At 40.8% G+C, this 57,671-nt stretch carries 59 protein-coding genes, 1 tRNA gene and 1 pseudogene (2 of these 61 only partly in view); 43 read left to right on the top strand and 18 right to left on the bottom strand.

The genetic code is table 11. From position 1 onward, the window contains the following. The 12 genes from FXV78_RS06245 to dnaA all read right to left on the bottom strand — a co-directional run. On the bottom strand, positions 1 to 141 hold the 5' portion of the coding sequence (locus tag FXV78_RS06245) for a methionine ABC transporter ATP-binding protein (RefSeq protein WP_004841252.1). The gene continues 900 nt to the left of window position 1, outside the view; the window shows 141 of its 1,041 coding nt (coding positions 1-141); the start codon lies at positions 139 to 141; the stop codon falls past the left edge of the window. A 139-nt stretch (positions 142 to 280) separates the two neighbouring features. Next, positions 281 to 1,198, bottom strand: a complete 918-nt coding sequence (locus FXV78_RS06240) for a LysR family transcriptional regulator (RefSeq protein ID WP_004841253.1) — start codon at positions 1,196 to 1,198, stop codon at positions 281 to 283. After that, entirely contained in the window at positions 1,195 to 1,926 is a 732-nt protein-coding gene (locus tag FXV78_RS06235; RefSeq protein WP_004841255.1) for a lysophospholipid acyltransferase family protein, read from the bottom strand. Before FXV78_RS06235 ends, FXV78_RS06240 begins: the two co-directional genes overlap by 4 nt. Before the next feature lie 17 nt (positions 1,927 to 1,943). Continuing rightward, positions 1,944 to 2,504, bottom strand: a complete 561-nt coding sequence (locus FXV78_RS06230; RefSeq protein WP_004841256.1) for a Fe-S-containing hydro-lyase — start codon at positions 2,502 to 2,504, stop codon at positions 1,944 to 1,946. A gap of 24 nt (positions 2,505 to 2,528) precedes the next feature. Continuing rightward, on the bottom strand, positions 2,529 to 3,374 hold the full coding sequence (locus FXV78_RS06225) for a fumarate hydratase (RefSeq protein ID WP_004841258.1): 846 nt from the start codon (positions 3,372 to 3,374) through the stop codon (positions 2,529 to 2,531). Between the two features lie 153 nt (positions 3,375 to 3,527). Next, positions 3,528 to 4,535, bottom strand: a complete 1,008-nt coding sequence (locus FXV78_RS06220; RefSeq protein ID WP_004841260.1) for a hypothetical protein — start codon at positions 4,533 to 4,535, stop codon at positions 3,528 to 3,530. A 213-nt stretch (positions 4,536 to 4,748) separates the two neighbouring features. Continuing rightward, the gene (gyrA, locus tag FXV78_RS06215; protein WP_004841261.1) at positions 4,749 to 7,262 is read right to left on the bottom strand and encodes a DNA gyrase subunit A; all 2,514 of its coding nucleotides are present in this window, start codon (positions 7,260 to 7,262) and stop codon (positions 4,749 to 4,751) included. 35 nt (positions 7,263 to 7,297) lie between these two features. After that, positions 7,298 to 9,235: a DNA topoisomerase (ATP-hydrolyzing) subunit B gene (gene gyrB, locus FXV78_RS06210; protein ID WP_004841262.1), complete on the bottom strand. Its 1,938-nt coding sequence runs from the start codon at positions 9,233 to 9,235 to the stop codon at positions 7,298 to 7,300. Positions 9,236 to 9,246: 11 nt separating this feature from the next. Beyond that, a complete protein-coding gene (recF, locus tag FXV78_RS06205) occupies positions 9,247 to 10,332 on the bottom strand; it encodes a DNA replication/repair protein RecF (RefSeq protein ID WP_004841263.1) in 1,086 nt (361 codons plus the stop codon). Positions 10,333 to 10,373: 41 nt separating this feature from the next. Further along, complete coding sequence (locus FXV78_RS06200; protein WP_004841265.1) at positions 10,374 to 10,589, bottom strand: RNA-binding S4 domain-containing protein; 216 nt, start codon at positions 10,587 to 10,589, stop codon at positions 10,374 to 10,376. Positions 10,590 to 10,603: 14 nt separating this feature from the next. Then, positions 10,604 to 11,713, bottom strand: a complete 1,110-nt coding sequence (gene dnaN / locus FXV78_RS06195; protein ID WP_004841267.1) for a DNA polymerase III subunit beta — start codon at positions 11,711 to 11,713, stop codon at positions 10,604 to 10,606. Between the two features lie 373 nt (positions 11,714 to 12,086). Further along, positions 12,087 to 13,457, bottom strand: a complete 1,371-nt coding sequence (gene dnaA / locus FXV78_RS06190) for a chromosomal replication initiator protein DnaA (RefSeq protein ID WP_004841269.1) — start codon at positions 13,455 to 13,457, stop codon at positions 12,087 to 12,089. 756 nt (positions 13,458 to 14,213) lie between these two features. Here dnaA and rpmH point away from each other — a divergent pair. The 8 genes from rpmH (at position 14,214) to rsmG (ending at position 21,202) form a co-directional block, all read left to right on the top strand. Beyond that, a complete protein-coding gene (gene rpmH, locus FXV78_RS06185; RefSeq protein ID WP_004841272.1) occupies positions 14,214 to 14,348 on the top strand; it encodes a 50S ribosomal protein L34 in 135 nt (44 codons plus the stop codon). Between the two features lie 78 nt (positions 14,349 to 14,426). Beyond that, a complete protein-coding gene (gene rnpA, locus FXV78_RS06180; RefSeq protein WP_004841274.1) occupies positions 14,427 to 14,762 on the top strand; it encodes a ribonuclease P protein component in 336 nt (111 codons plus the stop codon). Positions 14,763 to 14,782: 20 nt separating this feature from the next. Continuing rightward, entirely contained in the window at positions 14,783 to 14,995 is a 213-nt protein-coding gene (yidD, locus tag FXV78_RS06175) for a membrane protein insertion efficiency factor YidD (protein ID WP_024853645.1), read from the top strand. A 12-nt stretch (positions 14,996 to 15,007) separates the two neighbouring features. Beyond that, the gene (locus tag FXV78_RS06170; protein WP_004841278.1) at positions 15,008 to 16,306 is read left to right on the top strand and encodes a YidC/Oxa1 family membrane protein insertase; all 1,299 of its coding nucleotides are present in this window, start codon (positions 15,008 to 15,010) and stop codon (positions 16,304 to 16,306) included. Between the two features lie 26 nt (positions 16,307 to 16,332). Beyond that, complete coding sequence (gene jag, locus FXV78_RS06165) at positions 16,333 to 17,118, top strand: RNA-binding cell elongation regulator Jag/EloR (protein WP_004841279.1); 786 nt, start codon at positions 16,333 to 16,335, stop codon at positions 17,116 to 17,118. A 104-nt stretch (positions 17,119 to 17,222) separates the two neighbouring features. Beyond that, the gene (mnmE, locus tag FXV78_RS06160; protein WP_004841281.1) at positions 17,223 to 18,599 is read left to right on the top strand and encodes a tRNA uridine-5-carboxymethylaminomethyl(34) synthesis GTPase MnmE; all 1,377 of its coding nucleotides are present in this window, start codon (positions 17,223 to 17,225) and stop codon (positions 18,597 to 18,599) included. Next, on the top strand, positions 18,565 to 20,472 hold the full coding sequence (gene mnmG, locus FXV78_RS06155) for a tRNA uridine-5-carboxymethylaminomethyl(34) synthesis enzyme MnmG (RefSeq protein WP_004841282.1): 1,908 nt from the start codon (positions 18,565 to 18,567) through the stop codon (positions 20,470 to 20,472). Before mnmE ends, mnmG begins: the two co-directional genes overlap by 35 nt. A 16-nt stretch (positions 20,473 to 20,488) precedes the next feature. Beyond that, complete coding sequence (gene rsmG, locus FXV78_RS06150; RefSeq protein ID WP_004841284.1) at positions 20,489 to 21,202, top strand: 16S rRNA (guanine(527)-N(7))-methyltransferase RsmG; 714 nt, start codon at positions 20,489 to 20,491, stop codon at positions 21,200 to 21,202. A 150-nt stretch (positions 21,203 to 21,352) separates the two neighbouring features. Here the strand turns inward: rsmG and FXV78_RS06145 are convergent, their stop codons facing one another. Further along, positions 21,353 to 22,336 (bottom strand): alpha/beta fold hydrolase, encoded by a 984-nt coding sequence (locus tag FXV78_RS06145; protein ID WP_039959416.1) that lies wholly within the window; start codon positions 22,334 to 22,336, stop codon positions 21,353 to 21,355. A gap of 514 nt (positions 22,337 to 22,850) precedes the next feature. Between FXV78_RS06145 and FXV78_RS06140 the strand changes: the two genes are divergently transcribed. From FXV78_RS06140 to FXV78_RS06120, 5 genes are read left to right on the top strand one after another with little or no spacing between them, the layout of a single operon-like run. Continuing rightward, a complete protein-coding gene (locus tag FXV78_RS06140) occupies positions 22,851 to 23,618 on the top strand; it encodes a ParA family protein (RefSeq protein ID WP_004841290.1) in 768 nt (255 codons plus the stop codon). Position 23,619: 1 nt separating this feature from the next. Then, entirely contained in the window at positions 23,620 to 24,528 is a 909-nt protein-coding gene (locus FXV78_RS06135; RefSeq protein ID WP_004841292.1) for a ParB/RepB/Spo0J family partition protein, read from the top strand. Between the two features lie 35 nt (positions 24,529 to 24,563). Further along, positions 24,564 to 25,043, top strand: a complete 480-nt coding sequence (locus FXV78_RS06130; protein WP_004841294.1) for a DUF4446 family protein — start codon at positions 24,564 to 24,566, stop codon at positions 25,041 to 25,043. 25 nt (positions 25,044 to 25,068) lie between these two features. Further along, positions 25,069 to 26,355: a serine--tRNA ligase gene (serS, locus tag FXV78_RS06125; protein WP_039959417.1), complete on the top strand. Its 1,287-nt coding sequence runs from the start codon at positions 25,069 to 25,071 to the stop codon at positions 26,353 to 26,355. Positions 26,356 to 26,363: 8 nt separating this feature from the next. Beyond that, complete coding sequence (locus tag FXV78_RS06120) at positions 26,364 to 27,239, top strand: DUF3881 family protein (protein WP_004841299.1); 876 nt, start codon at positions 26,364 to 26,366, stop codon at positions 27,237 to 27,239. A 142-nt stretch (positions 27,240 to 27,381) separates the two neighbouring features. On the opposite strand, the gene FXV78_RS06115 is transcribed toward FXV78_RS06120, so the two are convergent. After that, a tRNA-Arg gene (locus FXV78_RS06115) sits at positions 27,382 to 27,453 on the bottom strand. A gap of 202 nt (positions 27,454 to 27,655) precedes the next feature. Here FXV78_RS06115 and FXV78_RS06110 point away from each other — a divergent pair. The 8 genes from FXV78_RS06110 (at position 27,656) to feoB (ending at position 35,266) form a co-directional block, all read left to right on the top strand. Continuing rightward, the gene (locus tag FXV78_RS06110; protein WP_233447407.1) at positions 27,656 to 28,717 is read left to right on the top strand and encodes a TRAP transporter large permease; all 1,062 of its coding nucleotides are present in this window, start codon (positions 27,656 to 27,658) and stop codon (positions 28,715 to 28,717) included. A 13-nt stretch (positions 28,718 to 28,730) separates the two neighbouring features. Further along, positions 28,731 to 29,381 (top strand): ribulose-phosphate 3-epimerase, encoded by a 651-nt coding sequence (locus FXV78_RS06105; protein ID WP_039959419.1) that lies wholly within the window; start codon positions 28,731 to 28,733, stop codon positions 29,379 to 29,381. A gap of 132 nt (positions 29,382 to 29,513) precedes the next feature. After that, on the top strand, positions 29,514 to 29,708 hold the full coding sequence (locus tag FXV78_RS06100) for a hypothetical protein (RefSeq protein ID WP_004841307.1): 195 nt from the start codon (positions 29,514 to 29,516) through the stop codon (positions 29,706 to 29,708). Between the two features lie 129 nt (positions 29,709 to 29,837). Beyond that, positions 29,838 to 30,110, top strand: a complete 273-nt coding sequence (locus FXV78_RS06090; RefSeq protein WP_004841308.1) for a class-II aminoacyl-tRNA synthetase family protein — start codon at positions 29,838 to 29,840, stop codon at positions 30,108 to 30,110. 12 nt (positions 30,111 to 30,122) lie between these two features. Continuing rightward, on the top strand, positions 30,123 to 30,368 hold the full coding sequence (locus tag FXV78_RS06085) for a hypothetical protein (protein ID WP_004841310.1): 246 nt from the start codon (positions 30,123 to 30,125) through the stop codon (positions 30,366 to 30,368). 17 nt (positions 30,369 to 30,385) lie between these two features. Continuing rightward, positions 30,386 to 30,838, top strand: coding sequence for a DUF1653 domain-containing protein (locus tag FXV78_RS06080; RefSeq protein WP_004841311.1), 453 nt, complete (start codon positions 30,386 to 30,388; stop codon positions 30,836 to 30,838). Positions 30,839 to 31,059: 221 nt separating this feature from the next. Then, positions 31,060 to 32,817, top strand: coding sequence for a 1-deoxy-D-xylulose-5-phosphate synthase (locus FXV78_RS06075; protein WP_004841312.1), 1,758 nt, complete (start codon positions 31,060 to 31,062; stop codon positions 32,815 to 32,817). Between the two features lie 118 nt (positions 32,818 to 32,935). After that, on the top strand, positions 32,936 to 35,266 hold the full coding sequence (gene feoB, locus FXV78_RS06070) for a ferrous iron transport protein B (RefSeq protein WP_004841313.1): 2,331 nt from the start codon (positions 32,936 to 32,938) through the stop codon (positions 35,264 to 35,266). Positions 35,267 to 35,353: 87 nt separating this feature from the next. Here feoB and FXV78_RS06065 read toward each other — a convergent pair whose 3' ends face one another. Continuing rightward, on the bottom strand, positions 35,354 to 35,920 hold the full coding sequence (locus tag FXV78_RS06065; RefSeq protein ID WP_004841314.1) for a manganese efflux pump MntP: 567 nt from the start codon (positions 35,918 to 35,920) through the stop codon (positions 35,354 to 35,356). Between the two features lie 389 nt (positions 35,921 to 36,309). On the opposite strand from FXV78_RS06065, the gene FXV78_RS06060 reads away from it, so the two are divergent. The 5 genes from FXV78_RS06060 to FXV78_RS06045 all read left to right on the top strand — a co-directional run bounded on the left by FXV78_RS06060 (position 36,310) and on the right by FXV78_RS06045 (position 40,114). Further along, positions 36,310 to 36,657 carry a TnpV protein gene (locus FXV78_RS06060; protein WP_039959422.1) on the top strand — a complete coding sequence of 116 codons (348 nt, stop codon included), beginning with the start codon at positions 36,310 to 36,312 and terminating at the stop codon, positions 36,655 to 36,657. A 124-nt stretch (positions 36,658 to 36,781) separates the two neighbouring features. Continuing rightward, positions 36,782 to 38,581 (top strand): DNA primase family protein, encoded by a 1,800-nt coding sequence (locus FXV78_RS06055; protein WP_233447362.1) that lies wholly within the window; start codon positions 36,782 to 36,784, stop codon positions 38,579 to 38,581. Between the two features lie 66 nt (positions 38,582 to 38,647). Continuing rightward, on the top strand, positions 38,648 to 38,779 hold the full coding sequence (locus FXV78_RS18440) for a hypothetical protein (RefSeq protein WP_004841320.1): 132 nt from the start codon (positions 38,648 to 38,650) through the stop codon (positions 38,777 to 38,779). After that, complete coding sequence (locus FXV78_RS06050) at positions 38,727 to 39,671, top strand: ParM/StbA family protein (protein ID WP_172624243.1); 945 nt, start codon at positions 38,727 to 38,729, stop codon at positions 39,669 to 39,671. Before FXV78_RS18440 ends, FXV78_RS06050 begins: the two co-directional genes overlap by 53 nt. Beyond that, entirely contained in the window at positions 39,668 to 40,114 is a 447-nt protein-coding gene (locus tag FXV78_RS06045) for a hypothetical protein (RefSeq protein ID WP_004841324.1), read from the top strand. The genes FXV78_RS06050 and FXV78_RS06045 overlap by 4 nt, the downstream gene beginning before the upstream one ends. Positions 40,115 to 40,165: 51 nt before the next feature. Here the strand turns inward: FXV78_RS06045 and FXV78_RS06040 are convergent, their stop codons facing one another. Then, the gene (locus FXV78_RS06040) at positions 40,166 to 40,399 is read right to left on the bottom strand and encodes a helix-turn-helix domain-containing protein (protein ID WP_004841326.1); all 234 of its coding nucleotides are present in this window, start codon (positions 40,397 to 40,399) and stop codon (positions 40,166 to 40,168) included. Positions 40,400 to 40,502: 103 nt separating this feature from the next. On the opposite strand from FXV78_RS06040, the gene FXV78_RS06035 reads away from it, so the two are divergent. The 10 genes from FXV78_RS06035 to FXV78_RS05985 all read left to right on the top strand — a co-directional run bounded on the left by FXV78_RS06035 (position 40,503) and on the right by FXV78_RS05985 (position 50,317). Beyond that, positions 40,503 to 40,760, top strand: coding sequence for a hypothetical protein (locus FXV78_RS06035; RefSeq protein WP_004841328.1), 258 nt, complete (start codon positions 40,503 to 40,505; stop codon positions 40,758 to 40,760). A gap of 725 nt (positions 40,761 to 41,485) precedes the next feature. Continuing rightward, the gene (locus FXV78_RS06025) at positions 41,486 to 41,866 is read left to right on the top strand and encodes a plasmid mobilization protein (RefSeq protein ID WP_009245733.1); all 381 of its coding nucleotides are present in this window, start codon (positions 41,486 to 41,488) and stop codon (positions 41,864 to 41,866) included. Beyond that, entirely contained in the window at positions 41,815 to 43,056 is a 1,242-nt protein-coding gene (locus FXV78_RS06020; protein ID WP_009245732.1) for a relaxase/mobilization nuclease domain-containing protein, read from the top strand. Before FXV78_RS06025 ends, FXV78_RS06020 begins: the two co-directional genes overlap by 52 nt. Continuing rightward, a complete protein-coding gene (locus FXV78_RS06015) occupies positions 42,992 to 43,687 on the top strand; it encodes a DUF6040 family protein (RefSeq protein ID WP_233447361.1) in 696 nt (231 codons plus the stop codon). Before FXV78_RS06020 ends, FXV78_RS06015 begins: the two co-directional genes overlap by 65 nt. Before the next feature lie 534 nt (positions 43,688 to 44,221). Continuing rightward, positions 44,222 to 44,578 (top strand): ArsR/SmtB family transcription factor, encoded by a 357-nt coding sequence (locus FXV78_RS06010; protein ID WP_004841340.1) that lies wholly within the window; start codon positions 44,222 to 44,224, stop codon positions 44,576 to 44,578. Positions 44,579 to 44,636: 58 nt separating this feature from the next. After that, entirely contained in the window at positions 44,637 to 46,988 is a 2,352-nt protein-coding gene (locus tag FXV78_RS06005; RefSeq protein WP_039959425.1) for a heavy metal translocating P-type ATPase, read from the top strand. 14 nt (positions 46,989 to 47,002) lie between these two features. Next, positions 47,003 to 47,512 (top strand): DUF6921 family protein, encoded by a 510-nt coding sequence (locus FXV78_RS06000; protein ID WP_004841343.1) that lies wholly within the window; start codon positions 47,003 to 47,005, stop codon positions 47,510 to 47,512. Positions 47,513 to 47,520: 8 nt separating this feature from the next. Beyond that, positions 47,521 to 48,060: a hypothetical protein gene (locus FXV78_RS05995; RefSeq protein WP_004841344.1), complete on the top strand. Its 540-nt coding sequence runs from the start codon at positions 47,521 to 47,523 to the stop codon at positions 48,058 to 48,060. After that, complete coding sequence (locus tag FXV78_RS05990; protein ID WP_009246016.1) at positions 48,057 to 49,613, top strand: FAD-binding protein; 1,557 nt, start codon at positions 48,057 to 48,059, stop codon at positions 49,611 to 49,613. Before FXV78_RS05995 ends, FXV78_RS05990 begins: the two co-directional genes overlap by 4 nt. A 2-nt stretch (positions 49,614 to 49,615) precedes the next feature. Beyond that, entirely contained in the window at positions 49,616 to 50,317 is a 702-nt protein-coding gene (locus FXV78_RS05985; protein WP_004841347.1) for a succinate dehydrogenase/fumarate reductase iron-sulfur subunit, read from the top strand. Positions 50,318 to 50,461: 144 nt separating this feature from the next. On the opposite strand, the gene FXV78_RS05980 is transcribed toward FXV78_RS05985, so the two are convergent. Further along, a complete protein-coding gene (locus tag FXV78_RS05980) occupies positions 50,462 to 51,016 on the bottom strand; it encodes a helix-turn-helix domain-containing protein (RefSeq protein WP_004841349.1) in 555 nt (184 codons plus the stop codon). A gap of 357 nt (positions 51,017 to 51,373) precedes the next feature. Between FXV78_RS05980 and FXV78_RS17820 the strand changes: the two genes are divergently transcribed. The 5 genes and pseudogenes from FXV78_RS17820 (at position 51,374) to FXV78_RS05960 (ending at position 55,081) form a co-directional block, all read left to right on the top strand. Then, positions 51,374 to 51,523, top strand: coding sequence for a hypothetical protein (locus FXV78_RS17820; RefSeq protein ID WP_004841350.1), 150 nt, complete (start codon positions 51,374 to 51,376; stop codon positions 51,521 to 51,523). A 100-nt stretch (positions 51,524 to 51,623) separates the two neighbouring features. Then, positions 51,624 to 51,818 (top strand): hypothetical protein, encoded by a 195-nt coding sequence (locus FXV78_RS05975; protein ID WP_004841353.1) that lies wholly within the window; start codon positions 51,624 to 51,626, stop codon positions 51,816 to 51,818. A gap of 200 nt (positions 51,819 to 52,018) precedes the next feature. Further along, positions 52,019 to 53,241, top strand: a pseudogene (locus FXV78_RS18790) (tyrosine-type recombinase/integrase). A gap of 315 nt (positions 53,242 to 53,556) precedes the next feature. Then, positions 53,557 to 53,997, top strand: coding sequence for an Hsp20/alpha crystallin family protein (locus FXV78_RS05965; protein ID WP_004841356.1), 441 nt, complete (start codon positions 53,557 to 53,559; stop codon positions 53,995 to 53,997). A 61-nt stretch (positions 53,998 to 54,058) separates the two neighbouring features. Next, entirely contained in the window at positions 54,059 to 55,081 is a 1,023-nt protein-coding gene (locus FXV78_RS05960; RefSeq protein ID WP_004841358.1) for a DnaJ C-terminal domain-containing protein, read from the top strand. 56 nt (positions 55,082 to 55,137) lie between these two features. Here FXV78_RS05960 and FXV78_RS05955 read toward each other — a convergent pair whose 3' ends face one another. Further along, the gene (locus tag FXV78_RS05955; RefSeq protein WP_039959427.1) at positions 55,138 to 56,133 is read right to left on the bottom strand and encodes a LacI family DNA-binding transcriptional regulator; all 996 of its coding nucleotides are present in this window, start codon (positions 56,131 to 56,133) and stop codon (positions 55,138 to 55,140) included. A gap of 322 nt (positions 56,134 to 56,455) precedes the next feature. Between FXV78_RS05955 and FXV78_RS05950 the strand changes: the two genes are divergently transcribed. Together FXV78_RS05950 and FXV78_RS05945 are read left to right on the top strand one after the other, a co-directional pair. Further along, on the top strand, positions 56,456 to 57,271 hold the full coding sequence (locus FXV78_RS05950) for a dihydrodipicolinate synthase family protein (RefSeq protein ID WP_233447360.1): 816 nt from the start codon (positions 56,456 to 56,458) through the stop codon (positions 57,269 to 57,271). A 29-nt stretch (positions 57,272 to 57,300) separates the two neighbouring features. After that, a protein-coding gene (locus tag FXV78_RS05945; protein ID WP_233447359.1) for an Nramp family divalent metal transporter crosses the window boundary here: on the top strand, positions 57,301 to 57,671 show its start. It continues 829 nt past the right edge of the window; the window shows 371 of its 1,200 coding nt (coding positions 1-371); it begins with the start codon at positions 57,301 to 57,303; its stop codon lies off the right edge, out of view.

Below are 57,671 nucleotides of genomic sequence, written 5' to 3'. Positions count from 1 at the left end.
ACTTTTTCCTGCTCCTGACATTCCGATAATTCCGTAAATTTCTCCTGATCTTATTGTCAGGCTTACATTTTTTAACGCCTGAACAGTTCCTTCTTTGGAAGAATATGTTTTGGACACATTTTCAATTTTAATTTCCGCCATTGCTTTTTCCTTCCATTTTTTATTCGTTTTCCCTTATTCTGTTTGGGATGTATTTAACTATATCATTTTAGTTGGAAATGTGTTAATTCTAAAAAAATACAGCCAGTAATAGTTTTTTCCTATTACTGGCTGTGATATTTTAATTGATATCCAACGTTTTGTCTTTATATTTTGATATTTCTTCCAGATATTTTTTCCCGAGTGGACTGATTGCAACTCCGCTTCTGACCAAGTATCCAATGGTCATCACTTCATCTGATTTCAGCTTTACTGCACAATACTCTTCCCCGTTAAGTTCCTCGCAGATGATACCGGAACATAAGGTATATCCATTCAATCCTACCATAAAATTCAGAATCGTCGCCCGATCATCTACCTTGATCAGCTGCTTATATTCAAATGTACTCAGCACTTCTTCTGCAAAATAAAAGGAATTGTACGTCCCTTGTTCAAAAGACAGACAAGGGTATTCATTTAGCTCTTCCAGTTCAATTTCTTTCCGATTTGCCCAGGGATGTCCTTTCCACATATACACATAAATACTGCACTTAAGAAGTTCATGAAATTCAAGATTACACTCATGGAATAATTTTGTCAGTACTTTCCGGTTAAACTCATTGACATACAGAATCCCGATCTCACTTTTGAAATTCTTAACGTCCTGAATCACGTCATATGTTTTTGTTTCATGAACAGCAAACTCGTATTCTTCCATGCCGAACTGTCTCACCATCTCTACAAAGGCATTTACTGCAAATGTATAGTGCTGCATTGATACGCTGAATTTCTTTTTTTGATTTTCTTTTTCCACGTATTTGGATTCGATCAGCTGGTACTGCTCCACAACCTGCCTGGCATACCCGATAAATTCCTCGCCCTCCGGCGTAACAGACACGCCTCTGTTGGTTCTTCGAAACAGATCAATCCCGATTTCTGTCTCCAGTTCTTTGATTGCTGAGGATAAGCTCGGCTGGGAAATAAACAGTCTTCTCGCCGCTTCATTCATAGATCTGGCATGTGCAACAGTGATCGCATATTTTAACTGTGTTAATGTCATTGTATTTCAGCCCTTTCCGGACAATTTTCATCAATTATTTTCTGGATACGGTCATGTACGATCTCTGCAATCTCCGTAGTTTTCATATTTTTGTATTCTTCATAATACAGCGGTTCTAAAAAGTGTACCTGTACCGTAACCTGACTGATTGTTTTCGTATCGAATGGTTTAAAAGAATCAATCAATGCAACCGGAACAATCGGACATTTTGCTTTGGTTGCAGCTTTAAAGCTTCCGCCTTTGAAGGAGCCGATCTGATTTCCATTTTTAGAACGGGTTCCCTCGGCAAAAATCAGATAGTTCTTTCCATTTTGAACTTCCTTTGATACATCAATGATCACCTGCATAGACTGCCTGATATCTTCCCGGTCTATCATATATGCATGCATACAGGAAAAGACCTGCTTTAAAAACGGAACATCCTTTACTTCTTTTTTGGCTACTACAGAAAACGGATATGGACATGCGTCTAATATAGCCAGCACATCATACATTCCCTGATGGTTCGGAAAAAACATAAATCCGTTCTCTTTTGGAAGATTTTCTGCACCATGTTCTTCTATTTTTACATTTCCGCCTTTGTTGGCACGAAAAACAATCCACTTTAAAAACTTAACATGTTCTTCCAGTGTATAGTTTTCCGGGTGTGCCGCTCTGTGACACAATTTGATCCACATGTACGGAACCAGTAAGATATTCCGAAACACCATTAATAAAATACGTTTCATTTTTTCTGCTCCTGAAATTACTCATTTTTATAGGTGCAATACTCTTTGATTGCACTTTCATATAAATTATTGCCCTCACTGTCTATGACAACGATTACCGGAAAGTTTTCTACCTGAAGCTTTCGAATTGCTTCTGTCCCCAGATCATCATATGCAACAACTTCTGATTTTGTGATACATTTTGACAGCAACGCTCCTGCGCCTCCTACTGCCGCAAAATAGACTGCACCATTTCTGATTACAGCATCAATCACATCCTGTGTTCTTTTTCCTTTTCCGATCATCGCACCCATCCCAAGATCCAGAAGCTGTGGTGTATATTTATCCATGCGGCTGGCCGTTGTCGGACCTGCAGAACCGATAGGACGTCCTTCCCTTGCCGGAGACGGTCCCATATAATAGATAATCTGATCCTGGATATCAATCGGAAGATTTTCCTGATTCTGCAGTGTTTCATACATTCTTTTATGCGCAGCATCCCGCGCTGTATAAATAGTTCCTGTAATATATACATAATCTCCTGATTTCAGAGTTTTTAATTCTTCTTTTGAAATCGGAGCCTGCAAATGTCTTTCCATAATGCTTTCCTTTCTGTTTTTCTTTTAAAGTTCACGAACGACATGTCTGTTTACATGACAGCAGATATTGATTCCTACCGGAAGCCCTGCAATATGTGTCGGATATGTATTGATATTAACTGCAAGCGCAGTAGTTGTTCCTCCAAGCCCGCCGGGTCCGATTCCAAGGCTATTGATTTTCACAAGCATCTCCTCTTCCATGTCTTTTACATATGGAATGTCAGAATGTACCCCCACTTCTCTTGTCAGAGCTTCTTTTGCCATCAGCGCACATTTTTCAAAGGTTCCCCCGATTCCTACTCCAACTACCATCGGAGGACAGGCATTCGGACCGGCGTCCCTGACTGCCGTCAGAATCGCATGTTTTACTCCCTCAATACCTTCTGCCGGCTTCAACATAAATACACGGCTCATATTTTCGCTTCCAAATCCTTTTGGTGCTACTTTTATCTTCACCTTATCTCCTGCAACGATTTTGGTATGGAGCACTGCCGGTGTATTATCTTTTGTATTTTCACGGATTAATGGATCTTTTACCACAGATTTTCTTAAAAAACCTTCTGTGTACCCCTGTCTGACCCCTTCATTGACTGCCTCTTCCAGAAGGCCACCCTCCAGATGCACATCCTGCCCGATTTCCAGAAATATAACTGCCATTCCGGTATCCTGACAGATTGGAATCATATCATCAGCCGCAATTTTTAAATTTTCCTGCAGCTGTCCCAATATCTGTTTTCCAAGCGGTGATTTTTCGTCCTGCTCCGCCTGTTTCATTGCTGTGTCCATATCTTTTGACAGATAGTGGTTTGCTTCAATACACATTTCTTTGATATTTTTTGAGATTTCTCTCACATCAATTGTACGAATCATAATGCCTCCTAGAATTTTTTACAATCATCAGGTTTCTGTTTTCACTATCCAGTATTATAGTATAGTTCCTTCAAAATTGAAACAAAAAAAGAGAGCCGGATGCTCTCTTTTGAGGTTCCGGCTCTCTTTCGGGAAGGGGGTGATACAATCCAGTTATCCTATTTTTCTTGATTTTCGATAAATGATCGCTCCTACAATAATGTTGAGTGAGATCAGCAGTCCAATCACCCATTTTGCATAGTCGTTATCAAAATCACCAGTCTTGACTGCTGGAACCAGGGCTTTACATACTACACATCTTCCATCACGATATATGTGTCCTGTTACTGCAATCGTCACCTTCTCCAGTGTTGTTTCGTTCTTTCCATCTTTATCCAGATATAATTTTTCACAAGTATCACACCGGTAGTATGCTCTATTTCCGGCTTCTGTACATGTTGCCTGCTTTTCTGGAACCCGGATCAGACTATGTTTGTGCGGTTCTACATAATCCGGATCTTTTGCCTGGCAAATGGTACAGATACCGTCTTTATACTGATGTCCCGTCGGAGGAAGCGTAATCTCTTCTACCGTTGTCTCCTCTGTTCCCGCCTTGTCGAGATACAGCTTTTTGCAGGACTGACACTGATAGCAGGCTTTATATCCGGCTTCTGTACATGTCGGTAGTTTTTCCTGAACCACCAACATATCGTGCTGATGCTTTTCTGACTGTCTTGCCGTGAACGAGAATGTTACAATCCGATACCACCCATTCTCTGATTCTTCGACCTTTGGTGTTCCCTGTACTTCATTTCCAGGAAGCACAGTAATCAGCTCCGGCGCTGCGAATTGATATCCTTCTTTTGCTTCATATGTTACATGAAGCTCATACTCACCTTCCTCAAATTTATCTGTTGACAGTAACGTGTTTTCTCCGTTCTTCGTCGTCCATTCAACCATATTGATAAAATAGTGTGCACCGGCAGGAACCTCTAATTCATATGACGGCATTTCTCCGATGACCGGCCAGGTTATATGATTTGTATTGATGATCGTAATCTCTTGTCTTCCCTCAGCCGGATTTTCATCACTTGTTTCCGCCGCCTCTGCAACTGAAAAAATCATAACTGCAAACATACAAACTGCTAAAGGTAGTGCCAGCCAACTCTTTGCCTTTTTCATAATCTCACGCTCCTCTCCCTGATTTCATTTTAATCATTGGTTTTCTGGTTTCCTTTGTGTGCACTTTATTTTGTTGTATGGTTCTTTTTTCTTTATTATACTATAATTTACTGTTTTTATCTATATTTTCTTTATATTCTTTATTTTTTTATATTTTATCTGATTATTCGTTTTAAAAAAAACCTCCGCATATCATGCGAAGGCTCTTTCTCTTTATTCTTCTATTGGAACGTCTGTCTCTTCCTCATCCTCAGAAATTTCGATTTCTTCTCCATCGATCTCTGCAGATGCTTTTCTTACTTTTGCGATACTTGCAACTTTTTCATTCTCAGGCAGATTGATCAGTTTTACACCGGATGTGATTCGTCCGTATACAGAAATGTCGGAACACTTCATACGGATCACGATTCCTTCCGTATTGATCATCATGATCTCGCTGTCTTCATCGACCGCCTTCATACCAACCACATCGCCTGTTTTTTCCGTGATCTTATAGCATTTTACACCTTTTCCTCCACGGTTCTGTCTTGTAAATTCATCCATATCTGTCAGTTTGCCCATACCTTTTTCAGATGCAATGAGCAGATATTTTCCTTGATCGCTGATCTGCATTCCGATTACTTCATCATGATCTCCAAGGTTCATGCCACGCACTCCCATAGAAACACGGCCTGTCGGACGCACATCCTTCTCACTAAACCGGATACACATACCGTATTTTGTAACCAGGATCACATCCTGTTCATCATCTGTAATCTTCACTTCGATCAGTTTATCATCTTCTCTGAGAACGATCGCAGCCAGTCCGGTCTTTCTGACATTTGCATAATCTTTAATCGGAGTCTTTTTCACAAGACCTTTTTCTGTTGCCATCAACAGATACTGTCCATCCTCGTACTCCCGGATTGGAATCATTGCTGTGATCTTCTCATCCGGCATCAACTGCAGCAGATTGATGATTGCAGTACCGCGCGCAGTTCTGCTTGCTTCCGGAATCTCATAGCCTTTCAGACGGTACACACGTCCTGTATTTGTAAAGAACATGATATAGTGATGTGTTGTCGTAATAAACAGTTCCTTGATATAGTCATCATCCAGGATCTGCATTCCTTTGATTCCTTTTCCGCCTCGGTTCTGACTCTTGAATGTATCCATGGACATTCTCTTAATGTATCCCATTTTTGTCATGGTGATCACCACATTTTCTCTTGGGATCAGATCTTCCATGGAAATATCAAACTCATCAAATCCGATGGATGTTCTTCTCTCATCTCCATATTTTTCGGAAATGACAAGAATCTCCTTTTTGATCACACCAAGAAGCAGTTTTCTGTCCGCAAGAATCGCTTTTAATTCCCCGATCTTCTTCATCAGTTCTTCGTACTCTGCTTCCAGCTTCTCACGCTCCAGACCTGTCAGTGCACGCAGACGCATATCTACGATCGCACTTGCCTGTACTTCTGTCAGGTCAAATCTGGCCATCAACTCTTCCTTCGCAGTCTGAACATTCTTAGATCCGCGGATAATCCGGATTACCTCATCAATGTTATCCAGTGCAATCAGTAATCCCTGTAAAATATGAGCACGCTCTTCTGCTCTGTTCAGCTCATACTGTGTTCTTCTCGTCACAACCTCTTCCTGGTGCTTCAGATAATGCTTCAGCATATCCAGGATATTCATGACTTTTGGCTCATTGTTGACTAAAGCCAGCATGATCACACCGAAGGTATCCTGCAGCTGTGTATGTTTATAAAGCTGGTTTAAAATTACATTCGGATTGACATCTCTTCTCAATTCGATACAGATGCGCATTCCCTCACGGCTGGACTGATCGCTTAAATCGGTGATCCCATCTACCTTTTTATCACGTACCAACTCTGCGATCTTCTCGATCAGTCGGGCTTTATTTACCATGTATGGCAGCTCCGTTACGATAATCCTGTTCTTACCGTTTGCCATTGGTTCAATATTGGTAATCGCACGCACACGGATCTTACCGCGTCCTGTGCGGTATGCTTCTTCAATTCCTCTTGTTCCGAGAATCTCTGCTCCGGTTGGAAAATCCGGTCCTTTGACGATCTTTAAAATATCATCAATACTTGTCTCTCCGTTTTCATCGATCTGGTCGTCAATGATCTTCACGACCGCGCCAATGATTTCACGCAGGTTATGCGGCGGAATGTTCGTTGCCATTCCGACTGCAATACCGGATGTTCCGTTTACCAGAAGATTCGGGAATCTGGCCGGAAGAACTGTCGGTTCTTTCTCTGTCTCGTCAAAGTTCGGTGCAAAATCTACGGTATTTTTATTGATGTCAGCAGTCATCTCCATGGAAATCTTGCTCAGACGTGCCTCTGTATATCGCATGGCAGCAGCGCCATCACCGTCTACAGACCCAAAGTTCCCGTGTCCGTCAACCAGAGGATATCTCGTAGACCATTCCTGTGCCAGATTTACCAGTGCTCCATAAATAGAGCTGTCGCCATGAGGATGATATTTACCCATTGTATCACCAACAATACGCGCACATTTACGATGCGGCTTGTCAGGTCCATTATTCAGCTCGATCATTGAATACAGGATTCTTCTCTGTACCGGCTTTAATCCGTCTCTGACATCCGGCAGGGCACGGGATGCGATAACGCTCATCGCATAGTCGATATAGGAAGTCTCCATTGTCTTTTTCAGGTCAACTTCATGGACTTTATCAAAAATATTATCTTCCATGTTCCTTCTCCTTGTTTTTTAAGTGTATTGCAATTCTATATATCCAGATTTTTAACAAATCTGGCATTTTCTTCAATGAACTCTCGTCTTGGTTCTACCTTGTCTCCCATCAGTGTAGTAAATGTCAGATCCAGTTCGGAAGATGTCTCGTCATCCATAGTCACCCTCAAAAGTACACGATGCTCCGGATCCATTGTTGTCTCCCAGAGCTGATCCGCATCCATTTCACCAAGACCTTTATAACGCTGAATCTTATTATTGCTGTCACGTCCTACTTCTGTAAGAATCTCATTTAATTCCTCATCACTGTATGCATACCAGACTTTTTTATTTTTTTCCAGCTTATACAGCGGCGGCTGTGCCAGATACACATAGCCTTCTCTGATCAGATCCGGCATAAAACGATATAAAAATGTCAGAAGCAGGGTGCTGATATGCGCACCATCCACATCGGCATCAGTCATGATAATAATCTTATGATACCGCAGCTTGGAAATATCAAAATCCTCATGAATTCCTGTTCCAAACGCCGTGATCATAGCCTTGATCTCCGCATTGGCGTAAATCTTATCCAGCCTTGCTTTTTCTACATTCAGGATTTTTCCTCTCAGTGGAAGGATCGCCTGTGTCGCACGCTGTCTCGCTGTCTTTGCAGAACCACCCGCTGAATCTCCCTCGACGATGTAGATCTCACAGTTTTCCGGATTTTTGTCTGAACAATCCGCCAGTTTTCCAGGCAGGGACATCCCCTCCAGAGCTGATTTTCTTCTGGTCAGATCTCTGGCCTTTCTTGCTGCTTCTCTTGCTCTTTGTGCCATCAGAGATTTCTCTACTGTCTGTTTTGCGACAGACGGATTCTGCTCCAGGAAAATCTCAAGCTGAGTGCTGACAATGTTGTCCACTGCTCCACGCGCTTCACTGTTTCCGAGCTTCTGCTTGGTCTGACCCTCAAACTGCGGCTCTCCGATCTTAACACTGACAATCGCTGTCAGACCTTCACGAATGTCATCACCTGACAGATTCGGCTCATTGTCCTTGAGCAGTTTATTCTTTCTGGCATACTCATTAAAGGTCTTCGTCAATGCCTTTCTGAATCCCTCAATATGAGTTCCCCCTTCCGGAGTTGTAATATTGTTTACAAATCCATACGTATTGTCACTGTAGGAGTCGTTATGCTGCATGGCCATCTCGACAACTACTCCGTCTTTTTCGCCTTCACAATAAATGATCTGGTCATACAAAGGTGTCTTGCTTTTGTTCAGATAAGTGACAAACTCTTTGATTCCACCCTCGTAATGAAATGTATGCTCTCTGATTTCTTCTTCACGAAGATCCTGCAGAATAATCTTCAGCCCTTTTGTGAGAAATGCCATCTCACGCAGTCTCTGCTTTAATACATCGTATTCAAATACAGTCTCTTCAAAGATCTCGCCATCCGGAAGAAATGTAACTTTTGTTCCGGTTTTATCCGGATCACATTCACCGACTACTTTTAACGAATACATCGTCTTTCCGCGTTCATATCGCTGTTTGTAAATTTTTCCTTCGTTGTAGATCTCAACTTCAAGCCATACAGAGAGTGCGTTTACAACGGACGCACCTACTCCGTGCAGACCTCCGGATACTTTGTATCCTCCTCCGCCGAATTTTCCGCCGGCGTGAAGAATCGTAAATACAACCTCTACCGCAGGAATCCCTGCCTTGTGGTTTAATCCAACCGGGATTCCTCGTCCGTTGTCAACGACCGTCACAGAATTGTCCGGATTGATACTCACATTAATCGTATCACAATATCCAGCCAATGCCTCATCTACCGCATTGTCTACAATCTCATATACCAGATGATGAAGTCCTCTTGCAGAAGTGCTTCCAATATACATTCCCGGTCTTTTTCTTACTGCTTCCAGTCCCTCTAATATTTGGATCTGGTCTGCTCCATATTCTGCATCAAATTCAGTACCTGTTGCACCCATTTAAAAACCTCCTAGTTTTCTTTTGTCACACTTCCGCTGCTTACACGGAAAATTTTATTTATAGAAAATCGATGATTCACAAACTCATCCAGCCCAGTACATGTAATCACGGTCTGTATATCATGAATACTGTCTAATAAATAGTTTTGCCTGTGCTTGTCCAGTTCAGACAATACATCGTCCAATAATAAAATCGGTGTATCTTTGATCACTTCTTTCACCAGTTCGATCTCAGACAGCTTTAACGACAGTGCTGCTGTCCTCTGCTGCCCCTGTGAGCCGAATTTGCGAATATCCAGATCACCTGATAAAAAGCACAAATCATCCCTGTGCGGACCGACAGAAGTGCTTTTCATCCGAATGTCTCTCTCCCGGTTTTTTTTCAAAGCCTGCTCCAGAGAAAGACTTCCAAGACTGCTCTCATAAGACAGTTCAATCCGCTCTCTCCCGCCTGTCAGCCTGTAATGTATGTCGGCAATGATCTGATTGACCTGCCTGATAAATTGTTTTCGGCTCTCGATCACTTTTGTCCCATACTCAGCAAGCTGCATATCCCAGATATCCAGCGTATCCATTAAGTGATCCTGATGATAAAGCTCTTTTAACAGAGAATTTCTCTGATTGATGATTCGATTATAATTTGATAAATTGCTCAGATATACTTTGTCGATCTGAGATAACTCCAGATCGATAAATCTTCTTCTGCCGGCAGGTCCGTCTTTGATAATATTGAGGTCCTCCGGAGAAAAAAAGACAAAATGTACAATTCCAAACAACTCACTTGCTTTTCGAATTGGAATTTTATTGATTGCGATTCCTTTTGGACTGTTCTTTTTGAGATGCATATCAATCTGGAATTCCATCCCCTTTTTCTCTACGATTGTCTCCAGATGTGATTCCTCTCTGCCGAACTGTATCAAATCTCTGTCTTTTGTCCCTCTGTGGGATTTTGTCGTACCCGACAAATACAATGCCTCAAGGATATTGGTCTTTCCCAGGGCATTGTCTCCATACAGGATATTTGTCTTTGAATCAAATGTCATATCCAGTAATTCATAATTCCTGTAATTTTTGAGCTTTAAAGATTTGATAACCATAATTTCTCCATCAATATGTAACTATTTTACACGTTTTTTCGTTATTTTTCAATTTTTATTTCCTGTCCGTCAAATGAAGCAGTATCTCCCGGATATAATTTTCTGCCTCTTCTTGTGTCAACCTCTCCGTTTACCGTGACCATTCCATCCTGAATAACTTCCTTGGCTTCGACTCCTGATTCTACCAGTCCTGCTGCCTTTAATGCCTGACCAAGCTTAATAAACTCATCTGTTTCTCTTAATTTAATTGTTTCCATATGCACTCTACTTTCTACGCAACTGCGTTAAAATTTACCGGAAGGATCAGATAAATATAGCTCTGATTCTCATCTTTGATGAAACACGGAGCTTTCGCGTTCATAAAATACAGATCCACTTCCTCATCGTCAATGACACGAAGAGCATCAATCAGGAATTTCGGGTTAAATCCAATGAGCAAGTCTTTTCCTTCTTTGGTAATAAAAATAGTTTCATCCATAGAACCGATCTGGGATTTGATCTTTAATTCCATCGTTCCGTCTTTGATATCGATAATGATCGGTTTTTTGTCTCCCTCTTTGATAAGCAGGGTGGCACGGTCAATACAGTCTAGAAGTTCTTTTTTATGGATTCTGACTTTTGTTTCATAGTCACTGGATAACATCTGATCGATTTTAAAATATTCTCCTTCGATCAAACGAGATACAACAACTGTTTTGTCAAATTCAAATACGATATGATTCTTTGTGAAAGAAATATCAACCAGTGCTTCCGCCTCTCCACCAATGATCTTGCTGATTTCCTGAAGCGTTTTTCCAGGGACAATGACCTTCTTCTGAGCGTAATTTTCTTTTAATTCTATCTTACGAATTGAGATTCTGTGACCATCTAGTGAGACAACTTTCAGTATGTTGCCTTCAATTTCAAACAATTCACCCGTCATCATCTTATTTGTATCATTATCTGCGATGGAGAAAATTGTCTGACGAATCACTTCTTTTAATGTGAATTCTGAGACAGTAATGTAATCTTCTTTCTCTATTACAGGAAGGTATGAAAAATCTTCTCCGGACTGTGCTGCAATATTGAATTTTGCTTTTTCACAGGTGATCAGAGTCTGATTGTCAGATGTTGTTTCGATTACAACATCACTGTCCGGAAGCTTTCTTACAATTTCCGAAAAAATCTTAGCATTTAATGCGATGATACCTCTTTCTAAAATATCACCTTCAATTCGGGTTTCAATTCCAAGTTCCATATCATTTGCTGTCAACTTAATAACATCTGTCGATGCGTCAACTAAAATACATTCTAAGATAGGCATTGTTGTTTTAGAAGGAACAGCTTTAGAAACAATACTGACTCCTTTTACAAGATTGGATTTCGTACATACGATTCTCATCTGTTGATAATCTCCTTTCGAATTTGTGAAATATGATTTGTGGTGGAAAACTTTCAGCAGTCGAATCTTATAAAGAGAAATATAAAAGTTTTCCGCCTTAGCCGCCGTAGGGGGTGTGGATATGTTGATAAATGCTTCAAAGCCTTATAAATCAAGGGGTTGTCCACTTTCATAAGTCTGTAGAAACAGTATGGAAAACAAGGGGACGGTGTTTGTATAACTTTTACTGCCTCCTTGAGAAATTATTTTATTAACACTATAATCCACAGCATTTCCACAGAATTATCCACACTTAAACGGAAAGAATCTGAGGGTCAAAAAACCCTCAGAAAATAAACGTTTAGATTCATAATAGTTCTGTATAAACTCCAAATTAAATGGGGTTCAGTTTCTTCTTAATGATGTTAACGGTATTGTTCAAAGCCTCATCCGTCTTTACATCATGTTCAATCTTCTTGACACCATGGCTGACGGAGGCATGATCTTTGCCGCCAAGAATCAGACCGATGGTCTTTAACGGGGTATCGGTCATTTTACGGCAGAGATACATAACAATCTGACGAGGCAGAACAATCTCAGCGTTTCGTTTTTTACCTTTTAACTCGGCAGCAGGTACATTAAAGTGGTCAGAAACGACCTCGATAATGAGCTCAGGTGTAATTTCCCGTGTATTATTCGGAGAAATCATATCTTTTAAGGCTTCTGCAGCCAGAGGAATATCGATCGGCTTGTTCTCCAGGTTGGCAAGCGCGATGAGTTTGTTCAAAGAGCCTTCCAGTTCACGGATGTTGGATGTAATATTATTGGCAATATACTGCATGACCTCATCCGGAATGTGGTATCTCTCCAGTCCGTCCAGTTCTTCTTTTTTCCGGAGAATGGCCATTCTGGTCTCATAGTCCGGAGAGGAGATGTCCGCGATCAGTCCCCATTCAAACCGGGTACGCAGACGTGCCTCCAGAGTCTCGATATCTTTTGGAGGTTTATCACTGGAGATGATGATCTGCTTTCCGGAAACATGAAGATGGTTGAATGTATGGAAAAATTCTTCCTGTGTACTTTCTTTTCCGATGATAAACTGGATATCGTCAATGAGCAGAACATCATTATTTCTGTATTTTTCACGGAATGTCGTCATCGCAAGTTCATTTCCGTTTTTACCTATTTTCAAAGCATCGATTAGTTCATTCGTAAAAGTCTCACTGGTTACATAGAGGACTTTTTTCGTCGGATCCTTTTCCAGAATAAAATGAGCAATGGAGTGCATCAGGTGGGTTTTTCCAAGTCCTACACCTCCGTAGAGGAAGAGAGGATTGTAAATCTCACCCGGAGAATCCGCAACAGCAAGGGATGCAGCATGAGCAAAATTGTTATTGCTTCCTACAACAAAAGTATCAAATGTGTATTTTGGATTCAGGTTGGCCTGTTCGAAAATCGCATTTGACTGCTGTTTTTTTACTGCCGTATCTTTTTTTTCCTGGATGACAACATGATCGTCAGTCACGAAAGAGACTTCATATTCGTATCCTGTGACTTCTGCAATACATACTTTAAAAGGAAGCAGGTATTTTTCTTCAATGTGCTCCAGGCTGGCACGTAATTTTACAAGAATATAGACGGTGTCATCGGTTACTTCGTAAACGGTAAGTGGTGCGATCCACGTATTGTACGAAATATTGGATGAGCAATATTCTAGTTTCATCTTATTCAAAATCTGCTCCCAGTTTTCTTCTACAATGTTCATCAATGGTAAACTCCTAATTAATATAAAATGAGAGATAAGCAGAGTATCTCAACTACATTCTACATCAAAATGAAAATAGAAGCAATGTAAAAATAACAGGAAACAATTTGATAGGTGGAAAACTTTGTTGATAATGTGGAAAACTTTTTAAACACTATCAACGCCGATAAAAAGGGAAACTTAAAGAGAAATAAAAATTTTTCTACAGGCTATCTACACAATATCCAGTGGTTTTCTACACTGTTTTGCTGGTTTATCCACAAATTTGGATAAAGTTATCCACAAAATGTGAATAACTGTGGATAAATCCTCTTACTGTGGGTAAGAAAAATGTAGATAATGTGGAAACTCGAAATTTGGTGAAAATCAGGGAAATTTGTAAATGAAACAAAAAAGTGAAAATCTCAGGAAATATAAGGCGTTTGAGAATATGGGAAAAGAAATGAGCGAAGAAACAGAAATGTAGATAATTCTGTGGAAAAGATTTGGATAACTAAAAAAATAAAAGGAACAGGTGTGAAAAAAAGCGGTAATAAAAAAATTTCTAAAAAAATATGTGAAAAACTATATTTTAGTATTTTCGCTGCTAATGCTTGACTTTATGGGCTTTTTTGCATATAATTAAGAGCAGTGTCTTTCTGTTTATCAGCAGTAGTACTATATAAACACTATATATAGTAGAGATACGAAAAAAAGAGGCAAATATTGTAAATACTTTATAATAAGTATATCAACCACAAGGAGGTGTATGTACCAATGAAAATGACATTTCAGCCAAAGAAAAGATCCAGAGCAAAAGTTCACGGATTCAGAGCAAGAATGAGCACACCAGGCGGAAGAAAAGTTTTAGCTGCCAGAAGAGCAAAAGGAAGAAAACAGTTATCAGCTTAGGCCGCATATATGTGGCCTTTTCTTCTATAAAAAAGTGCAGTATTTCCAGGGGAAAGAGCTGCTAAAAAGAGGTTATCGATGAAATTTTCCGAATCTTTAAAGAAAAATAAAGATTTTCAAGTCGTATATAAAAATGGGAAATCCTATGCCAACCGATATCTGGTACTGTATATCAGAGAAAATGGGATGGACAAAAATCGTTTGGGGATTTCAGTCAGTAAAAAAGTAGGAAACAGCGTTGTGAGACATCATCTTACAAGGCTTATTCGAGAGAGCTATCGACTTCAAGAAGAACATTTCCAATGTGGATTTGACTTAGTAGTGATTGCAAGAGCAGGCGCAAAAGAGAGAAGTTATCATGATATAGAAAGCGCGCTCATCCACCTGGGAAAACTTCATAATATATATGCATGATTTCAAAGGAAGTGACGCAGATGAAGAAGATTTTGATAGGGATGATACGGTTTTATCAGAAGTATTTATCCGGTTTGAAGACGACGTATCACTGTATTTATACGCCGACCTGCTCCCAGTATGGGATTGAGGCAATTGAAAAATACGGTGCAGTTAAGGGACTTGCCCTGACCGTCTGGAGGATTCTGCGGTGCAATCCATTTGCAAAAGGCGGATATGATCCGGTACCTTAAGGAGGATAAAAGATGGAATTTGGTTTAATCGCTGCGACAGCGGCAGACTGGCCGATTGTCGGACAGATTGCATGGGTGTTTGGTAAGCTCATGGATGCAATCTATAATTTTCTGAATTTATTTGGAATTCAGAATATCGGAATATGTATTATTCTGTTTACAATTATTATTTATACATTGATGATCCCGCTGACGATCAAACAGCAGAAATTTTCAAAAATGCAGTCTGTGATGATGCCGGAAATTCAAAAACTGCAGAAAAAATATGCAGGAAAAAGAGATCAGGCATCCATGCTCAAGATGCAGGAAGAGCAGCAGCTGATCTACGAAAAATACGGAAGTTCTCCGACAGGCGGATGTCTGCCGATGGTGATCCAGCTTCCGATTTTGTTCGCATTGTATCCTGTTATTCAGGAAGTACCGAGATATGTAAATGGTATTAAAGAGATTTATATGCCGGTTGTTAATCAGATCATGGCGACAGACGGATACCAGAAGATTCTGGAAAAGATCGGAAATGCAGCTCCGGTGTATATGCCTGCAAATGCATATGATTATACAGACCCGAATATTCTGGTGAGGGTGTTATATAAATTCCAGGACTCCACATGGAATACCCTGGTGGACAAGATGCCGTCTCTTGAGACAGTTGTAGATAAGACAACTGCAACGATGGGACATTTGAATACATTCCTTGGCATTAACATTGGTGAGCAGCCGCTGACAATGCTGATGGATGCTTTGAAGGATTTTTCAATTGTTGGAATCATTCTGGCAGTGATCATTCCGATCATGGCAGGTCTGACACAGTTTATCAGTGTAAAACTGATGCAACAGCAACAGACAACGACGATCGATCCGGACAATCCGATGGCAAGATCCATGAATTCTATGAACTATATTATGCCGTTGTTCTCTGTATTTATGGGATTTACACTGCCGGCAGGTCTTGGTCTGTACTGGGCGATCAGTGCGATCGTAAGATGTGTACAGCAGATGGCGATCAATAAATATCTGAGCAAGAAATCAGTAGAAGAGATGATCGAAGAGCAGCGCAAAAAAGCGGCGAAGAAACGTGAGAAAAAAGGTGCTCCGGCAAAAGAAATCAACCGGATGGCAACAAAGAGCACTCGAAATGTAACAGAACAGAAGACAAGTGTTTCCAGCAAAGAAAAAGAAGAAAAGATCCAGCAGGCAAAAGAGAATATCAAAAATGCCAAGCCGGGAAGTCTCGCATCAAAGGCAAATATGGTAAGCCGTTATAACAGTGGACAGAATGCCAAAGATAAAACGGAAGAGAGCGAGAAATAGAGAGTCGGGGAAAGGAAGGATTCACGATGGACGGTAGTATCAGAGTATCAGCAAAAACAGTGGATGATGCAATCACAGAGGCATTGATCCAGCTGGGAGTTACCAGTGACAGACTGGAATATGAAGTCATTGAAAAAGGCAGCTCAGGTTTTCTTGGAATCGGAATGAAGCAGGCAGTGATCGAAGCCCGCAGAAAACCGGAACCTGTGGCAGAAGTGAAAGAAGAGACAATACCGGTTGAAGAAGTAAAACCAAGTGTTGTAAAAGAGCAGGTATCAGAGCCTGTACAGGAAAAGCAGGAAGAAAAAGCAGAAGAGGAGCCGGCAAGAAAGAAAGCTACAGAGCTGGCAGAAGTTTCTGATGAAGCAATCAAAGCTGTGGAAGCTTTCCTGAATGACACCTTAAAAGCAATGGACATGGATGTGGAAATTGTTTCTGAAGTGGATTCTGAAGGTGCTCTCAGTGTTGAGATGAAGGGCAGCAATATGGGAATTCTGATCGGAAAAAGAGGGCAGACTCTGGATGCGCTTCAGTATCTTGCAAATCGTGTTGCCAATAAACATCAGGACGGATATGTGAGAGTTAAACTTGATACAGAAAACTACAGAGCAAGAAGAGAAGAGACGTTAAGACATCTTGCAAAGAACATTGCGTTCAAAGTGAAAAGAACGAGAAGAGCAGTTTCTCTGGAGCCAATGAATCCATATGAGAGAAGAATCATTCATGCTGCACTTCAGTCAGATCCGCATGTGACAACACACAGTGAGGGAGAAGAGCCTTACAGAAAAGTAGTTGTGACATTAAAAAGATAGTATAAAATGAAGCGAAAGAGGACGTTTTACGCTTCACGGAGGCTTTCGTGAAGCGTAACAACGTCCTTTTTTATCAGACAAATAGAATTTCCAAGAGGTGGAAGATGAAAAAGGATACGATTGCTGCCATTTCTACAGGTATGACCAATTCAGGAATTGGAATTGTTCGTATCAGCGGAGAGGAAGCATTTGCAATTATTGACAGAATTTATAAGGGAAAAGAACAGTTATCTCAGGCAGAGAGCCATACGATACACTATGGATTTATCAAAGATAGGGAAGAGACGATAGATGAAGTTCTGGTCAGTGTGATGAGAGCACCGAGAACTTTTACGGGAGAAGATACCGTGGAGATCAACTGCCATGGAGGAACATTTGTGGTGAGAAAGGTTCTGGAAACTGTGATCAAAAACGGGGCCAGACCGGCAGAACCGGGAGAATTTACCAAGCGCGCATTTTTGAATGGAAAGATGGATCTTTCCCAGGCAGAGGCGGTGATCGATGTAATCACATCTCAGAATGAGTATGCGCTGAAAAGCTCCATGAGTCAGCTCAAAGGAAGTGTAAAGCGAAAAATTGAAGAGATGCGCAAGGAGATCTTGTATCACACGGCATTTATTGAAACAGCGCTGGATGATCCGGAGCATATCAGTGTGGATGGATATGGAGAGACGCTGCAGACAGTGACAGAAGGGATTTTAAGAGAACTGGAGGATCTCATCCGGTCATCAGATGACGGCAGGATTTTAAAAGAGGGAATCCAGACCGTGATCGTCGGAAAACCGAATGCAGGAAAATCCTCTTTGTTGAATGTGCTTTCCGGAAGAGAGAGAGCCATTGTGACAGACATTGAAGGGACGACCAGAGACGTTTTGGAAGAACAGATCCATCTGCAGGGGCTTAGCCTGAATATCATTGATACGGCAGGAATCCGGGATACGGAAGATGTGATTGAAAAAATGGGTGTAGAAAAAGCAAAAGAGTATGCAAAGAGTGCTGATCTGGTTATCTATGTGGTGGATGCGTCACGGTCATTGGATGAAAACGACCAGAAAATCCTGAATCTGGTACTTGATAAAAAGGCGATTATCCTGTTAAATAAAACTGATCTGGAGACTGTCGTGTCGAAAGAGATGCTGGCAGAACAGCTTCTGGGACGAGAGATTCCGATGATCGAGATATCAGCAAAGGAAGAACTGGGAATCCAGGAGTTGGAAAAGACACTGGAAAAAATGTTTTTAAAGGGCAGTCTGTCCTTTAATGATGAAATATACATTACAAATATCAGACAGAAAGCAGCACTTCAGTCTGCGAGAGAAAGTCTGCATAAAGTGATTGAAAGTATTGAAAATGAGATGCCGGAGGATTTTTATTCCATCGATCTGATGGATGCATATGAATCACTCGGAAGTATTACAGGAGAAACGATAGGAGAAGATTTGGTCAATGAAATATTCAGCAAATTCTGTATGGGAAAATAAAGATGAATATGATGTGGTGATCGTAGGAGCAGGGCATGCCGGATGTGAAGCAGCGCTTGCGTGTGCGAGGATGGGATTTCAGACACTGATGTTTACAGTAAGTGTGGACAGTATTGCGCTGATGCCGTGTAATCCGAATATCGGGGGCAGTTCCAAAGGACACCTTGTCAAAGAAGTGGACGCGTTGGGCGGTGAGATGGGAAAGGTGATCGACCGGACTTTTATCCAGTCTAAGATGCTGAACAGTTCAAAAGGACCGGCTGTGCACTCTCTGCGTGCGCAGGCGGACAAGGCAAATTACAGTAAAACGATGCGAAAGGTGCTTGAGGATCAGGAGAATCTGGAAATCAAGCAGATGGAAGTGACAGAGATTCTTGCTGAGGATGGGGCTGACGGAAAAAAAATCATTACAGGAGTCAGAACTTATTCCGGTGCCACATATCGCTGCAGAGCGGTCGTATTGTGCACCGGAACCTATTTAAAGGCGAGATGTATTTACGGAGACGTCAGCATGCAGACCGGGCCAAACGGACTGCAGCCGGCAAATTATCTGACAGACAGTCTGAAAGAACTTGGAATCGAAATGTATCGGTTTAAGACAGGAACGCCGGCGCGTATTGACAAGAGAAGTATTGATTTCAGCAAAATGGAAGAGCAGAAAGGAGACGAGCGGATCGTACCGTTTTCCTTTACGACAGACCCTGAGGACATCCAGATCGATCAGGTTTCCTGCTGGCTGACTTATACGAATGAAAAGACCCATGAAATTATCAGAGAAAATCTGGACCGTTCTCCGTTGTTTTCAGGAATGATCGAGGGAACAGGACCGAGATATTGTCCGTCGATCGAGGACAAGGTGGTAAAATTTGCAGATAAGAACCGGCACCAGGTGTTTATTGAGCCGGAAGGACTGGACACCAACGAAATGTATGTGGGAGGGATGTCAAGCTCTCTTCCGGAAGATGTTCAGTATGCGATGTACCGCAGCGTGCCGGGGCTTGAACATGCGAAAATTGTAAGAAATGCGTATGCCATCGAATATGATTGTATTGATGCGAGACAGTTAAAGAGTACACTGGAGTTTAAAAATGTCGAAGGGCTGTTCAGCGGCGGGCAGTTTAACGGAAGCTCCGGGTATGAGGAGGCAGCAGCGCAGGGGCTTGTAGCGGGTATTAATGCGGCGAGAAAGCTGCAGGGCAAGGAAGGGATCATCATTGACCGTTCCGAGGGATATATCGGAGTTCTGATTGATGATCTGGTCACAAAAGAGAGTCATGAGCCGTATCGAATGATGACTTCCAGAGCAGAATACCGTCTGCTTTTAAGACAGGATAATGCAGATCTCAGACTGACAAAGATCGGATATGAAGTCGGGCTGATCGAGGAGGAGCGCTATCAGAACCTGCTGAAAAAAGAAGAGCAGATTCAAAAAGAGATCGAGCGTGTGGAAAGTGTGCATGTGGGAACGACCAAAGAAGTACAGGAGCTTCTGGAGTCCTGCGGAAGTACACCGCTTGTTTCAGGCGCGTCTCTGGCTGATCTGATCCGTCGTCCGGAGCTTAGCTATGAAATCCTTGCCTCAGTGGATAAAATGCGTCCAGAGCTTAAATACGACGTTGCAGAGCAGGTGAATATTAACATTAAGTATGAAGGTTATATCAAACGGCAGAAAAAGCAGGTAGAGCAGTTTAAAAAACTGGAGAAAAAGCGGATTCCTGCAGATATTAATTATGAAGAGGTACAGAGTCTGCGATTAGAGGCAAAGCAGAAATTGTCGCAGATCCGACCGGCATCCATCGGGCAGGCATCCCGGATATCCGGGGTATCTCCGGCAGATATTTCGGTTCTGCTGGTGTATCTGGAGAGCAGATGAGAGAACAGGAGAGTGTATGGAAAATAAATTTGAACAGCAATTAAGCCAGCTGGATATCCGGCTGACAGAACGCCAGAAAGAGCAGTTTCATCAGTATTATGAGCTTCTGGTGGAGTGGAATAAGGTGATGAACCTGACAGGGATCACCGAGTATGATGAAGTAAATGAGAAACATTTTGTGGACAGCCTTGCAATTGTAAAAACAGTGGATATGAATCAGGTAAATTCTGTGATTGACATCGGAACCGGCGCGGGATTTCCGGGACTGCCGTTAAAGATTGCCTTTCCTCATCTGAAAGTCGTATTGTTGGATTCTCTGAAAAAAAGAATTAATTTTTTAGATGCCGTAGTAGAAAAATTAGGGCTCGAAGATGTGGAAACGCTTCATGGAAGAGCAGAAGATTTTGCAAAGCAGACAGCATACAGAGAACAATTTGACCTGTGTGTGTCCCGTGCAGTGGCAAATCTGTCAACCTTGAGTGAATACTGCATCCCATATATACGAGTAGGCGGGATGTTCGTATCCTATAAATCAGGAACTGTTGAAGACGAATTGAAACAATCGGAAAAAGCAGTGTCTCTTCTTGGTGGAAAAATTGAGAAAACAGTAAAGTTTCAGCTGCCGGATACAGAGATTGGACGTTCTTTTGTGAAAATAAAAAAGATTTCTGAGACACGAAAAAAATACCCGAGAAAAGCAGGACTTCCAGCAAAAGAACCACTGTCATAAAATAAGAGAGAAATAAAAAAATTATTCTTTAAAAATCAAGAAGTAAACAAAAAGGATATAAAGTATTTTAATTGTACAACAATTTAAAAGTTTACATCCTTTTTTTACGTTATTCACAGTTTATCCACCAAAAAAGAAGAGTTATCCACATTATTTTGTGGATAACTCTTCTCCGTTGTTGATATCAAATAAAATTTCAACCTGTTCTAAAAACGTTTCAGGGTCTTCCAGATGTGGAAAACGTTTGGTATGATCAATTTCTTGAATTTCAATAGAAGGCATATAATTTTGATATTGGTTTGCAATTAGTGCATATTCTGGATTTGCATTCCCTACAATAATAAACACGCTGTTGTTAATTCGATTTAAAGAATACATCACATTTGCATTTGTAAAGCGAGATTTGATGCTGGAATACAGATATTTTCCGGCAGTATTGTCTGTATGTGCAGCTTCAAAAAAGGTCTTTACTGTATTTGTATCAATTTTCTTGAAATCATAGTATCCATTTAAGTGTAAATCTTTTTCGATGGTTCGTTTATTAAAGCGTAAATTGTAAAGAAATGTTCCTACAACAGGCATGTTAATACAATGCTGTTTTAACTTTGTACGCTTTGTCGGTATTTTTGAAAGTTCAATCAAATCACCAGGATTAATTAAAAGAACTTTGTCAATAATTGAGTGATCATTAGCACATGCCATTAAGACAAAAGAACCGGATTCCCCCATTGCGATAATATCAGTTTTTTCACCAATGATATGTTTAATAAAATCAGTGATTAACTGGACATAAAGATAATTTGTATAGGTCAAATAGGGTTTGTCCGAGCGTCCACAGCCTAATAAATCAATTGTGTATACAGTATTTGTTTTAGATAATTGATCTACAATCTGGTTCCATTCATAGGAAGAACTGCAGACGTTTAGATCATGGATCAAGAGAAGAGGAGATCCACTTCCTGTTTTGTGGTAGCAAATGCATCCAAAACGCCAGTCATAATATTCTGCATTTTTGTCAGACAGCATTTCATCTATTGTAGACATATAGTAAACGAAACGATTAACGATATGCATAGAAGCAACGGTTAATCCTGTCAGGATCGTACAAGTTTTCAAATTTTTCTTCCAGTTCAAAATGATACCCTCCTTTATAATTCCATTTATACTTTCTTATTATACTACAGGAGAGGTGTCAAATAAAGAAAATTTGAAAAATTCTGTGAGACAAACAGTAAACAGCCAATGTTTCACGTGAAACATTTTGGATTAATGAAAAATCTATCTGAAAAGTAGTTTTTATGATACAATGAGAAATAGTTTAAATTTAATAGAGGAGAGGAAAAGCTGAATTAGGTCTATGCGGGAAATGAAGAAGAAATTGTGCCGGAAACAAATATTTGGACAAACTTGGCACAAAAATAAATGGAACGGTAGATGTATGCTGAATCACAAAATGATTATAAGAATTATAGTCAAAAATGTTTCACGTGAAACATTTTAAAAAGTAGAGAGAAAGTATTGAATACGAAATATCTAGTGTAAACAGTAACATTTCATAAAAATCACAATGTTTCACGTGAAACATTGTATAGATAATAAAAGTAAAAGGTGATATAATAAGAACGTGTTCAATGAAAGGAGTACGAATATGGGAAGAATTATAGCGATTGCAAATCAAAAAGGTGGAGTAGGTAAAACTACAACAGCTATCAATTTATCAGCTTCACTTGCAAGTCTTGGACAAAAAGTTCTGGCACTTGATATGGATCCACAGGGAAATATGACAAGTGGACTGAGTGTAAATAAAGATGAAGTTGAAAATACAGTATATGATTTAATTATTGGGAATATTGGGATTGAAGAATGTATTTGCAAAGAAGTCTATGAAAACCTGGATGTACTTCCGTCTAATGTTAATTTGTCGGCAGCAGAAATTGAATTGATTGGTGTTGATAATAAAGAATACATTATTAAAAATGAAGTTGAAAAAGTGAAGGACAGATATGATTATATTATCATAGATTGTCCACCGGCATTGAGTATGCTAACGATCAATGCAATGACCACAGCAAATTCAGTACTTGTCCCGATTCAGTGTGAGTATTATGCATTGGAAGGATTAAGCCAGTTGATCCACACAATAGAGCTTGTTCAGGAGAGATTAAATCCAAAATTAGAAATAGAAGGCGTTGTGTTCACAATGTATGATGCCAGAACGAACCTCTCACTCCAGGTTGTAGAAAATGTAAAAGACAATTTAAATCAAAACATCTACAAAACGATTATTCCAAGAAATGTCCGGCTGGCAGAGGCGCCAAGTTATGGTATGCCAATAAATTTATATGACCCAAAATCTTCAGGAGCAGAAAGTTATTTGTTATTGGCTGAAGAAGTGATCAATAAAGGAGAAGAATAAAATGGCAGTGAAAAGAAATGGACTTGGAAAGGGGTTAGACAGTCTGATTCCAAACAAGACAGTGAAGACAACAGAAAAACAGGCTAATAAAACTCAAAAAGAAAAAGTAAAAGTGGAAAAATCCGGGGAGACTATAGTAAAGATTACTCAGGTAGAACCAAATAGTGAACAGCCGAGAAAAGATTTTGATGAAGATGCCCTTCTTGAGCTGGCAGATTCTATCAAACAGTTTGGCGTACTTCAGCCACTTTTGGTACAAAAGAAAAATGATTATTATGAAATCATTGCAGGAGAAAGAAGATGGAGAGCGGCAAAGCTTGCCGGATTAAAAGAAGTACCGGTACTGGTTCGTGAATATACGGAGCAGGAAGTTGTGGAGATTTCTTTGATTGAAAATATTCAGAGAGAAAATCTGAATCCAATTGAAGAAGCAATTGCATACAAGCGATTATTGAAAGAGTTTCATCTAAAACAGGATGAGATTGCAGAACGTGTATCGAAGAGCAGAACGGCAGTGACAAACTCAATGCGTCTTTTAAAACTTAACAGTAAGGTTCAGCAGATGGTGATTGATGATATGATCTCAACCGGACATGCCAGAGCGTTACTTGCATTGGAAGACGAAGAACAACAGTACACAATTGCAAATAAAATATTTGATGAGAAGCTCAGTGTGAGGGAGACTGAGAAGCTGATTAAAATATTGAAAAATCCAAAGAAGACTGCAAAAAAAGAAAAAATTGAGCATACATTTATCTATGAAAACCTGGAAGAAAAAATGAAGGGAATCATGGGGACAAAGGTAAATGTAAATCCAAAATCGAATGGTAAGGGGAAAATTGAAATCGAATATTATTCAGAGGAAGAATTGGAGCGAATATTCGACTTGATCATGTCCATTCAAAGCTAAGAGGTGTCCCGCAGATATAAGAAGGAGACATGAGAATGGCAACAGAAGTATTACTGTATCTGGTAATTGTTTTGTTGATCATGCAGGTGGTTTTCATTGGGATTGTGATCAATCTGCAAATGAAACATAAGCGTATGCAGGCAAAATATCAGATTTTTATGCGCGGAAAAGATGGTAAATCTCTGGAAAAAGGATTTCTGGAGCAGTTTAAAACAGTAGAAAAACTGGAACGCGCAGTAAAACAGAATACAAGAGATATTGATACAATTTACAAAAGAATGAAAACACATTATCAGAAAATAGGAATTGTACGTTATGATGCATTTCAGGAAATGGGAGGAAATCTCAGTTTTGTTCTGACGATGTTAGATGAAAATAATAATGGCTGGGTGTTTAATGCGATGCACAGCCGAGAAGGGTGTTATACCTATATAAAGGAAATTGTAAAAGGCGAAAGCTATATGGAACTCGGAGAAGAAGAAAGAGAGTCTTTGAAAAAAGCAATGAAGCAGTGATATACACTGTATGAGGAGGAAAATTATGTTAGATATCAAATTTGTAAGATCAAATCCGGAAGTTGTAAAACAGAACATTAAAAACAAATTTCAGGATTCTAAGTTACCACTGGTAGATGAGGTATTGGAACTGGATCAGAAAAATCGTGAAATTAAAGGTGAAGTAGAAGCACTTAGAGCTGAGAAAAACAAAACATCAAAACAGATTGGTGCAATGATGGCTCAGGGCAAAAAAGAAGAGGCAGAAGAGCTGAAAAGAAAAGTAACAGAGAGTGCAGATAAGATGGAAGCACTTTCTGCAGAAGAAAAAGAAGTAGAAGAAAAAATTAAAAAAATCATGATGACAATTCCAAATATCATTGATCCATCTGTTCCGATTGGAAAAGATGACAGTGAAAATGTGGAACTGGAGCGCTTTGGTGAGCCGGTTGTTCCTGATTTTGAAGTTCCATATCACACAGAAATTATGGAAAGATTCAATGGAATCGATCTGGATAGTGCAAGAAAAGTGGCAGGAAACGGATTTTATTATCTGATGGGAGATATTGCGAGATTGCATTCTGCAGTTATTTCCTATGCAAGAGATTTCATGATCAACAGAGGATTTACTTACTGTATTCCTCCGTTTATGATCCGCAGCAATGTTGTGACAGGTGTTATGAGCTTTGCAGAAATGGATGCAATGATGTATAAGATTGAAGGAGAAGATCTCTATCTGATCGGAACAAGTGAGCACTCTATGATCGGTAAATTTATCGATACACTTCTTCCGGAAGAGCAGCTGCCACAGACACTGACAAGTTATTCTCCATGCTTCAGAAAAGAAAAAGGGGCACACGGAATTGAGGAACGTGGTGTATATCGTATTCACCAGTTCGAAAAACAGGAAATGATCGTTGTATGTAAACCGGAAGAGAGCATGGACTGGTATGAAAAATTGTGGAAGAACACAGTGGATTTATTCCGTTCTATGGATATTCCGGTTCGCACACTGGAATGCTGTTCCGGAGATCTTGCGGATCTGAAAGTGAAGTCTGTGGATGTGGAGGCATGGTCTCCAAGACAGCAGAAATACTTTGAAGTAGGAAGCTGCTCAAATCTGGGAGATGCACAGGCCAGAAGACTTGGTATCCGTGTAAAAGGTGCAGACGGAAAATATTTTGCACATACACTGAATAATACAGTTGTTGCACCACCAAGAATGCTGATCGCGTTCCTGGAGAACAATCTGCAGGCAGATGGATCTGTGAAGATTCCGGAAGCGTTACGTCCATATATGGGTGGAAATGCAGTGATCGAACCGAAAAAATAAGGAGTAATATGCATCAGTATTTGAAAGCAATTGGGTTTGGTCCCATCAAGAAAAAAGCAGAGCTAAAAGAAATATTGGAGCAGACAAGAGAAACCTTTACCCATCAGATGACCGTTTCCTATAATGAAGAAGCAGACTACTGTGAATTTCAAAAGGAATACGGTCAGGATGTGGGGATTACATTGTGTGGAGAACTGGATGATCATGACCAGTTTGATATGGAATACTATTTCCCGTATTTTCAGGGAAGTGGTGTTACAACATATGCAGATGTTTCCATTGAAAAACGAATCGAGCGCGAACAGTACGTAGGAATCTGTGAAGATGCAAAAGTGGGGATCAGTCTGATTTTTACAATGCAAAATGGCGTAGAATATATGAAAGAGCGTCAGCTGGGTATGATGACAGGAGCTCCAAACGGTGTCACTTTTTCCGGTCTTGCTCTGTCCGGGAGAATCCTGCTGCCTGTAAGAAAAAGCGAGACACAGATGCGTTTCGCAAGAGAGGAAGCAAAAACACGAAAGAAACTTTTGAGTGCTGCCCGTAATGGAGATCAGGGAGCAATTGAAACGTTGACTCTGGAAGATATGGATATCTACTCAAAAGTTTCTCGTAGATTGGCTACAGAGGATGTATATTCCATTGTGGACAGTTACTTTATGCCTTATGGTGTGGAATGTGATCTGTATTCAATTATGGGAGAGATTCTGGCGATCAGAGAGCGGGAGAATACATTGACCGGAGAACGGCTTTATCAGATGAAACTAGATGTCAATGAACTGGAGTTCGATGTTTGTGTTCCGAAGAAAGAGGTTCTGGGAGAGCCAGAGATTGGAAGACGATTTAAAGGAGAGATCTGGCTGCAGGGATATGTGAATTTTTAAATATTCAAAATCGTATGTGATTTTTTGCGTTGCTTGTATTGCGGTGATAGGTGTAGTTGTTTTTGTAAGAAGAAAAGAGAAATAGAAAAATAAAACGAGGACAGTGGCTGAATAAAGAAAGCTGCTGTCCTCGTTTTGAAAACGTTCCCTGCAGGAATCGAACCTGCACTTGATCCTTAGGAGGGATCCGTAATATCCATTTTACTAAGGGAACACACTTATTAATATACCATTTTTGTCTTACTTTCTCAAGCAATTTTTTATTTTCTTCTATCTTTTCAAAATTTTAGTTACTGAGAACAGGAATGTTGTTGTACCTGTTTATCTGGGAACACTTCATTTCCCGAATCATTGAATACTCATTTCATAAAGTCACACATCAAACAGCAATTGTTATGGTTGTGCTTTTGGTGATTATGCTAGCGATCGGTGTGTCAATCAGTGTAGCGGTAGGATTGTCATCCGCGCTGGCTATGTTGTGTATGCTCGATGCAAATATTTCATTTGCGACATCTGCGCAGAGATTGTTTGCCGGAGCCAATTCATTTTCACTGATTGCAATTCCGTTTTTTATTCTTGCAGGAAATATTATGAATAACGGTGGAATTGCAGAGCGAATTGTTAATGTTGCCAAGGTTGTTGCCGGACGTATGCCGGGGGCACTGGCGCAGTCTAATGTAGTAGCAAACATGTTATTTGGTGCAATTTCAGGTTCCGGTGCAGCAGCGGCTGCTGCAATGGGTGGTACGATCGGACCGATGGAAAAAAAGGAAGGATATGATCCGGTTTACAGTGCCGGTGTAAATATTGCTTCTGCACCGACGGGAATGCTGATTCCACCGTCCAATCTGATGATTGTTTATTCGACAATTGCAGGAAGTGTATCAGTTGCTGCCTTGTTTACGGGAGGATATGTGCCGGGAATTCTGTGGGGATTACTCGTGATGTTCCTTGCAGGGGTTAAAGCAAAGAAATGTGGATATGTTGCAGAACGACGAATTCCTGCAAAAATGACGGGTATTATTACGTTTATGATTGGATTATCCTCTATTATGTCATGGGTTATGGCATTTACAGGTTTGCCGGATCTGATCGCAAATGGAATGCTTTCTATTACAGAAAACAGATATGTGATTTTGATTTTAATGAATATTATTTTGTTGATCGTAGGAACCTTTATGGATCCGACTCCGGCTGTTTTGATTTTTACACCGATTTTCCTGCCAATTTGTCAGACGTTCGGGATGCATCCGGTACAGTTTGGTATTATGGTCACGCTGAACCTTTGTATTGGAACAATTACGCCTCCGGTTGGCTCTATCTTGTTTACAGGAGCGAAGGTCGGAAATGTAAAAATTGAGCAGGTGTTTAAAGAATTACTGCCCTATTTTGGTGTGATTTTGATCGTACTGTTGCTGACCACATGTATTCCTGCGATTTCTATGACATTACCAACTGCTGCAGGACTTATTCAGTAGGGAGAGAGGCGTTATGGAAAAATTATTATGCCCGTCGCTTTTGAATCTTTCGATGGATTATCTGAAAGATGAGATTATGAGACTTGATGTGAGTGGAGCGGATATTTTACATATAGATGTAATGGATGGCCATTATGTGCCTAATTTCGGGATGAGTTTTCAGGATATTGAAACAATACGTAAAAACACTTCTTTGAAGCTGGATGTTCATATGATGATGTATAATCCCGGACGTTATATAGAACGATATGCAGAGTTCGGAGCAGATATTATTTATATCCATCCGGATTCTGAAACAATTCCAACAGAGACACTCTGCAGAATACGTAAACTTGGAAAGGCTCCTGGGATCGTGATCAATCCCGGAATTTCACTTGACAGTATTCAGGAATTGTTGTCGTTAGTAGATTACGTGCTGGTCATGACCGTAAATCCCGGATTTGCGGGAAGAGACTATCTTCATTTTGTAGAACCTAAAATTGAGCAACTTTTGAAATTGCGTCAGCGGTATAAATTCCATATTGTGATCGACGGCGGTGTGACCTGGGAGATTCTGGAGCGTCTCTGGAAAAAAGGGGTAGAAGGCTTTGTACTGGGCAAACAGATTTTATTTGAAAAAAATGAAGATTATCGTACAATCATCCAAAAAGTAAGAAATATTTAAATGATTGAATCAAAATCCTGTTGGAAGTGGAGTAATAATTCCATTTGGAACAGGATTTTTTGAGTAGATTTTTCCAGTCAATATGATGTAGAATATGGGAGAGAATTATTTGCTGTTAAAAGGAGTATTGCGGTGAAAGATAATTCAGATTCACAATTTTTTTATAAAATTTTAAATGGAATAAATTCGAACATTCGTATCATAGATGTTGAGGCAAATAAGAGTGTATATATGAATGAGTGTTGTAAAAAGACATTTCAGGTTGAGTATCCGGAAGGTAAGCTTTGTTGGGAAGTGATGCAAAAAGGGATGAAACAAAGGTGTTGAAACCCAAAAGCAGCTTGGCGTATTAAAAGAGATGTGTTGTGATGTCATTCAAGGATACTTTTTGAATAAGCCATTATCGGAAGAAGAATTTGAAAAACAGTATTTTAGAAAGAACAGGCGGCAATAAATATGGAAAAAGCAAGAAATGATGAATTGTACAGAGCTTTGAAGGAGAAGGATTATCCTGATGACTTTTGCAGAGAAATTGCATATAATCAAATCAGGACAGATTATACGGCAACTCGTATGCTGGGGTATCTTTACAGAACATCAAATCCGAGAGCGGAAGATGTGGTGGATGAGATGCTGGCAATTTTCAGTGATCGAGATGCCGTCATGCAGAAAAAGGAGCTGGAACATGCTCAGGCAACAATCAATCATATTTACAGAGACGGATTATAAGGAGAGGAGAACATGAGTATGAACAATCATGAATTATTGCAGGAAATTTATTATCAGAACAAATCGTTAAACAGAACAGCGCAGAGGATTTCTCTGATTGGATTACTGGGGATTGTCGGAAGAATTGCAAAAGACTGTGCAGAAAGAGAAGACGAGACAGGAAAAAAAGTGGTGAAAATTTTATTTGCGCTGATTCTGGTCAGTCAGATACTTTTAGGAATTGATGCAATCAGTGATGTGATTGAAAGAAGAAAATAGAATAAGGGATAATCAGAATGAGCAGAATAAGAATTGTAAAAAAGAACGATGAATATACTTCAGAATATCAGGTGGGGGATCTGTTTGAGATTACAGGCACCTGGTATGGAGGCGTCCATATTATGGGAAAATCAGGTGCGCCTGTTTCTCTGGATAAAGAGGAATATGTAGAATTGGATACAGAGCCTGAGTTAAAGCAAGAAGAGGTGATTCCGAGAGACATCCGAGTGGGAGATATTGTACAGCATTTTAAGAGAGAATGGGTGTCAGGGGAAACTTCAGAATATTTATATAAAGTGCTTGCATTTGCGCAGCATACAGAGACAGGAGAAAAACTGGTGATTTATCAGGGGTTGTATTCTCCGTTTAAAATCTGTGCAAGACCATATGGAATGTTTATGAGTGAAGTGGATCATGAAAAATATCCGGATATTAAGCAACAGTACAGGTTTGAAAAAATAAAGGAATAAAATGGAGATGAAGATGTTTCACGTGAAACATCTTCGTTTTTATTACCAGTATGTTTGATTACATTTATGAAAAAAGTGCCATTCGTGTCTGGTGAAAAGAAAATAAAAAAATATTTAAACTCGCTCTTGACTTGGAGTTAACTCCAGGTGATATAGTATCATCAATCCTCACAAAGGAGAAAAACAGTAAGAATTGATAAGAAAAAGAGGAGTGGATATTAATGTATATTGAAACAATCAACAGCCCTGAAGATGTAAAAAAACTGACGATCGAGGAGCTTCCGGCACTGGCAGAAGAGATGCGCCATGCACTTTTGACCCGGGCAAGCCGGCATGGCGGACATTTCGGACCAAATTTCGGAATGGTGGAAGCGACCATTGCCATGCATTATGTATTTGAATCTCCAAAAGATAAAATTGTATATGACGTTTCCCATCAGAGTTATCCGCACAAAATGCTGACAGGAAGAAAAGATGCATATCTTTATGAAGAGCATTACGATGATGTATCCGGTTATACAAATCCGCATGAGAGTGAGCATGATTTCTTTACAATCGGTCATACATCTACTTCTGTCAGTCTTGCCTGTGGACTTGCAAAAGCAAGAGATCTGAAAGGGGAAGACGGAAATGTAATCGCAGTGATCGGAGACGGTTCTTTAAGCGGCGGAGAAGCACTGGAGGGAATTGACTACGCCGCAGAATTGGGTGGAAATCTAATTATTGTAGTGAATGACAATGATATGTCCATCGCAGAGAATCATGGAGGATTGTATCAGAATTTGAAGCTGCTGCGGGAAACAAACGGAACAGCTCCATGTAACCTGTTCAAAGCGATGGGGCTTGATTATATTTATGTAAACCAGGGAAACGATACAAAAGCGCTGGTGGAGGCATTTCAGAAAGTAAAAAACAGCAGTCAGCCGGTTGTGGTTCATATCAATACGCTGAAAGGAAAAGGATATGAGCCGGCAGAGCAAAATAAAGAACAGTGGCATTTCAGCGGTCCGTTTGATCTTGAGACGGGAAAACCTCTTTATACTTCAAATACGGAGGACTACGCCGGTATTACGAGAGATTATCTTTTGAAAAAGATGAAAGAAGATTCCCGTGTGGTTGCCATCACATCCGGAACGCCTGCAGTTATGGGATTTACAGAAGATAAGCGAAAAGAAGCCGGACGCCAGTTTATTGATGTGGGAATTGCAGAAGAGACAGCGGTTGCTCTGGCATCCGGTATTGCGGCAAACGGAGGAAAGCCTGTTTACGGCGTGTACAGTACTTTTGTACAGCGGACATTTGACCAGATCGCACAGGATCTGTGTATCAACAACAGTCCGGCAACAATTGTGACATTCTGGGGTTCTGTTTATGGAATGAATGATGTCACACATCTGGGATTTCAGGATATTCCGATGATGGCAAATATTCCGAACCTTGTTTATCTGGCACCGACGACAAAAGAAGAATATCTTGCCATGCTTGATTGGAGTGTGGAGCAGAATTCTTATCCGGTTGCAATAAAAGTACCGGGCGGTGAGCTGATTTCGGATGGAAAAACAGTGACTAAGGATTTCGGCAAACTGAATACTTATGAAGTAATACAGAAAGGAAGCAAGGTTGCAGTGATCGGACTCGGTGCATTCTATTCACTGGGAGAGAAAGCAGCAGAACTGATCGCAGAGAAAACAGGTGTGCAGCCGACACTGGTGAATCCATACTACATCACAGGTCTGGATGAAGCACTTCTTGATGATCTGAAGAAAGATCATGAAATCGTAGTGACCCTGGAGGATGGAATTTTAGACGGAGGTTTTGGTGAAAAAATTGCCCGTTATTACGGCGCTTCTGATATGAAAGTGTTAAACGTTGGATTGAAGAAAGAGTTCCTTGACCGATATGACGTGCAGGAAGTATTGGAGAAAAATCATCTGAATGCAGAGCAGATTGCAGCAGATGTAGAAGCAATTTTAAAATAATAGAAGGCCGGCGGAGTAATCCGTCGGTATTTTTGTGCCCAAACAGTTGCTTTTATAAAAACATCAGTGTATGGTAGAGTAGTAAGAAAGCTCAAACGAATGAGAAAGAGGAAAAGACATGAAATTAAATGAATTACAAATAGGAAGTACTGCCACCATTCTTTCGGTTGGGGGAGAGGGCGCTCTGCGCCAACATTTTCTGGATATGGGATTGATACAAGGCACAGAAGTGACGGTTGTACAATATGCACCGATGGGAGATCCAATTGAGCTGCGGCTTCATGGCTACGAGCTGACAATTCGCCTGAAAGATGCAAAAAACATTGAAATCAGTAAAGAACACAAACCAAAGAATATCAGAAAAAAAGTAGAAAAACAGGAGAAACTGCATCCGGGATACGGGGAAGGCGGAAAGTTTCATAACCGGAAAGAGGAGACTCCGCTGCCTGAAGGGGAGACACTGACGTTTGCTCTTGTGGGAAATCAGAATTGTGGAAAGACGACATTGTTTAACCAGTTGACCGGTTCCAAACAGCATGTGGGTAACTTTCCGGGAGTTACAGTAGACAGAAAAGATGGAGTGATCAAAGGCCATAATAATACACTGATCACAGATCTGCCGGGGATTTATTCGATGTCTCCTTACAGCAGTGAGGAAATCGTGACGAGAGAGTTTGTCATTCGTGAGAAACCGAAAGGGATCATCAATATTGTGGATGCAACAAATATTGAGCGAAATCTGTATCTTACCATGCAGCTGTTAGAGCTTGGTTTTCCGATGGTTGTTGCATTGAATATGATGGATGAACTGCGTGAAAACGGAGGTTCCGTTCTGGTTAATGAAATGGAGGAGGCCCTGGGAGTGCCGGTCATTCCGATTTCTGCGGCAAAGGCAGAAGGAATTGAGGAGTTGATCCAGCATGCCATCCATGTAGCAAAATATCAGGAAAAACCACTGGAAACAGATTTCTGCCGAAAAGAGGAAGGGGTTCACAGAGGAATTCATGCAGTAATGCATCTGATCGAGGATCATGCTGAAAAAGCAGAGATACCGGTTCGGTTTGCGGCAAGCAAGATCATGGAAGATGATGAAAAAATATTAGAGCAGCTGAATCTGACAGAAAATGAGAAAAACCTTCTGGAGGATATTTCCCGACAGACGGAGGAGGAAACTGGACTGGATCGTGCAGCCTCAATTGCACAGATGAGGTTTGCTTACATAGAAGACGTCTGCAGTGAGTCGGTGATCAAGCCGAAAGAGAGCAGAGAACATCTCAGAAGTCGGAAGATCGATCGATTCCTGACTGGAAAATATACCGGAATTCCTGCATTTGTTGGAATTATGGCAGTTGTATTCTGGCTTACTTTCAATGTAATCGGGGCATTTTTGCAGGGGCTTCTGGAGTCTGGAATCACAGCACTGACGAATGTCGTGGACCATGCAATGACAGCAGCGCATGTAAACAGTGTGGTACATTCGCTGGTGATTGATGGAATTTTCAGTGGAGTCGGCGGTGTTTTAAGTTTTCTGCCGATCATTGTGACACTGTTTTTCTTTCTGTCGCTTCTGGAAGACAGTGGATATATGGCAAGAGTAGCTTTTATCATGGATAAACTTCTCCGAAAACTGGGACTCTCCGGACGAAGCATTGTTCCGATGCTGGTCGGATTCGGATGTACAGTTCCTGGTGTGATGGCAAGCCGGACGCTGCCGTCTGAGAGAGACCGAAAGATGACAATTCTTCTGACTCCGTTCATGAGCTGTACGGCGAAGCTGCCGATTTACGCATTTTTCACTGCGGCATTTTTCCCGAAGAGGGGAGCGCTTGTGATGATTGGACTTTATGTATTTGGAATTGTGATGGGAATTTTAATGGCACTGATCTTTAAGAAAACGGCATTCAAAGGGGAAGCGGTTCCGTTTGTGATGGAGCTGCCGAACTATCGTCTGCCGGGTGCCAAAAATGTGGGACATCTTTTGTGGGATAAAGCAAAGGATTTTCTGCAGAGAGCGTTTACCGTTATTTTTATTGCTACGATCGTAATCTGGTTTTTGCAGAATTTTGATACCGGACTGAATATGACAGCAGATTCTCAAAACAGTATTCTGGCATTGGTGGCAGGCGGACTTGCGCCGATTTTCCTTCCTGTAGGATTTGGAGACTGGCGTATCGTGACCGCGCTGATTTCGGGATTTCTGGCAAAAGAAAGCGTTGTATCGTCTTTGACTATTTTGTTTGGAAGCAGTGCAGCACTTCAGGGCAGTCTTACCATTGCAGGGGCAGTAGCACTTCTCGTATTCTGCCTGCTTTATACGCCATGTGTCGCAGCAATCGCGTCTGTGAAACAGGAATTGGGCGGAAAATGGGCAGCAGCCATGGTATTTGGTCAATGTTTCATTGCATGGATTGCATCATTTGCAGTCTATCACATCGTCGGATTATTGTAGCAGTTTTGTTTCTCTCATTAGATATATGAAAAAAGAACCGGAAAGGGCTTTGCGCATGGCGTGGAACCCCTTCCGGTTTTTGCGATTTTATAGTCCAAATAAGTGCTCGATCAGAATTTTCAGACCAATGAGGATCAGAATAACACCACCGGTGATCTCAGCATATTTTCCGAGTTTTCCACCGATTTTATTTCCAAGGAAAACCGCGATGCAGCTGATGATAAATGTGGTGATGCCAATAAGACAGACAGCGGGAATGATGTCTACTTTCAGGAATGCAAAACTGATACCGACTGCGAGAGCATCAATGCTGGTTGCAACTGCAAGCAGCAGGATATCCTTTGCCGGAATAGAATCCACATAAGTATCACATTCGGCTTCCGCTTCTTTTGATTCCCGGATCATATTGACTCCGATAAAACCAAGCAAGAAAAATGCAATCCAGTGATCTACAGCTGTGATAAAGGACTCAAAATAGGTTCCCACCCACCAGCCAATCAGCGGCATCAGTGCCTGAAAAAGCCCGAAGGCAAGTCCAAGTTTCAGGGCATAGGTTTTTACCTGCCGTCTAAGGCAGATTCCTTTTGCAAAGGATACGGCACATGCATCCATGGAAAGGCCGATCCCGATCAGAAATACAGAAAATAAGCTCATTTTTTCTCCTCCTTCATAAAAAAAGAGACCTATCCACGCAAAAATATCACGTGAATAAGTCTCGTTATTGAACGCTGTACCAGATGGAAAACCATCAATATGTTGACACAGCGACTCTGTACAGAGCTAACTACTCCCTTATTGCAGTTTTATTATCATAACAGAGGTGGGGAGGAATTGTCAATAAATAAAAAAATAAAAAATTAGCACTCACCTCTTGATAATGGAAGTCGATTTTTGTCCTGTCTTGTGTATTGCAAAAATGCCTATTTTACAGGCTTTCTGGGCAATCAGTCATTTTGTCTGGTATCATAGCCTATCGTCAAATGAATTGCAAATGGTGTAAATTTGGTGTAAAAAATCAGAGAAAAAAGGAGAGTGCTAATAAAATGAAACTGACTTATACAAATGTGAATGGATATCTGATTCCCAATCTCACCTATAAATCCGGTGAGCAGATAGAACAACTTGGCAAATATGGATTTTTACGCAGAGACTATTTGAAGAATCACAGAAATTCGCTGTATCAGGTAATGCTCCTGCAAGATAGTATTGGTGAGCATCTGCTGGAAGTGGACAAGGCAGCCAGGGAACGGGAAGAAATTATTCTGAAACAGTTGGAAGAAAAAGATCCATTGCCGGATAAGGAGAAAGATCAGATGGCATGGGTAAGAGCTGCCAACAGGCACAGGGCGATTGCAGAAGAAATCATCCTGAAGGAATTGATCTATGTATAAGATGGATGAATACGGGAGATAACAGATAAATTTACAGAAAATTAAATATTGTGAGCAGGTAAGGCGTGAGTCATAGAAATGTGATTCACGTCTTTTTCTTTTGCTCTGAAAGGAAGTGATGAACATGAATAAGAAGTTCCTGAAGCATTATATGGAAACAGAACCGGAAGGCACTTCCAAGAAGTATATCTTTTTGGTGGACAATCAGGATATTGCAATGAACATTGTGATGTCCGGTTATCAGGCACTTTATCTGGGGCAGGAAGATGATGAATACTATTTCAGCGTAAACAGTTTCATAGAAGATATGCGGTCTATTCAGTTTCATGGAACCTGTCAGAGTGCGTACCACTATGTGGCTGCCTGTACGACCAAATGGATGAATGACCGGATTCTGGAATTCTGCAAGGAGGCTGGTCTGGATGGAAAAGCCGGATGGCAGTTGTTTAAAGAAAAAGAATATCTGGGGAAACTGGACAATCAGCCAGAAGTAGGGAAAGCTCTGGAACAGTTTATCCTGCGGTTTGAGCGGGAAACAAAGAATGATCCGGAATTAAGCCGCTTCCACAAGTTTGATTCAAAAGGGAAGGTCACTGGTGTGAGGGACATGGAGATTGTGGATTATATCGTGGAGAATGTGAGCTTCTTTGTAAGGGGAGAGATCCCCTATTATTATGAGCATGGCGTTTTTATTGAGGACGCTAAGGGCGTAAAGCTCAAATACCGGATTCAAAAGCTAATTTATCGGGATCGGGTTAACAGCAGCACCATCCAGAGAGTTTATAATCTTTTGATTACACAGCCACAGATTTACCGGAATTCGTATGAACTGAATAAGCAGCCTGCCCACTGGATTAATTTCAGAAATGCTTATTATGATGTGTTGTCAGGCGAGCTGATAGAACATGATCCGAAGTATCTGACGATTAATCAGATTCCCTTCCCATATTATCCAGAGGACAGGGAAAAAGTCCTGGAAGGTGGGGCAAATATCAGAAAATATCTGGATTCTTCCATACCGGATAAGATAGAACAGCAGATGTTCTGGGAGTATTTCGGATATTGTATGACTACGGATACCCAGTTCCAGAAATTTTTAATGCTGAAAGGAAATGGAGGTACCGGAAAATCCGTTGCAGTTGCACTGATCCAGCATGTGATCGGGAATGAAAATACGTCCAGTATCTCATTGCAGGATTTGAACAAACGGTTTTATGCTACCGGGATGTACGGAAAGCTGTTAAATGCCTGTGCGGATATCCCATGTAAAGCGATGGACACAACCGATGTACTGAAAAAGGCAGTTGGTGAAGATACACTTTTGTATGAGAAAAAGGGAAAAGATGCGGTCTTTTACAAGGCATATGCAAAGCTGCTTTTTTCAACGAATGAAATGCCACAGAATCTGGAAGATAAATCGGATGCTTTTTACAGGAGGCTCCTTGTTTTGGATATGAACCAGATGATTCCAGGAGAGGAAAGAGATATACGCTTAAAAGAAAAGATCAAGGCAGAAGCGGATTATGCAATTCATATGGCAGTGATAGCACTGAAAGATGTCTATGAACGTGGGGAGCTTATTGAAAGTGAACACAGCAAAGAATGTGTCCGGGAACTGCGAAGGGCATCGGACAGTGTCTGTGCATTTCTGGATGAAAAACTGGTACAGGCAGAAGGAAAACGAATGAAGCGTAGTGAAGTGTACCGCATGTATGAGGAATACTGTAAAGACAATGACCGCCAGGGACATGGAAAATCAGGATTTTTCAAAAGCATGGAGGGCAAAGGATATCAGGTAAGGAAATACAACGGCGAATATTGTTATCTGGATATTGCTATCAGGGAAGAAGATTTCCATCCTCTGGAAGCAGGGGAAAAGAGTCCTTTTGATAAGCCTTCCGAACAGATAAAACTGAATATATAGATTGCATTTTGGGGCATTTGGGGCAAAAAGGGCAAAAGGAGATGAGATCAGAGCAGGACGCAAAAAATGAAAAAGCTGTTAGATGCTCACAAAAATGCCCTGTTTGCCCTGGGTAAAATAAAAAGAAAGAACGAGGTATATGATTATGAGAATGATGAAAACCAACAAAAACGAGAAAATTATGGTGATCGGGATTGATCACGGCTATGGCAACATGAAAACGGCAACCAGATGTTTCCCTTCCGGTGTAGCCAGATACGAAAAGGAGCCAATCTTCCAGAATAACCTTCTTGTTTACAATGACATGTATTACCAGATTGGTGAGGAACACAAGGAGTTCTGTGCGGAGAAGACCCAGGACGACGACTATTATGTACTGACATTGGCTGCGATTGCAAGAGAACTGGAGGGAAAAGGAATGAACAGTGCAAAAGTTCACATTGCAGCCGGATTGCCTCTGACCTGGGTGGCTACGCAGAAAGAGGATTTTCAGAAATATCTGCTTCAAAACGAGAGAGTGGATTTTATGTTCCGCAATAAACAGTATCACGTCGAGTTTGAAGGAGCGGATATCTATCCACAGGGATTTGCAGCAGCTTTTTACCGCTTGCAGGATTTCAAGGGAATCAATATGCTGGCTGATATTGGAAATGGAACTATGAACATCATGTATATCAACAACTCCCGTCCGGTGGAAAAGAAATGCTTTACAGAAAAATATGGAACACACCAGTGTGTGCTTGCAGTCAGGGAAAGTTTGCTGAAAGAATTGGGAACGGTGGTAGATGATCTTGTGATTGAACAGGTGATCCGTACCGGGACAGCAGACATCGGAGAAAAGTATCTGACTGTAATTCGTAAGGCTGCCAGTGATTATACAAGAGAAATTTTTCATAAGCTGAGAGAACGGGAATACAATCCGGAACTGATGCGTTTATATGTAGTTGGTGGCGGTGGCTGCATGATTCAGAACTTCGGAGAATATGACAAAGAACGGGTGACGATTGTGCGAGACATCTGTGCAACAGCCAAAGGGTATGAAGCTATGACAGTAAGAAAAATTCAGAAAAGCGGAGGGATGCTGGTATGAGAAAAGAACGGAAAATCATCAACACCAATATACGACTGAATCTTTGTGACGAGCAGGATCGGCAGGCATGGGAATATCTTCAGACCATGGACAGACAGAAATATAAATCCTATACAAAAGCAGTTGTGGCAGCGTTGAACGATTATTTTGCCAGAGAGTACCGGAATGAAGAAGACCCATATCTGGAAAGCAGAGAAAAGGAAGATGCTTTTCTGGAAAGAGTAGAGACAGCTATCCGGGATGGAGTGAAAGAATCTGTTCCGATGGCTATGGCGAAGAATCTATTTGAAATGATTACGCCATTTGTAAAAGAATCGGTGGGAGAAAACCAACCATTTGGCAGATTAGAGGAAAAGCCTAAGAAACAGGACACGGAAGATGCAATGGACTGGGAGCAGGAAGCAGATATGGATGCAGCGTTAGAGTTTGCGGATAGTTTTTAGATAATGGCAAAAATAAAGCAGTCCGAATAAGCAAGATTGAATCGGGCTGCTTTAAGTAGAACTATTTCTTTTCCGGGAATATGGTCGTTTGTCATCTGTCAGATCCAACAGATAGTCAACACTGGTATTATGGAATTCTGCCAGCTTGATCAGAATCTGAGTGGGAATATCAACATCGCCACACTCGTAATTACTATAAATGCGTTGGCTGCAGTTTAAGATTTCGCCCATATTTTTCTGTGTCAGGTCACGATCCTCACGGAGATCACGAATTCTTTTATACATGCTTTCACCTCACGCTTAATAATAAACTAGCGAGATATTCACTATTGAGATATAGCGAGAAATTCGCTACAATGAGTTTATAAACTTAGGAGGACAGAGAAGAATGAAAAAGAAGATACAGAGAATTTTGATATGGATTTTTGAACTGAGTTTATTCTGTGGATATTTTTATATTTTATTCGTGAATCTGGTATGTGGACTTGGCTATGGGGGAATAAGCAGTAGAGGACAGGCAATAAAAATCTTAATAGTTTCATTTATCTTGGCTGTGGCACTTCCGGGATTGATCTGGTATCAGCACCGTAGGATTATGAAACTGGAAAAGTTATTGGACGAGATTATGATATTTTCGATAAAATAAAGTAGCAGTCATAGGAATATTGATTGGTAGTATAGAGCGGTTTAGGAAAAAGAAAATAACAGAAAAAGAGATTAGCAGTGATGACATTTTCTGAGAAGAAAATTTAGAAAATGGTTATGACTGCTATTTTTATGCTTTGTAACAGAAAAAAGAAAGTGGATTAGAAGCAATGTAGCAGAAAGTGCGGAAAAGAATGTCAGAAAAGGATGGTATGCCGGATACGGCATAGGATTGTCCGGTACTTCGCACCGGAGTGGTGTGTGAAAAGCCTGTTCCAGAAAGCTGGAATACTCTGCAAAGGGGAGTAATCCGGATTTCCTCCACAGTCTTTTCCCACACCACAAAACCACCATCATCAGCCTCTTTTTATTCTGGAAGATGCTGCAGGAAGAATCATTGAGGAAGTCTTTGCTGTGGCGGCAGATGACAGGCAAGTTTCGCAAAGTGGCAAGCCACTATGCACCGGAGCCAGCCTTTGGGCTGTTCCTAAACTTGCCATGGGGCATCTGCCCCTTGGAACCCCGGCACGTCAATAGCGTAAGTAATCCTGCGAAATGTCCACCGGACATTCCTTCGGAAGACTTACTGATTGACTAGGACGCTGTCCTGCACCTGTATAAGGGAGCGTTGCACTCCCTTATATATCCCCTGCTAATTTACCAGCCAGAAATGTTATGGCTGATTCTATTTATGGAAAGACGAATGAAGAAAGGAGTCAAGAATTTATGCGAAAACGAAATTATACGGTAACGATACGAATGAATAAAGCAGAGTATGATCTGCTCCAAAATAAAGTAAAGGAGTCTGGACAGACTCAGCAGGCGGTTGTAATTCATGCAATAGCAGGTTTAAAAATTGCATCCGCAGAGGAAGTGGAAGAATTGAAAAAGCTGAATCTGATGCTTGCAGAGATGCTCAGCCAGCTTCGTGGTGTTGCTACGAATATCAACCAGATTGCACGGAAAATGAATGCTGGTGGATTTATACCAAGAGAAGATATTTTGCATTATCTCAATCAGAATATCCGCAACTACCGGAAGGAGAGTGAAAAGATATGGCAGTCAATAAGACAGTTAATAAGCGGACAAATTCTCATGGAGCAATGAGAAACTGTATCGAATATGTATTGCGTCAGGACAAGACCAGTGAGCAGCTTGCCTATGTAACTGGTCCGTATTGCCACGATGAAATCAATTATGATCTGGTGTACCGCACATTTCTGGAAGAAAAGAAATTATGGAATAAAGACTCTGGAAGAATGTACGCCCACAATATTATTTCCTGGCATAAGGACGAGCAGATTACACCAGAGCAGGCATTTGAATTTGGAAAAGAGTTTGCAGAAAAATGGTTCCAGGGATTTCAAACCTTAGTGGCAGTCCATAAGGATAAAGACCATATTCATTGCCATCTGGTGACGAATTCTGTCAGCTATGAGGATGGAAAGAAATTGCATACTACGAAAAAAGATCTGGAGCGGATGAAGCAATTTACTAATCAGATGTGCAGAAAACGTGGATTGACAGTTGCAGAAAAAGGAAAACACTTTGACGGCAGTGAAATCGAAAAAGGCGAAGTCATTGCATGGAACAAGGATAAATATAACCTGTTCCGACAACATGCAAAGGACAGTTTTGTGGCTGACTGTGCAATGGCGGTCTTAAAAGCACTGGAAAATTGTATCAGCAAAGAAAAGTTTATAGAAAAAATGAAACAGTTTGGATGGAGTGTGAACTGGACGGAAAAGAGAAAGCACATCACGTTCCAGAATCAGGATGGAAAGAAAGTGCGTGACAGCAATTTGTCTAAAACCTTTCATCTGGACATCAGTAAGGAGGCATTGGAATATGAATTTAATGGAAATTACGAAAGGACACGAGCCGAAGCAGAACGAACAAACGGATCAGACGAAGAATTCGCTGGATACTACCGACAAGTGGAAGCAGCTTGCGAAGGAGCAGGCAGAAACGCTGGAGAAAGTGTCGGCAGAGAGGGACGAGTTGCAGGTGAGAAATCAGAAGATGAACGAGTTTATTCAGGAATTTCAGGAAAGGACACACAAGTTGAAAATGGAAAAACAGCAGTTGTTCTTCGAGAATCACGAAATGCAAGAAGAAATGCAGAAGTCGAACGCCGAAATTCAGCAGATGACAGTAGAACTGTCCGAAATGCGGAAACTCAATCAGTCCTTACAGCAGAGCAACGACGACTTGAGGAACAGAAACGGATTGATGAGCAGGAGCGAGCAAGAGCAGCTCGAAGAAGAAATAAAAGACGTTCGGGACCGGAACTCTAAGTTGCAGATACAGGTGAACCAGTCATCGGTGGAAGCGTTTGAACAGGCACAGCGGAAACAGGAAGAATCAGAAAAACAGGCAAGGCAGGCAGAGTATCAGACTGAAAGGGTAAGAAAACGGGCAGATGTGGAGATACAAAGAGCCAGGAGAAAAGCAAAATCAGAAGTTGAGGATATGAAAGAAAGGCAGTTTTTCTGGGATTGGGGATATCTTTGTGTCATTTTCTTTTCACTTATTCAGAATGGAGCATTTCAAAGAGATATATTGCAGCTAATCATGTTGCCAGTTAATTGGTGCAGAGAGTATGTGATATGGTTTGAACAGCTGGATTATATGGGATATCCTTCAGGAGAGGTCACATTTGAACGAATAGTTTCAATGGTTGCGATTATGGCAGGAATTGTCGGATGTGTAATTCTTGTATGGGGTGGAATTGAGCAGTATAGAAAGATATGGGATGATATTTATAAAATGGTTTTGATATCTAGTATTTCCTTTAGTGCAGTGCTGGGAAATATGGTGCGAGAGTATCTATCGTTAAATTTGATTTTTTTGATTTTCCTTATAAATATGGGGGCTATTTTTCTAAGAATGTATTTGAGTAAAAAGAAAAATAAATTTATCTTATAAAAAATTTATTTTTGAATCAGAAGTTACGTGAAAGACTGGTTGGAAGAACGAGGATATTATTAAGAAAAACACAGGGAGATTTCCGAATCTTCCTGTGCTTAAAAAGACAGGAGAAAAGTAAGAAAGGGAATTGAAACGACAATAGTGTTGGTATGTGCAGGTGGTATTGCGTTTACAGTAATCGGGATTTTACTGGTTCCTGATATGCTGCGAATGGATTAGGAAGAATATTTTACATTATCCCACTTTCCGGCTGAATATAAAAAACATTAGGCTATCTTGGGAGTCATTCAGGGAAAAATGAGGATAAGATACAAGCTACCGGTCTGACACCTGTATTTTCAGATGGAACTACATATTTTAAAGAAGCTAATATGGTATTCATCTGCCGGAAGCTGTATCAGGCACCACTTCTGGAAAAAGGATACATTGATAAAAAAATGAATAATTCAGGTTAAATTTTATTGACAGTGAAAAAATAACATATTATAATTAGTTGAGCAGTTGTTCAACTAAAGCATAAGGAGGAAGATAATGGCAGATTCTCAATTCACTTGTAATTGTGACGTTATCCATGAAGACATCGTAAATGATGTAAAAAAGAAGATGCAGTCTAAAGAGGAATATATAGAACTTGCTTCACTTTTTAAATTATTTGGGGATGGTACCAGGGTGCAGATTCTTCATGCATTAGAACAAAGCGAGATGTGCGTCTGTGATCTGGCAGTATTGCTTGGAGTTACGAAATCCGCAGTATCGCACCAGCTTAAGGCACTACGTCTGGCTAAGTTAGTAAAATATCGTAAGGAAGCTCAGATTGCGTATTATTCTTTGGCAGATGAGCATGTTAAGGAAATTATTGATAAAGGCTTTGAACATTTAAGAGATTAAAATTTTTACCTTTTAAGTTGAGTGATTGAGCAACTAAACATATACAATGGAGGTTAGAATGGAACGAATATTTTTACTGAAGGGACTTGATTGTCCCAATTGTTCGGCAAAGATTGAAAAAGAAGTTGGCGATTTAGAGAATGTGAATTCATCATCTGTCAATCTGATGAAACAGACTCTTACAATACAAACTGAAACATTCGACAATTCAATCGTTGAGCAGATTGAGACGATTGTACACAGCCATGAACCGGATGTTGAAGTATCTGAGAAAAAAGAGTCGTATACTACTAAAACATATCTTTTAAAAGGACTTGATTGTCCAAACTGTTCAGCAAAGATTGAAAAGGAAGTCGGTGATTTAGAGGATGTATCATCATCAGTAGTCAATCTGATGAAGCAGACACTTACTGTCAGTATGGATCATAACAAGGCAGCTTCCATGCTGGATATGGTTACTACGATTGTACACAGCCATGAACCGGATGTTGAAGTATCAGAACAAAAGGCAGATACATCTGTTGCTCCAGATAAGAAAGAGAAAACACCGGTATATAGTGATGATGATAAAAAGCTTACAATACGTCTGATCTCAGGTGCAGTCATCTATGCGGTTGGAATGGGATTGATCTTATTTGGACATGTATCGCTTCCTGTAGAACTTGGTGTATTGATTGTTGCATATATTATTCTTGGCTGGGATGTCGTATGGCAGGCAGTAAAAAATATTACCAGAGGACAGATTTTTGATGAGCATTTCCTGATGAGTTTATCTACAATAGGTGCATTTGCAATCGGGGAGTATCCAGAAGCTGTAGCAGTTATGCTCTTTTATCAGGTTGGTGAGTTTTTCCAGTCACTTGCTGTAAAGCGTTCCAGAAAATCAATTTCTGATCTTATGGACATCAGACCGGATTCGGCTACAGTCAGAAGAAATGGCGAACTGGTAGTAGTAGCACCGGAAACTGTTTCGATTGGCGAACTGATTGTTGTAAAACCGGGAGAAAAGATTCCTTTGGATGGAATTGTTACAGAGGGTGAGTCAATGCTTGATACAAGAGCACTTACCGGTGAATCTGTTCCAAGAAGCATCCGTAAGGGAGAAGAAGCACTGTCAGGATGTGTCAATCAGAGCGGTGTTCTTACAATTAAAGTTACAAAGAGTTTTGGAGAATCAACAGTTACAAAGATTATAGATCTGGTTGAAAATGCTTCTTCCAGAAAAGCACCTACGGAGAACTTTATCACAACATTTGCACGTTATTATACACCGATTGTTGTTGGCATGGCTGCTATTCTTGCTATTATTCCGCCTGTCATTCTTGGTGGTGGATGGTCAGAATGGCTTCGCAGAGGTTTTGTATTCTTAATCGTTTCATGCCCTTGTGCATTGGTTATTTCCATCCCTCTGACCTTCTTTGGTGGAATTGGTGCGGCATCAAAGAGAGGTGTGCTTGTAAAGGGAAGCAATTATCTAGAAGCACTGAATAAGGTAAGCGTCGTCGTGTTTGATAAAACTGGAACCCTGACAAAAGGTGTGTTTAAGGTTGTTGATATCACAGTAGAATTCGGCTTTACAAAAGAGCAGGTTCTTGAATATGCTGCACAGGCAGAAAGCTATTCAAACCATCCGATAGCAAAATCCATACAGGAGGCTTTCGGCAAAACAATTGATCAGTCTGTTCTTTCCGGTTATGAAGAAATATCAGGACATGGAATTCGTGTATTGATTGGTGGTAAAAGAGTACTTGCAGGAAACAGCAAACTTATGGATTCTGAGAAAGTATCTTATGCAGCCTGCCAGTCAGCCGGAACAAAGGTTTATATTGCTGTTGATGGCAGATATGCCGGATGTATCGTAATAGCCGATGAAGTGAAAGATGACAGTCAGAATGCGATTGCCAGTCTGAAGAAAATCGGTGTTGAGAAAACAGTTATGCTTACCGGTGATGATGAAAAGATTGGAAAGGCTGTGGCAGAGCAGCTCGGACTGGATGAATATTATGCACAGTTACTTCCAGATCAGAAAGTTGAAAAACTGGAGTACCTGGATCAGCATAAGACAAAAGGAAGCAAACTTGCATTTGTAGGAGATGGTATCAATGATGCACCTGTTCTTGCAAGAGCCGATGTAGGAATTGCGATGGGTGGACTTGGTTCAGATGCTGCGATTGAAGCTGCAGATGTTGTTCTGATGACAGATGAACCATCAAAGCTTGTGGATGCGATTGATGTTGCAAAAGCAACGAAAAGAATTGTTATGCAGAATATTATCATTGCACTCGGAATCAAGAGTGTGTTCCTTATACTGGGTGCATTAGGCATAGCAGGCATGTGGGAAGCTGTATTTGGTGATGTTGGTGTTACGATTATAGCAGTATTGAATGCCATGAGGATTTTGAAAAAATAAAGGAGAAAAGTGCAGTGAAGCGTAGACTTATTTTACTGGTGGTGGTAATTGCTTTGATTGCAGGGTTTGGTGCATTACTGCACTCCCCTCCATCCATTATAGATGCTGTTACAGGTGCAACACCAAAGGCAAAGAAAGCAGCCCAAAGCTCGGCACAGCTTGAGGGCAGTTATATTTTCTGTATGAATCCGTTGCTTGATAAACTGTCAGATGAGGATATAAGAGAGCAATTAAAAGCATTTGTAACAGGAAAGACGGATAGCATTCGTACAGATACAGAATTATCATTTGATATTTATGTTTCGGAAACAGATTATGCGCTTATAAGATATGCCGATTCCTTATGCGAAAGGCTTAATGATGCAGGTGCTGATGTGCAGATAAAACAATACAGCGGTACAATGCTGCGTTCAAGGGCAGTCAGTGGGAAATATGAAGCATTCCTTTCTGAAAGTGATCTGGTCAGCACAGACGCTCTTGAAAATGCTGACTATATCATACTGGACAGTGCAGAAATGAGGTGAGCGGAAGAATGAGAAAAATAAATACAATACTTTCCGTATTACTGCTCGTGATTTTTATGCTGCATGGTCTTATGGGAAGTTTTATGCTTCTTGGAATTGGAAGCAGTGCCGGGAAAATACTTGCATGGGTTGGAGTGGCTGTTCTTGCAGCACATACTGTGATTGGAGTCATACTTACCATAAATACTTTGAAAATTTCTAAAAATGCAGGTAACAGCTACTTAAAACAAAATGCAGTATTCTGGGCAAGGAGAGCCAGCGGACTTGCAATACTTATTCTGATGTTTTTCCATATAGGATTATTTGGCGGAGTACAGGACGGGATCTATATTTTGTTTCCGTTTACAACAGTAAAACTCATTACGCAGCTGTTACTGGTTGCAGCACTTTTTATTCATCTTTTTATAAATATCCGTCCACTGCTTGTATCGCTTGGAATCATAAGCTATAAGGAGAGAAGAGGAGACATTTATCTGATATTGTCGGTTCTGCTGCTGTTTAGTGCAGGGGCAGTTATCATTTACTATATAGGATGGCATACATTATGAAAAAGAATATGATTATTGTCGGAGCAGGGCTTGCCGGTCTGTCGGCAGCTTTGCAGGCAGTAAAAGAAGGATGCAGTGTAAAGTTAATCTCTTCTCTGCCTTCTGAGAGAGCACAGTCAGTTATGGCAGAGGGCGGTATCAACGCCGCACTTAATACCAAGGGAGAAGATGACAGTACACAGGAACATTACGAAGATACGATAAAAGCCGGATGCAATCTGGCAGATCCAAACGCAGTCTGGAATATGACACAGGCGGCACCGGAAGTGGTAAAGTGGCTTCACAGCATCGGAGTGCAGTTTAATACATGTGGTTATGATGAACTGGATCTGAGAAATTTCGGGGGACAGAAAAAGAAACGGACAGCGTTTGCAAAGAGTGATACCGGAAAACAGATCATGACAGCTATGATAGATGCAGTACGGCGATTAGAAGTGCAGGGACAGATAGAGCGTTTTGAACATCACTCTTTCCGTACTTTACTGATGACAGCGAACATATGTCATGGATGTGTTGTCTGCGATAACTATACAGGTGAGATAAAAATGCTATATGCGGATGCAGTTATCGTGGCTTCCGGTGGTATGCATGGACTGTTTGGAAATACGACAGGTTCCTTAGCAAATACCGGTGAAGTAAGTGCCAGCCTGTTTTCGGCAGGTGTTCCTATGGCTAATCTTGAGATGATCCAGTATCATCCGACAACAGTTGAGATTGGCGGAAAGAAAATGCTGATCAGCGAAGCTGCCAGAGGAGAAGGTGGTCGCCTTTTCACATACAGGGATGGAAACCGATGGTATTTTATGGAAGAAAAATATCCGGAACTTGGCAATCTGATGCCAAGAGACATCACTGCAAGAGAAATATGGAAAATAAGTAAGGAAAGTCCTGTTTATCTGGATATGACAGAGATACCTAAAGATGTGACAGACAGGAAACTTGCGGGGCTGGTATCGGATTGTCAGATTTATCTTCATAAGGATATCAGAAAAGAGCCGGTACAGGTTGTGCCGGGTATCCATTATTTTATGGGTGGTATTTACGTGGACGAGAAGCATCGTACACCTGTCAGAAATCTATATGCTGCCGGAGAGTGCTGTGCACAGTATCATGGAGCAAATCGTCTTGGTGGTAATTCTTTGCTTGGAGCAATCTATGGTGGCAGAATTGCAGCACAGACTGCCTGCGAGGATGCAATGACAGCTAAGGATATGCTGGTAACAGAGACGCAAGAGCTGGCAGATTTGTGTGAATCCATCAGCCAGCCTGATAAGAAGAAAATAAATAAAATCATGCTAAATACACTTGGAGTTGTAAGAAATCGGAAACGCATGGAAGAAGAACTGGAGAAGCTATGCCAAATAAAAGGCTCACTTTCACTGCTGGGACAGGCTGCAATCATGAGTGCCATCGAAAGAACAGAGAGCAGAGGTGCACACTACAGAGAAGACTATCCGAAGAAAAATGATGATTTTGCAAGAACAACCATTGCAAGCTATAATGGACAAAAGATACAGATACATTTTGAAGAAATTCCGGAAAGGCGGCAGTAAAAATGAGATATACCATTCGTATAAAGCGTCAGGAAAATAAAGAAGCAAAGCCTTTCTGGCAGGAATTTGAAATAGAAGCAGAGGGTGAGCTTTCCATTGCAGCTATGCTGAATGAACTGAATGCAAGACAGAAACTTACTGATAAATCAGGCAAAGAAGCTGAACCGATTTCATGGGAATGCGGCTGTATGGTGAAAAAATGCGGGGCATGTGCGATGCGAATCAATGGTCTGCCAGAACTTGCCTGTTCTACATTTTTGCAATCTCTAAAGGGAAAAGTAATTGTACTGGAACCTTTGAGTAAATTTCCGGTAGTAAAAGATCTGATCGTTGACAGGTCAGTTGTTTTTGAAAATCTTAAGAAGATCAACCTGTGGCTTGAAAGCGATGCATATATGACAGAGTATACTCATGAGATACGCTATCAATCAGCAAGATGTCTTATGTGTGGATGTTGTCTTGAGGTCTGTCCGAATTTTGATTTTGGGAAAGACTTCGCAGGTGCCATTGCTCCGGTAAACGCATACAGGATACTGAATGAGGAGCAGGATACTTCACACCATGAACAAATAGCAGAGAAATATAGGAAACATTATTTTGAAGGATGTGGGAAATCACTATCATGCCAGAATATATGTCCGGCAGGGATTCCGGTGGAGGAGCTTATGGTAAGGTCAAATGCAGCCGCTGTGTGGAAGAAATGATTAAAAAGAGCTGGAAGTTTTTCTAGCTTAATCTTCTACATGGAAGACATGCTCTATCATACAAAATTATAGTAGAGAAAAAGAGATATCAGTATATTACTGGCATCTCTTTTTTATTTCGAGTGTACGGTGAGTACAGATAAATTATGATTTTTTCCAATGCTTTTGGGGTTCATATTTTCCACAGTCATCACAGGTTTGTGGCCAGTTGATTTTCCACTCAAAATATTCATCTCTGGTAATCACGCCAGATTTCAGTTCTTCTTTTCTAAGAGTCCATTCTTTCAAAAAATCATTGAGAACCCCATAATTAAACCACATGCCAACAGGTGGATGGACTGGCCAGTCGTCAGAGTCATGATAGCGGACGGCGGTATCTTCACTGGAATTGCATTTTTCACCGGGATAAGTCTCTAATTGAAATAGTTTGATCATACCGGGATTAAATTCATCAATCCAAAAAAGTGTTTCCATTAATTCTTCGGCATTCATTATAGTTGGTTCATACAGAGCAATTGGGTTCACATCGAGAATTTTAGCCATTTCAGTAACCAGATCTTTACGGGGAACCCGGTAGTTGGTTTCGTATTGAGCAAGGCGATTTGCACCTTTATCGCCCCAGCCGAGAGCTGCACCGAGTTCTGCCTGTGTCATATTCCGGAATGTCCGGATTTTTTTTATTTTATCACCAATCGTCATATCAGATTTCCTGCTTTCTATTTGATAATTCCATTTTACTATCAAAATCTCAAAATGTAAACAGAAACATTCGCATTTGAGCGAATAAAAAAACCTGACATTAACATTAAAGCGAAATATAATGACAGTATAATCAATATTCGCATAAAAGCGAATGGACAAGGCTGAGATGAAAAAAATCAAATTTTTTATGAAAAATATGACCTTATCGCCTCTGCCACGTGTGATTAGTAGAAAAAGGTTTTGAATAGGAATTCAAGAGCTTTTCCGCACCTTGAAAATTGAATGAGCTGTATAGGTGCCCTTAGAGGATTAAAGGACAACACAGAGTTCCACCGCTATACCAGAGAGTAGTATGTGGAAATCGAAGATACTCCGGCAACGGCTGGTATGCTTGAAAAGAAGCTGGCAGCATTCAGAAAAGTTCTGATAGAGGTCAAATGTAACGTTGACACCGCCTGTACGAATGGAAGCCAACACGCCGAACAGAAAAAGATTCATCATTAGGTAAAACCAGAAACAACAGGAGAAGGTACTGACAACGGGCATGAAACCGCTGTCTGGGAGGTGATGCAAAAGAATACGGAGGAAAGGAGGTATGTGCATCATGAGAAAGACAACAGAGTATAACACTGAAAATCGTCTGACTGTGGACATTGAAGGCTTAATGGCAATGTTATCCTGTGGTGCTGTCACAGCAAGAAAAATTGCAGATTGTGCAGAAGCAAAGATCATTGTTGGCAGACGTGTTCTCTATAACGTAGATAAGATAAAAAAATATCTTGATGCAATGGCAGTGTAATGGATGAGAACAGGAGAAAACAACGAATTTCCTTCGGAATGAGAGTGCAAAGAAAAATTAGTGTTTTTCAATAATTTACCCTTGGAAATCCTAAAATATTATGTTAATCTGTGAACAGATATCAGACAGATTATGACTGATACGAACAGGACAAAAATCATTCCGAATAACAAACAACGAATGTGAAAGGAATGATTAGTATGGCAAGAAAAGACAATAAAGGCAGAAATTTAAAAACTGGAGAAAGTCAGCGTCCAGACGGATGTTATATGTATCGTTACAAAGATGAGCTTACCGGAAAGCGTGTTACAATCTATGACATGGATCTGGCAAGTCTGCGTGAGCAGGAAAAGAAAATCAATAAAGATATTGACGATCAGCTTATTACGGACACATCTGTAAAGAAATTGACGGTAAATGGATTATTTGAGCGATATATGGTGACAAAGAATATCCGGGAAAAAACGAAAAAGGACTACTGGCGAACATGGAATTATCGGATAAAGAATACTCTTGGAAACATCCGTGTAGTTGATTTTAAGACATCTCATGTACGGACATTTTTTTCAGGACTTTCGGATGAGGGTTTGGCACACAGCACGATTAAAAGTATGTATGCTTTATTAAACCCAGCATTTAATATGGCTGTGGAGGATGGGATTATCCGTAAAAATCCGGTAACAGGAACTCTTGGCGATTATGGTGCGCTGCAAAGGAGAAAGAGGCATTAACGCTGGAACAACAAGAGAAGCTTCTGAAATTTGTGGAGAACAGTAAGGTGTATAAGCCGCATTTGCCAATGATGCAGATTATGTTTGGAGCCTGCCTGAGAATAAGTGAAACAATCGGATTGACCTGGTCAGATGTGGATATGAAAAACCGGGAAATTCATGTGAATGGACAGCTTGTTTATTATGAGGGAGAAGAAGGTTATTGTTTCCATGATTCGGAGACAAAAACGGATGCTGGAATCAGAACAATTCCTATGACTCAGACCGTATATGATGCGTTTCGTAAGCAGAAGGAATTAAATTTGATGTTGGGATTGCAGAGTAATGTAGAGATTGGTAAACGCAGTGGTTTTATTTTTAACACAAAACATGGGCGTCCGATTATGCCAGCAGGTGTGAATAGTTTTCTGAAGAATATCGTTAATGCCTATAATAAGAGAGAAACAATATTGGCGGAAAATGAGAACAGGGAGCCAGAACTGATGCCTCATATATCTGCACACATTCTTCGTCACACAGGATGTACCAGATTGGGTGAGAATAATGTTAATCCGAAAGTTATGCAATATGTAATGGGACATTCTGATGCGAAGATCACTATGAATATCTACAATCATATCGCTGAAATGGCTCATGTAGAAAATGAGATGTCAAAAATGAATCTGCCGGAAACTGTACCTGCTGTGGTGTAAATGTAAGTCGATGGTGTAATTTGGTGTAAATAAAGTGAGTGTTACACCAAAATCAAATGAAATGGTGTAAAAATGGTGTAAAATCAAGAAAATCGAGTGCGAAAGCAAGTGAAAAACCTCTGTGAAGCCCATAAAATCAAGGCTTCACAAATTCTTCACAAAAAATTAGCACTCACCACTTGACAGTGCCAATAATGAATGCTATATTACAAATAGAACAAAGGTAACAAGGATTCATCAAAAAGTAATCAACACTCCGGATCGTCCGGTTGTGCTTTACATAGATGATTGTATAGTAGGAAGGAGATATGACTTATGATGATGCCTAGTATTTTTGGAGAAAACTTATTTAACGATTGGATGGATTTTTCATTTCCGGATATTGACAAGAAATTGTATGGCAAACGTGCAGATCGTATGATGAAAACCGATGTCAAAGAGACAGAACATGGCTACGAAGTAGCGATCGATCTGCCGGGATTTAAAAAAGACGAGGTGAAAGCGGAACTGAAAGACGGATATTTGACCATCAGTGCAGCAAGAGGTCTCGATAAAGATGAGCAGGATAAGAATGGTACCTACATTAGAAGAGAGCGTTATGCAGGAAACATGAGCCGAAGTTTCTATGTTGGAGAGGATATCACAGAGACCGATATTCATGCAAAATTTGAAAATGGTATTCTGATGCTTGATATCCCGAAAAAAGAGGAAAAGAAACCTGTGGATGAAAAACGATATGTAACAATAGAAGGATAAAAGGTATTTTCCCCGGGATTGTGATCCCGGGGATTTTTTTTGAACAGGAGGTGAAGAAAGGATGGCAGCAAAAAGAGATTATTATGAAGTGCTCGGAGTCAGCAGAAATGCAGATGCAGGAACAATTAAAAAAGCATACCGGAAATTGGCGAAAAAATATCATCCGGATACCAATCCAGGAGATAAACAGGCAGAGAAATCATTTAAAGAAGTGACAGAAGCATATACGATTTTAAGTGATCCGGAAAAGAAAAGGCTATACGATCAGTTTGGACATTCCGCATTTGATGGCAGCGGGGCAGGACAGAATCCGCACGGTAATCCTTTTGAAAATGCAGGAGGAGGCTATCAGGAGTACCATTTTGAGAGCGGAAATATGGACGATATTTTTGGAGATATGTTTGATCATATTTTTCACGGCAGACAGTCCGGCGGTTTCCAAAACAGTGGATTTGAAAGCGGAGGATTTGGCAAAAATGGATTTTACAGGCAGGGGTTTGACAGCAGTCAGTTTGTGAGAAAAGGCCAAGACTTAAGAGCAGAAGTTTCGATTACTTTTGAAGAAGCTGCATTTGGATGTGATAAAGTGATTCATCTCCAGAGTCCGGACGGCAGAGGAAGCACACAATCTCTGCAGGTTCATATACCGGCGGGCATTGAAACAGGAAAAAGTGTAAGACTCCGTGGAAAAGGAATGCCGGGAAGCAATGGGGGAGAGGCAGGAGATCTTCTTCTGAAAGTAAAGGTAGGAGATAAGCCGGGATACGAGAGGAACGGGCAGGATTTGTATACAAAAGTAAATATTCCATTTACAACAGCAGTTTTTGGCGGGGAAGTTCTGGTTACTACATTATATGGAAATGTAATGTGTAAAATTCGACCGGGGACGCAGTCCGGAACGAAGATCCGTCTTCGTGGAAAAGGAATCGTATCTATGAAAAACACTTCCGCACATGGGGATCAATACGTAACAGTGCAGATCGAGGTGCCGAAATATCTGAATCCGGAAGCAAAACAAAAGTTAAAAGAGTTTGAAGCAGCATGCGGCCAGACGGACAGATACCGAAATGGCAGTGTGGCATAATAAAAATGGAGATTGTCTTAAAAGGCAGTCTCCATTTTTTGAACCATTTTTTACAATCAGGAACTTTCCCGTTCTACAAGTGTAGCTTCAAAAACAAGGTGCTGAGGACTTGGTTTTTGATCGGAGGGGGCATCAATTTCTTCAATGGCCATAAGCGCAGCCTTTTTCCCCATTTCATGCGCAGGAATTTCAAGAGATGTCATGGTTGTTTCCAACATTCCTCCGATCGAATGTCCGGTCAGGATGATCAGACGGATATCTTCCGGAACCAGCATCGCCTGTTCTTTGACCGCCCGCAAAGCTCCGATTCCCTGAATATCTACGGATGTGATGATTGCATCCAGGTGAAAGTAGTTGGTCAATAAGAATTCCGCGCACTGAAAGCCGTACTCAAAAGTGTTTGCCTGTTGTGTGGACTCCGGGCAGATTTCTTTCAGACCGAGTTCAGAGATGGCTTTTTTATATCCCTGATATCGTTCATAATAAGTGGAAAGGGACATAGGACCATTGATCAGCCCGATTTCTTTACAGCCTTTCCCGGCAAGGTATTTTACGGCACGATACGCGGATTGCTTATAATTAGCAATCACACTGCTTAAATGGGATTCCTGCTTTCGGATGATCTGTACGACAGAAATCCCGCTGGCGTGGATATCCCGGATCAGGCGTCCGCATTTTCCGGTTCCGGCGATAATGATGCCGTCTACAAATCCATTTCTCAATCGATTCAGACATTCTCTCTCTACATCCGGATCATCTTCAGTCGTACAAACTAAAATAGAATATCCGTGGTAACGGGCTTCTTCATCAATCCCCTGGATCAGTTCTGCAAATACGGTCATGGATAATCTGGGGACGACGATCCCGATGGTGTGGCGTTTGCCTTGACGCAGTCCTTTGGCAAGAACGTTCGGCTGATAACTCAGTTCTTTGACTGCCGCCAGGATACGGGCTTTTGTGTCAGGGTGGACATAAGAAGTATTATTCAGAGCACGTGATACGGTACTGACATCTACACATGCAAGTTTTGCGACATCTTTTAATGTTGCCATGATTGCCTCCTTTATGAGTCTGTTCGATACAAACGATTGCATATGATTTTAATGCAACCATTTTATCTCAAAAAATAAATTCCGTCAAATAGTTGAAAAATCAAAGAAAAAGGGAGGGGATATATAGAAAATATGCAAAAAATTGCATGGTATATGCAACTTCTTGCAGAGGGAGTCCATTTCGTTGACGGTGATTTCAAAGATATGATATATAAAGACTAACAGATATGCAAACGTTTGCTGACACATACAAAAGATTCAGGCGCAGGATCTTTGAACCCTGAAAATAATCATGAAATGTAAAGTAAAGGAGATTTTAACAATGGCAAAAGTAAAAAATTTTAAAACAATTTTCCCGGCAGTTTCAGTACCGCTCAATGAGGATTATTCCATCAACGAACCAGAATTCAGAGCATATTTAAGATGGATCAAGAGTTTTTACGGAAAAGGAATGGACGGTCTTGTATGTAACGGACATACAGGAGAGATCACAGGACTGACAAGAGCAGAAAGAAAACGCGTTGTTGAGATCTGTGCAGAGGAATGTGGAGATGTGATGACGATTATTTCCGGTGTAAACTGTGAGAACACAGCAGAAAGCATCGAAATGGCAAAAGAAGCAGGAGCAGATGGAATCCTTCTGATGCCTCCTCATATGTGGCTGAGATTTGGAATGAATCCGGATGCACCGTTTGAATATGTAAAAGATGTAGCAGAAGGCGCAGATATCGATATCATCATTCATCTGTATCCGGCAACAAGCAAAGCATTCTATCCGGTAGAGACTTTGATCAAAATGTGCAAAGAGATTGATCATGTGAAATGTATCAAAATGGGAACACGAGTGACTTCTATCTATGAACATGATGTACGTCTGCTTCGCCAGGAATGTCCGGATATTTCCCTGATCACATGTCATGATGAAACATTGTGTGTAAGCTGGTTCCCAGGAATGGACGGAGCGCTGATCGGATTCGCAGGCTGTGTACCGGAAATCATCTGCCCGGCAAGAGAAGTATTTGCAAATCCTGACAAACATACATTAAAAGAAGCACAGGACTGGTCAGACCGTATTTATCATATTTCACAGGCAATTCAACAGAAGTATTTGGGGCAAATGTTGAACGGCTTCCATTAAAGGATCTGATAAAAAGAATTGGACCGGGGTTGATCGCAACGGGAATTGTGATCGGCCCCGGGGCGATCACCACAGCAGCGATGCTGGGCAGCAATTTCGGATATACGCTGATCTGGCTGATCATACCGATTGTTTTTATGGGAATCACATTTATGATGGTGACAAACCGGCTGGCGATCGTGACGGGAATGCCGACCATTCATGCAATCCGTAAATATTATGGACCTGTGGCAGCAGGATTTGTAGGAATTGCGTTGTTTATGGCATGTCTCTTTTTTACAATGGGGAACATCTCAGGAACCGGCGCCGGTGTGAATTTGATTACCGGACTTAACTGGAAAGTAGGTTCTGCATTGATGATAGCGGTTGTAATTTACTGCTATTTCACAAAAAATGTATA

The sequence above is a fragment of the Mediterraneibacter gnavus ATCC 29149 genome (assembly GCF_008121495.1).
GTDB lineage: Bacteria > Bacillota > Clostridia > Lachnospirales > Lachnospiraceae > Mediterraneibacter > Mediterraneibacter gnavus.
This window is presented reverse-complemented; position numbering and strand designations above follow the sequence as displayed.

Coding starts and splice junctions, on each gene's coding strand:
- serS (WP_039959417.1), top strand. CDS start 25,069: ATGTTAGATATCAAATTTGTAAGATCAAATCCGGAAGTTGTAAAACAG.
- FXV78_RS06025 (WP_009245733.1), top strand. CDS start 41,486: ATGCGAAAACGAAATTATACGGTAACGATACGAATGAATAAAGCAGAG.
- FXV78_RS06040 (WP_004841326.1), bottom strand. CDS start 40,399: ATGTATAAAAGAATTCGTGATCTCCGTGAGGATCGTGACCTGACACAG.
- FXV78_RS06105 (WP_039959419.1), top strand. CDS start 28,731: ATGGAAAAATTATTATGCCCGTCGCTTTTGAATCTTTCGATGGATTAT.
- FXV78_RS06230 (WP_004841256.1), bottom strand. CDS start 2,504: ATGGAAAGACATTTGCAGGCTCCGATTTCAAAAGAAGAATTAAAAACT.
- FXV78_RS05975 (WP_004841353.1), top strand. CDS start 51,624: ATGAGAAAGACAACAGAGTATAACACTGAAAATCGTCTGACTGTGGAC.
- jag (WP_004841279.1), top strand. CDS start 16,333: ATGGACGGTAGTATCAGAGTATCAGCAAAAACAGTGGATGATGCAATC.
- rpmH (WP_004841272.1), top strand. CDS start 14,214: ATGAAAATGACATTTCAGCCAAAGAAAAGATCCAGAGCAAAAGTTCAC.
- mnmE (WP_004841281.1), top strand. CDS start 17,223: ATGAAAAAGGATACGATTGCTGCCATTTCTACAGGTATGACCAATTCA.
- FXV78_RS05950 (WP_233447360.1), top strand. CDS start 56,456: ATGGCAAAAGTAAAAAATTTTAAAACAATTTTCCCGGCAGTTTCAGTA.
- FXV78_RS05980 (WP_004841349.1), bottom strand. CDS start 51,016: ATGACGATTGGTGATAAAATAAAAAAAATCCGGACATTCCGGAATATG.
- FXV78_RS05965 (WP_004841356.1), top strand. CDS start 53,557: ATGATGATGCCTAGTATTTTTGGAGAAAACTTATTTAACGATTGGATG.
- dnaA (WP_004841269.1), bottom strand. CDS start 13,457: ATGAACATTGTAGAAGAAAACTGGGAGCAGATTTTGAATAAGATGAAA.
- rnpA (WP_004841274.1), top strand. CDS start 14,427: ATGAAATTTTCCGAATCTTTAAAGAAAAATAAAGATTTTCAAGTCGTA.
- recF (WP_004841263.1), bottom strand. CDS start 10,332: ATGGTTATCAAATCTTTAAAGCTCAAAAATTACAGGAATTATGAATTA.
- FXV78_RS06035 (WP_004841328.1), top strand. CDS start 40,503: ATGAAAAAGAAGATACAGAGAATTTTGATATGGATTTTTGAACTGAGT.
- dnaN (WP_004841267.1), bottom strand. CDS start 11,713: ATGAGAATCGTATGTACGAAATCCAATCTTGTAAAAGGAGTCAGTATT.
- feoB (WP_004841313.1), top strand. CDS start 32,936: ATGAAATTAAATGAATTACAAATAGGAAGTACTGCCACCATTCTTTCG.
- FXV78_RS06010 (WP_004841340.1), top strand. CDS start 44,222: ATGGCAGATTCTCAATTCACTTGTAATTGTGACGTTATCCATGAAGAC.
- FXV78_RS05960 (WP_004841358.1), top strand. CDS start 54,059: ATGGCAGCAAAAAGAGATTATTATGAAGTGCTCGGAGTCAGCAGAAAT.
- yidD (WP_024853645.1), top strand. CDS start 14,783: ATGAAGAAGATTTTGATAGGGATGATACGGTTTTATCAGAAGTATTTA.
- FXV78_RS06220 (WP_004841260.1), bottom strand. CDS start 4,535: ATGAAAAAGGCAAAGAGTTGGCTGGCACTACCTTTAGCAGTTTGTATG.
- FXV78_RS06240 (WP_004841253.1), bottom strand. CDS start 1,198: ATGACATTAACACAGTTAAAATATGCGATCACTGTTGCACATGCCAGA.
- gyrA (WP_004841261.1), bottom strand. CDS start 7,262: ATGGAAGATAATATTTTTGATAAAGTCCATGAAGTTGACCTGAAAAAG.
- gyrB (WP_004841262.1), bottom strand. CDS start 9,235: ATGGGTGCAACAGGTACTGAATTTGATGCAGAATATGGAGCAGACCAG.
- rsmG (WP_004841284.1), top strand. CDS start 20,489: ATGGAAAATAAATTTGAACAGCAATTAAGCCAGCTGGATATCCGGCTG.
- FXV78_RS06170 (WP_004841278.1), top strand. CDS start 15,008: ATGGAATTTGGTTTAATCGCTGCGACAGCGGCAGACTGGCCGATTGTC.
- FXV78_RS06090 (WP_004841308.1), top strand. CDS start 29,838: ATGGAAAAAGCAAGAAATGATGAATTGTACAGAGCTTTGAAGGAGAAG.
- FXV78_RS06120 (WP_004841299.1), top strand. CDS start 26,364: ATGCATCAGTATTTGAAAGCAATTGGGTTTGGTCCCATCAAGAAAAAA.
- FXV78_RS06005 (WP_039959425.1), top strand. CDS start 44,637: ATGGAACGAATATTTTTACTGAAGGGACTTGATTGTCCCAATTGTTCG.
- FXV78_RS06235 (WP_004841255.1), bottom strand. CDS start 1,926: ATGAAACGTATTTTATTAATGGTGTTTCGGAATATCTTACTGGTTCCG.
- FXV78_RS06225 (WP_004841258.1), bottom strand. CDS start 3,374: ATGATTCGTACAATTGATGTGAGAGAAATCTCAAAAAATATCAAAGAA.
- FXV78_RS06200 (WP_004841265.1), bottom strand. CDS start 10,589: ATGGAAACAATTAAATTAAGAGAAACAGATGAGTTTATTAAGCTTGGT.
- FXV78_RS05990 (WP_009246016.1), top strand. CDS start 48,057: ATGAAAAAGAATATGATTATTGTCGGAGCAGGGCTTGCCGGTCTGTCG.
- FXV78_RS06015 (WP_233447361.1), top strand. CDS start 42,992: ATGAGCAGGAGCGAGCAAGAGCAGCTCGAAGAAGAAATAAAAGACGTT.
- FXV78_RS06135 (WP_004841292.1), top strand. CDS start 23,620: ATGGCAGTGAAAAGAAATGGACTTGGAAAGGGGTTAGACAGTCTGATT.
- FXV78_RS06075 (WP_004841312.1), top strand. CDS start 31,060: ATGTATATTGAAACAATCAACAGCCCTGAAGATGTAAAAAAACTGACG.
- FXV78_RS05955 (WP_039959427.1), bottom strand. CDS start 56,133: ATGGCAACATTAAAAGATGTCGCAAAACTTGCATGTGTAGATGTCAGT.
- FXV78_RS18440 (WP_004841320.1), top strand. CDS start 38,648: ATGAAAAAGCTGTTAGATGCTCACAAAAATGCCCTGTTTGCCCTGGGT.
- FXV78_RS06130 (WP_004841294.1), top strand. CDS start 24,564: ATGGCAACAGAAGTATTACTGTATCTGGTAATTGTTTTGTTGATCATG.
- FXV78_RS06050 (WP_172624243.1), top strand. CDS start 38,727: ATGAGAATGATGAAAACCAACAAAAACGAGAAAATTATGGTGATCGGG.
- FXV78_RS06055 (WP_233447362.1), top strand. CDS start 36,782: ATGAATAAGAAGTTCCTGAAGCATTATATGGAAACAGAACCGGAAGGC.
- FXV78_RS06080 (WP_004841311.1), top strand. CDS start 30,386: ATGAGCAGAATAAGAATTGTAAAAAAGAACGATGAATATACTTCAGAA.
- FXV78_RS06110 (WP_233447407.1), top strand. CDS start 27,656: ATGCTAGCGATCGGTGTGTCAATCAGTGTAGCGGTAGGATTGTCATCC.
- FXV78_RS06020 (WP_009245732.1), top strand. CDS start 41,815: ATGGCAGTCAATAAGACAGTTAATAAGCGGACAAATTCTCATGGAGCA.
- FXV78_RS06045 (WP_004841324.1), top strand. CDS start 39,668: ATGAGAAAAGAACGGAAAATCATCAACACCAATATACGACTGAATCTT.
- FXV78_RS06085 (WP_004841310.1), top strand. CDS start 30,123: ATGAGTATGAACAATCATGAATTATTGCAGGAAATTTATTATCAGAAC.
- FXV78_RS05995 (WP_004841344.1), top strand. CDS start 47,521: ATGAGAAAAATAAATACAATACTTTCCGTATTACTGCTCGTGATTTTT.
- mnmG (WP_004841282.1), top strand. CDS start 18,565: ATGAAATATTCAGCAAATTCTGTATGGGAAAATAAAGATGAATATGAT.
- FXV78_RS06060 (WP_039959422.1), top strand. CDS start 36,310: ATGAAACTGACTTATACAAATGTGAATGGATATCTGATTCCCAATCTC.
- FXV78_RS06065 (WP_004841314.1), bottom strand. CDS start 35,920: ATGAGCTTATTTTCTGTATTTCTGATCGGGATCGGCCTTTCCATGGAT.
- FXV78_RS05985 (WP_004841347.1), top strand. CDS start 49,616: ATGAGATATACCATTCGTATAAAGCGTCAGGAAAATAAAGAAGCAAAG.
- FXV78_RS06140 (WP_004841290.1), top strand. CDS start 22,851: ATGGGAAGAATTATAGCGATTGCAAATCAAAAAGGTGGAGTAGGTAAA.